Source organism: Lunatimonas lonarensis (assembly GCF_000390185.1).
GTDB classification, from domain to species: domain Bacteria; phylum Bacteroidota; class Bacteroidia; order Cytophagales; family Cyclobacteriaceae; genus Lunatimonas; species Lunatimonas lonarensis.
Map to the genome: position 1 here is coordinate 1 of NZ_AQHR01000065.1, position 55,989 is coordinate 55,989.

42 protein-coding genes, 1 pseudogene and 1 CRISPR repeat array are annotated in these 55,989 nt (G+C 47.1%); of the genes and pseudogenes, 23 read left to right on the plus strand and 20 right to left on the minus strand.

What is annotated here, in order from left to right:
* The first annotated feature begins 576 nt into the window (after positions 1-576).
* From ADIS_RS10580 to ADIS_RS10610, 7 genes are all read left to right on the plus strand, one after another.
* On the plus strand, positions 577-3,768 hold the full coding sequence (locus ADIS_RS10580; RefSeq protein ID WP_010854478.1) for a SusC/RagA family TonB-linked outer membrane protein: 3,192 nt from the start codon (positions 577-579) through the stop codon (positions 3,766-3,768).
* 12 nt (positions 3,769-3,780) lie between these two features.
* Positions 3,781-5,568: a RagB/SusD family nutrient uptake outer membrane protein gene (locus ADIS_RS10585; RefSeq protein WP_010854479.1), complete on the plus strand. Its 1,788-nt coding sequence runs from the start codon at positions 3,781-3,783 to the stop codon at positions 5,566-5,568.
* 87 nt (positions 5,569-5,655) lie between these two features.
* Positions 5,656-6,825 (plus strand): glycosyltransferase family 4 protein, encoded by a 1,170-nt coding sequence (locus ADIS_RS10590; protein ID WP_010854480.1) that lies wholly within the window; start codon positions 5,656-5,658, stop codon positions 6,823-6,825.
* Positions 6,826-6,870: 45 nt separating this feature from the next.
* Positions 6,871-7,716 carry a polysaccharide biosynthesis/export family protein gene (locus tag ADIS_RS10595; protein ID WP_010854481.1) on the plus strand — a complete coding sequence of 282 codons (846 nt, stop codon included), beginning with the start codon at positions 6,871-6,873 and terminating at the stop codon, positions 7,714-7,716.
* 2 nt (positions 7,717-7,718) lie between these two features.
* A complete protein-coding gene (locus ADIS_RS10600) occupies positions 7,719-10,166 on the plus strand; it encodes a GumC family protein (RefSeq protein WP_010854482.1) in 2,448 nt (815 codons plus the stop codon).
* Between the two features lie 12 nt (positions 10,167-10,178).
* Positions 10,179-11,225, plus strand: a complete 1,047-nt coding sequence (gene rfbB / locus ADIS_RS10605) for a dTDP-glucose 4,6-dehydratase (RefSeq protein ID WP_035805582.1) — start codon at positions 10,179-10,181, stop codon at positions 11,223-11,225.
* Between the two features lie 11 nt (positions 11,226-11,236).
* Entirely contained in the window at positions 11,237-12,031 is a 795-nt protein-coding gene (locus tag ADIS_RS10610) for a thymidylate synthase (protein WP_010854483.1), read from the plus strand.
* Between the two features lie 25 nt (positions 12,032-12,056).
* Here ADIS_RS10610 and ADIS_RS10615 read toward each other — a convergent pair whose 3' ends face one another.
* Positions 12,057-12,851, minus strand: a complete 795-nt coding sequence (locus tag ADIS_RS10615; RefSeq protein ID WP_010854484.1) for an aminotransferase class IV — start codon at positions 12,849-12,851, stop codon at positions 12,057-12,059.
* A gap of 222 nt (positions 12,852-13,073) precedes the next feature.
* Between ADIS_RS10615 and ADIS_RS10620 the strand changes: the two genes are divergently transcribed.
* Together ADIS_RS10620 and ADIS_RS10625 are read left to right on the plus strand one after the other, a co-directional pair.
* On the plus strand, positions 13,074-14,420 hold the full coding sequence (locus ADIS_RS10620) for a TolC family protein (protein WP_010854485.1): 1,347 nt from the start codon (positions 13,074-13,076) through the stop codon (positions 14,418-14,420).
* Between the two features lie 7 nt (positions 14,421-14,427).
* The gene (locus tag ADIS_RS10625) at positions 14,428-15,729 is read left to right on the plus strand and encodes an efflux RND transporter periplasmic adaptor subunit (RefSeq protein WP_010854486.1); all 1,302 of its coding nucleotides are present in this window, start codon (positions 14,428-14,430) and stop codon (positions 15,727-15,729) included.
* A 357-nt stretch (positions 15,730-16,086) separates the two neighbouring features.
* Here the strand turns inward: ADIS_RS10625 and ADIS_RS10630 are convergent, their stop codons facing one another.
* On the minus strand, positions 16,087-16,482 hold the full coding sequence (locus tag ADIS_RS10630; RefSeq protein ID WP_035805586.1) for a hypothetical protein: 396 nt from the start codon (positions 16,480-16,482) through the stop codon (positions 16,087-16,089).
* A 65-nt stretch (positions 16,483-16,547) separates the two neighbouring features.
* On the opposite strand from ADIS_RS10630, the gene ADIS_RS10635 reads away from it, so the two are divergent.
* The 7 genes from ADIS_RS10635 to ADIS_RS10660 all read left to right on the plus strand — a co-directional run bounded on the left by ADIS_RS10635 (position 16,548) and on the right by ADIS_RS10660 (position 29,069).
* Positions 16,548-17,372, plus strand: coding sequence for a ZIP family metal transporter (locus tag ADIS_RS10635; protein ID WP_051113305.1), 825 nt, complete (start codon positions 16,548-16,550; stop codon positions 17,370-17,372).
* Positions 17,373-17,599: 227 nt separating this feature from the next.
* Positions 17,600-17,752, plus strand: a complete 153-nt coding sequence (locus ADIS_RS22700) for a DUF2256 domain-containing protein (RefSeq protein WP_081634908.1) — start codon at positions 17,600-17,602, stop codon at positions 17,750-17,752.
* 423 nt (positions 17,753-18,175) lie between these two features.
* The gene (cas9, locus tag ADIS_RS10640; RefSeq protein WP_010854492.1) at positions 18,176-22,762 is read left to right on the plus strand and encodes a type II CRISPR RNA-guided endonuclease Cas9; all 4,587 of its coding nucleotides are present in this window, start codon (positions 18,176-18,178) and stop codon (positions 22,760-22,762) included.
* A gap of 12 nt (positions 22,763-22,774) precedes the next feature.
* Positions 22,775-23,353, plus strand: coding sequence for a hypothetical protein (locus tag ADIS_RS10645; RefSeq protein ID WP_010854493.1), 579 nt, complete (start codon positions 22,775-22,777; stop codon positions 23,351-23,353).
* Positions 23,354-23,426: 73 nt separating this feature from the next.
* Positions 23,427-24,323 carry a type II CRISPR-associated endonuclease Cas1 gene (cas1, locus tag ADIS_RS10650; RefSeq protein ID WP_010854494.1) on the plus strand — a complete coding sequence of 299 codons (897 nt, stop codon included), beginning with the start codon at positions 23,427-23,429 and terminating at the stop codon, positions 24,321-24,323.
* Entirely contained in the window at positions 24,316-24,663 is a 348-nt protein-coding gene (gene cas2, locus ADIS_RS10655) for a CRISPR-associated endonuclease Cas2 (protein ID WP_010854495.1), read from the plus strand. Before cas1 ends, cas2 begins: the two co-directional genes overlap by 8 nt.
* A 125-nt stretch (positions 24,664-24,788) precedes the next feature.
* Positions 24,789-27,639: direct repeats of the CRISPR family, unit length 46 nt; unit sequence GCTGTGATTTACCCCTTAAGGTACAATTTTGAAAGCAATTCACAAC.
* A gap of 749 nt (positions 27,640-28,388) precedes the next feature.
* Positions 28,389-29,069, plus strand: coding sequence for a DUF2461 domain-containing protein (locus ADIS_RS10660; RefSeq protein ID WP_010854499.1), 681 nt, complete (start codon positions 28,389-28,391; stop codon positions 29,067-29,069).
* Positions 29,070-29,117: 48 nt separating this feature from the next.
* Here ADIS_RS10660 and ADIS_RS10665 read toward each other — a convergent pair whose 3' ends face one another.
* From ADIS_RS10665 to ADIS_RS10690, 7 genes are all read right to left on the minus strand, one after another.
* A complete protein-coding gene (locus ADIS_RS10665; RefSeq protein ID WP_010854500.1) occupies positions 29,118-29,942 on the minus strand; it encodes a Cof-type HAD-IIB family hydrolase in 825 nt (274 codons plus the stop codon).
* A gap of 77 nt (positions 29,943-30,019) precedes the next feature.
* Complete coding sequence (locus tag ADIS_RS22705) at positions 30,020-30,178, minus strand: Arc family DNA-binding protein (protein WP_010854501.1); 159 nt, start codon at positions 30,176-30,178, stop codon at positions 30,020-30,022.
* The gene (locus tag ADIS_RS10670) at positions 30,168-30,662 is read right to left on the minus strand and encodes a hypothetical protein (protein WP_010854502.1); all 495 of its coding nucleotides are present in this window, start codon (positions 30,660-30,662) and stop codon (positions 30,168-30,170) included. Before ADIS_RS10670 ends, ADIS_RS22705 begins: the two co-directional genes overlap by 11 nt.
* Positions 30,659-31,153 carry a hypothetical protein gene (locus ADIS_RS10675; RefSeq protein ID WP_010854503.1) on the minus strand — a complete coding sequence of 165 codons (495 nt, stop codon included), beginning with the start codon at positions 31,151-31,153 and terminating at the stop codon, positions 30,659-30,661. The genes ADIS_RS10670 and ADIS_RS10675 overlap by 4 nt, the downstream gene beginning before the upstream one ends.
* A 2-nt stretch (positions 31,154-31,155) precedes the next feature.
* Positions 31,156-32,004: an SPFH domain-containing protein gene (locus tag ADIS_RS10680; RefSeq protein ID WP_010854504.1), complete on the minus strand. Its 849-nt coding sequence runs from the start codon at positions 32,002-32,004 to the stop codon at positions 31,156-31,158.
* A gap of 94 nt (positions 32,005-32,098) precedes the next feature.
* Positions 32,099-32,662, minus strand: coding sequence for a methyltransferase family protein (locus ADIS_RS22330; RefSeq protein ID WP_010854505.1), 564 nt, complete (start codon positions 32,660-32,662; stop codon positions 32,099-32,101).
* A 1-nt stretch (position 32,663) separates the two neighbouring features.
* A complete protein-coding gene (locus ADIS_RS10690) occupies positions 32,664-33,578 on the minus strand; it encodes a hypothetical protein (protein WP_155907368.1) in 915 nt (304 codons plus the stop codon).
* 581 nt (positions 33,579-34,159) lie between these two features.
* Here ADIS_RS10690 and ADIS_RS10695 point away from each other — a divergent pair.
* The gene (locus tag ADIS_RS10695) at positions 34,160-34,615 is read left to right on the plus strand and encodes a (2Fe-2S)-binding protein (protein WP_010854507.1); all 456 of its coding nucleotides are present in this window, start codon (positions 34,160-34,162) and stop codon (positions 34,613-34,615) included.
* Between the two features lie 137 nt (positions 34,616-34,752).
* On the plus strand, positions 34,753-36,885 hold the full coding sequence (locus tag ADIS_RS10700) for a xanthine dehydrogenase family protein molybdopterin-binding subunit (protein ID WP_202900574.1): 2,133 nt from the start codon (positions 34,753-34,755) through the stop codon (positions 36,883-36,885).
* A gap of 84 nt (positions 36,886-36,969) precedes the next feature.
* On the opposite strand, the gene ADIS_RS10705 is transcribed toward ADIS_RS10700, so the two are convergent.
* The 8 genes and pseudogenes from ADIS_RS10705 to ADIS_RS10740 all read right to left on the minus strand — a co-directional run bounded on the left by ADIS_RS10705 (position 36,970) and on the right by ADIS_RS10740 (position 48,154).
* A complete protein-coding gene (locus ADIS_RS10705; protein WP_010854509.1) occupies positions 36,970-39,105 on the minus strand; it encodes a c-type cytochrome domain-containing protein in 2,136 nt (711 codons plus the stop codon).
* Between the two features lie 27 nt (positions 39,106-39,132).
* Complete coding sequence (locus tag ADIS_RS10710) at positions 39,133-40,590, minus strand: DUF1501 domain-containing protein (protein WP_010854510.1); 1,458 nt, start codon at positions 40,588-40,590, stop codon at positions 39,133-39,135.
* A gap of 1 nt (position 40,591) precedes the next feature.
* Positions 40,592-42,910 (minus strand): PSD1 and planctomycete cytochrome C domain-containing protein, encoded by a 2,319-nt coding sequence (locus ADIS_RS10715; RefSeq protein WP_010854511.1) that lies wholly within the window; start codon positions 42,908-42,910, stop codon positions 40,592-40,594.
* A gap of 201 nt (positions 42,911-43,111) precedes the next feature.
* The gene (accC, locus tag ADIS_RS10720) at positions 43,112-44,467 is read right to left on the minus strand and encodes an acetyl-CoA carboxylase biotin carboxylase subunit (RefSeq protein ID WP_010854512.1); all 1,356 of its coding nucleotides are present in this window, start codon (positions 44,465-44,467) and stop codon (positions 43,112-43,114) included.
* A 28-nt stretch (positions 44,468-44,495) separates the two neighbouring features.
* Positions 44,496-45,014 (minus strand): annotated as a pseudogene (gene accB / locus ADIS_RS10725) (acetyl-CoA carboxylase biotin carboxyl carrier protein); the annotation flags it as partial.
* 69 nt (positions 45,015-45,083) lie between these two features.
* Positions 45,084-45,647 carry an elongation factor P gene (gene efp / locus ADIS_RS10730; RefSeq protein WP_010854515.1) on the minus strand — a complete coding sequence of 188 codons (564 nt, stop codon included), beginning with the start codon at positions 45,645-45,647 and terminating at the stop codon, positions 45,084-45,086.
* Between the two features lie 29 nt (positions 45,648-45,676).
* Positions 45,677-46,675: a beta-ketoacyl-ACP synthase III gene (locus ADIS_RS10735; RefSeq protein WP_035805600.1), complete on the minus strand. Its 999-nt coding sequence runs from the start codon at positions 46,673-46,675 to the stop codon at positions 45,677-45,679.
* Positions 46,676-46,987: 312 nt separating this feature from the next.
* Positions 46,988-48,154, minus strand: a complete 1,167-nt coding sequence (locus ADIS_RS10740; RefSeq protein ID WP_010854517.1) for a 2-isopropylmalate synthase — start codon at positions 48,152-48,154, stop codon at positions 46,988-46,990.
* Positions 48,155-48,294: 140 nt separating this feature from the next.
* Here ADIS_RS10740 and ADIS_RS10745 point away from each other — a divergent pair, with 140 nt between their 5' ends.
* Positions 48,295-49,854 (plus strand): hypothetical protein, encoded by a 1,560-nt coding sequence (locus ADIS_RS10745; RefSeq protein ID WP_010854518.1) that lies wholly within the window; start codon positions 48,295-48,297, stop codon positions 49,852-49,854.
* A 107-nt stretch (positions 49,855-49,961) separates the two neighbouring features.
* Here ADIS_RS10745 and rpmF read toward each other — a convergent pair whose 3' ends face one another.
* From rpmF to pdxA, 3 genes are all read right to left on the minus strand, one after another.
* Positions 49,962-50,153 carry a 50S ribosomal protein L32 gene (gene rpmF, locus ADIS_RS10750; protein ID WP_010854519.1) on the minus strand — a complete coding sequence of 64 codons (192 nt, stop codon included), beginning with the start codon at positions 50,151-50,153 and terminating at the stop codon, positions 49,962-49,964.
* A gap of 24 nt (positions 50,154-50,177) precedes the next feature.
* Positions 50,178-50,711, minus strand: coding sequence for a YceD family protein (locus ADIS_RS10755; RefSeq protein WP_010854520.1), 534 nt, complete (start codon positions 50,709-50,711; stop codon positions 50,178-50,180).
* Positions 50,712-50,780: 69 nt separating this feature from the next.
* A complete protein-coding gene (pdxA, locus tag ADIS_RS10760) occupies positions 50,781-51,809 on the minus strand; it encodes a 4-hydroxythreonine-4-phosphate dehydrogenase PdxA (protein ID WP_010854521.1) in 1,029 nt (342 codons plus the stop codon).
* A 220-nt stretch (positions 51,810-52,029) separates the two neighbouring features.
* Here pdxA and rsmA point away from each other — a divergent pair, with 220 nt between their 5' ends.
* The 4 genes from rsmA to greA all read left to right on the plus strand — a co-directional run bounded on the left by rsmA (position 52,030) and on the right by greA (position 55,732).
* Entirely contained in the window at positions 52,030-52,812 is a 783-nt protein-coding gene (gene rsmA / locus ADIS_RS10765; protein ID WP_010854522.1) for a 16S rRNA (adenine(1518)-N(6)/adenine(1519)-N(6))-dimethyltransferase RsmA, read from the plus strand.
* Positions 52,800-54,167 carry a magnesium transporter gene (mgtE, locus tag ADIS_RS10770; RefSeq protein WP_010854523.1) on the plus strand — a complete coding sequence of 456 codons (1,368 nt, stop codon included), beginning with the start codon at positions 52,800-52,802 and terminating at the stop codon, positions 54,165-54,167. The genes rsmA and mgtE overlap by 13 nt, the downstream gene beginning before the upstream one ends.
* Positions 54,168-54,179: 12 nt before the next feature.
* The gene (locus tag ADIS_RS10775; RefSeq protein WP_010854524.1) at positions 54,180-55,118 is read left to right on the plus strand and encodes an NAD(P)-dependent oxidoreductase; all 939 of its coding nucleotides are present in this window, start codon (positions 54,180-54,182) and stop codon (positions 55,116-55,118) included.
* Between the two features lie 137 nt (positions 55,119-55,255).
* Positions 55,256-55,732: a transcription elongation factor GreA gene (greA, locus tag ADIS_RS10780; protein WP_010854525.1), complete on the plus strand. Its 477-nt coding sequence runs from the start codon at positions 55,256-55,258 to the stop codon at positions 55,730-55,732.
* Positions 55,733-55,989: the final 257 nt, after the last annotated feature.

Sequence of the window (55,989 nt, forward strand, 5' to 3'; positions counted from 1 at the left end):
GAGAGGACAGATAGGGAACTAATCCCTATCTTCCTACTCGATTGTCTACTTAAGTCAGGAAATCGAGTACCGTTAAAGGTTGTGGCGTTGCCTTTTGAGGTTTTTAGTGGAGTTTATAGGTGTGTTGGGGAGTGATCCTGAACTATTATTGCGGAACGAGTGAAAATAATAAAGTAGTTTAAATTAGTAAAAATATAACTAATAAAATAAAAAATAATAAAAAAAAATCACATATTTATTTTTATTTAAAATTAATTTTTAAAATAAGAAAAATGGTTTTATATTAACGAATTGTTAGCGATTAAAGAATTAAACAATTATCTGTTTGATGTGTTTTTTTTAAAATCAAACCCAAAAATAATATGGAACAACTATTTACTTATCTCAAGCCTAAATCCTTTTTTTATAGCAAGTTAGTTTGTGTCTTTTCAATTGAAAAGGAACCTTCTTAGCTGGATTCTAGACAGGCATTAACTGCTCACTTATCGAGATTTCCTTCTTAGCCAGCCCTTCAATCGGGGTTGGGTAGGATATTTATTTTCAATTTTCTACAATCAATCAAAACCAAGTTAGCTTATGTCAACAATTTACAGAAGTTTTCATGCGTCTATGGTAATGCTGCTGCTCTCGGCGACAGTACTGTTTGCGCAGCAACGCGAGATCACCGGTGTCGTGTCCGATGATTTTGGAGATCCGCTGCCCGGTGCGGCGGTATTGGTCAAAGGTACCACGTCAGGGACCGTAACGGATATTGACGGAGAATTCCGGATTACCGTGCCCAGCAACGAATCCGTGCTGGTATTTTCCTTTTTGGGTTATACCAACAAAGAAGAGGTGGTCGGAACCCGCTCCACGATCAATGTCGCACTTGCCCAAGCAATGAGTGGGCTGGACGAGGTCGTCATTACCGGTTATGGTGCCCAGTCGAGAAGGGACATTACCGGTGCAGTAACCTCCGTCGATACCGATGACCTACTTGCCATTCCGGCGACCACTTTTGCGCAACAGCTACAAGGAAGAGCTGCGGGAGTCACCATCATAAACGATGCGACCCCAGGTGGAGGAGCAACGGTACGGATAAGGGGCTTTGGAACCATCAACAACAACGACCCGCTGTATGTGATTGATGGGGTTCCCACCCAAAACCAGGGTAACCTGAATCCCAATGACATCGAATCCATTCAAATTCTGAAGGATGCGTCTGCTGCATCCATTTATGGGTCACGAGCGGCTAATGGCGTGGTTATTATTACCACGAAACGTGGAAAAGTCGGAAAGCCAACCATTGCATTTGATGCTTTTTATGGCACTCAGCGCGCAGATCGAGGCCCTGAGCCACTTAATGCAGAGGAGTTGGGAAGGTATCTTTGGTTGGCAAATACACTTCATGGGAGGACACCTACCCATGGACAATACACTTGGGGCCCCAATGGGGAGGTTGGTCTCCCGGATTATGTATTCCCCAGTGGCGCAATGACGGGAGATCCGGGAACAGACCCTTCGTTGTACGCTTTGGAACCCGGAAATATATATCCAATTACCAGGGCCGCCGATACTAACTGGTGGGACGAGGTAACACGGTCAGCACCCATTCAGAGCTATCAGATCACCGCTTCTGGCGGCACTGAAAATGGCCGGTATGCGCTGTCTGTCAATTACTTCAACCAAGAAGGTATCGTGAGAGACATCGGTTACGACAGGTATTCGGTACGAGCAAACACAGAATTCAAAGCACTAAATGGAAAACTGACATTGGGAGAAAACCTTTCTGTCACCGTAGGTCAGCGGAAGGGGGGATTTGGAAACGGAGTTGCCGGTAACAACGCCGAACAAAACGCTGTATTCAGTGCTTCGCTACAGCATCCTCTGCTTCCCGTCTATGACATTATGGGCAATTTTGCCGGAAGTAGGGGTGCCAACTTGGGCAACAATTTTAACCCGGTAGCTGTGCTTGGTAGGGCGCAGGACAACCGAAACCTATCGCTCAGGGCGTTTGGGAATATCTACGGAGCTTATCAGGTAAATGACAATATCGAGGTCAGAACCAGTCTGGGTATTGATGCCAATACACGCAGGGGGCGCTTTATCGGTAGGCCGCAACCTGAGTACGTAGAAGGAAACTTCGTCAACAGCTCTACATCCGAGCATGAATATACCTATCAGTGGGTGTGGACCAACACCGTAAGCTATTCCAAGACCTTTGATAACGTGCATAATTTTGACGCGTATGTAGGGTTGGAAGCAATCAAAGAATTTGGAGAAATATTTGGTGGGCAGCGGCAACGCTATGCGTTCGAAACAGTTCCCGTGATCGGGTATTTGGACCTGGGGGATCCCAACACAGCAACCAACTTTGGCCGCGTGGTGAATGACTATCGTCTATATTCCCAGTTTGGGCAGGTAAACTACAACTATGATGGGAAATACCTGGTTCAGTTTATACTTCGGAATGACGCCTCTTCCCGCTTTTTGCAAGCCTCCCGAAACGCAACATTTCCCGCTTTCAGCTTAGGGTGGAGGCTTTCGGATGAGGAGTTTGTCGCCAATGCACTTCCGTTCGTTTCCGACATGAAATTGCGGTATGGGTGGGGAAGAACCGGTAATCAACTTATAGGTGATTACAACGCCTACACGACCTACCGAACCAATATTTTCAATGCAGGCTATCCGATTGACGGTTCCAATTCCACACCTGCCCTGGGATTTGATGCGGCCAGGTTTGGTAATCCAAATGCGCGATGGGAATCGACGACTTCCAACAACGTTGGGCTGGACGCCGAGTTGCTGGACGGCAAGTTCTTTTTTGAACTGGATCTATGGAACCGGGTGACCTCAGATATGCTTTTTCAGGTACCGATCAGCTATGGTCATGGAGACGCCATTGCACCCTTCGTGAACATTGGTCAAATGACAAACCGAGGCCTTGATCTAAACTTGGGATATAGTGAGACCTTTAGAGGTGGTGATCTGCGTCTGAATGTTTCTGCCAATTATTCGATTTACAGAAACAACGTAGACCGGTTGGCTGATAATGAGGAGAATGTCTTGTTTGGGGCATCTACCCGTGTGCCTTCGGTAACTGTGACCCAACAGGGATTCCCCATATCCTCCTTTTTCGGGTACCGAAATTTGGGCATTTTCCAAACGGAGGAAGAAGTGGCCGCGCACCCTCCCTATGGCAACTACAACGCCGTGGGCAAGTTTAAGGTGGAGGACGTTAATGGTGATGGAATCATCACAGACGCCGACCGAACCATTATCGGCAACCCCCACCCGGATTTTGTGTACGGTATCAACGTAAATGTGGGCTACAAAAATTGGGACCTGACACTGTTCGGCAACGGATCGGTTGGCAACGACATCTTTAACTACATGCGATATTGGACCGATTTCAACACGTTTCAGGGCAATAAGTCCCGTAGGGCACTTTACGACGCTTGGACGCCAGAAAACCCAGGAGGTACTGTGCCCATCATGGATTCAAACGACCAAATCAGCAGTAGGCCATCTACCTATTTCATCGAAGACGGATCTTACTTCAGACTCAGGAATCTTCAGCTTACCTATAGCCTCACGCAAAATGCCCTTAGCAAGCTGGGTATGAGCAGGGCGTCGGTATACTTCCAGGGACAAAACCTGTTTACCATTACCAACTACTCCGGAACCAACCCGGAAATACAAACGGGAAGTAACAATACAATCGGTTTTGATGGCGGCTACATGCCGGTATCCCGAAACCTGATCCTTGGTGTAAATGTGACATTCTAACTGATTATTACGATGAAGAAGATAAGAAAAAACTATATAAGTCTGGTGGCTGCGGGTCTTTTGGCTGGTATTACCACCTTTTCGTGCAGCGAAGGATTCCTTGAGACAGAGCCTCAGGGACAATTCAGTACCGTTGGACTTGCCAATCCCCAAGGTGTAGAGGGAATCTTATTGGGTGCCTATGCCATGGTGGATGGCTTTGGCTTGGATGGGCAGTCCAGTTGGAACGGAACCATCGAAAACTGGGTATACGGAGGTGTTGTGTCCGATGATGCCTATAAGGGAACAGATGCGGGTGATCAACCTGAGCAGACGTTTTTGGAAACGTACGATTTTCAGGCTACCAACCTGCACCTACGAAACAAATGGCGTGCCGTGTATAAGGGCGTAGCGCGGGCAAATGACGCGATAAATACACTCAAGCAGGTCGAGGAAGTGGGCGATCAGCGACGAGCTCAAATCGTAGCCGAAGCTCGGTTTCTACGTGGATTTTTCCACTTCGAGGCGAGAAAGATGTGGAGAAGAGCACCTTACATCGACGACAATACCTTTGTGCTGGATGATCTGGAAAGCAGTAAAGTGCCCAACGACCGGGAAATATGGGGAGATATTGAAGCTGATTTTGAGGCAGCGATGAACGTGCTTCCCGAATCTCAGACCGACGTGGGAAGACCAACCAAATGGGCGGCCATGGCCTTTTTGGCCAAGGCAAAGATGTTCCAGGGCTGGAATCAGGAAACAGGTGCGGCCAACATCTCCAAACTACAGGAAGCCAAGCCGCTATTGGAGGATATTGTAAATAATGGCGGCTTTTCGTTGGTGCCTACCTTTGAGGAAAACTTCCTCGTGGGAAGAAGAAACAACGAGGAGTCCATCTTTGAAGTACAGTACTCCATTTCATCTGCAACCACCCAGGCAGCCAATGAAGGAACCACGCTGAATTACCCTTATACAGATCCTTGGGGCTGTTGTGGTTTTTATCAGCCAACGCAAAACTTGGTAAATGCATATAGGACCAGTTCGGATGGATTGCCCTTGTTGACGACCTTCAACGATGAGAATGTTACCAGCGACGAAGGGGTTGGGCTGAATGCCCCCTTTACCCCGTATCAAGGACCGGTAGATCCAAGGTTGGATCACACGGTAGGCCGTAGGGGGATTTTGTACAAAGGATACAAGATACATAACAGGGATTTTATCCGTGATCAGGCTTATGCGGGACCGTATTCTCCCAAGAAGCACGTCGCAGAACCTGCATTCTTCGGGATTGGGCCAAATCCTCGCCTTTCTGCCAATAATTACCGAATCATGCGGTTGGGAATGGTGATTCTTTGGCTTGCAGAAGTGGAAGTAGAGTTGGGGAATTTGGAAAGAGCCAGGGAATTGGTGAACATCATTCGTGCCCGGGCGGCAAATCCTGCTGGTTTCGTCCCCAGGGCTATACAGGGAACTGATAGAAATGATTTCACCATCGTGGAAGGAGAACCGGCCGCCAATTATGTCATCAGTACCTACAACCAGCCCTGGTCGGATCAATACATCGCAAGGCAAGCGGTAAGGATGGAAACCAGGTTGGAATTTGCTATGGAAGGCCACCGATTCTTTGATCTGCAGCGCTGGGGTGTTGCTGCAGAGGTGCTTTCGCAATACCTCACCGTGGAGCGTACGAGAAGATCGTATCTTGCAGCTGCCCAATTTCAGAAAGGCGTTCATGAGTTCTTCCCGGTACCGTTGGAGGCAATCGAGCGTTCCTTCCGAGATGGGTCCCCTACCTTGACACAAGATCCGGCATTTCCGTAACTAATTTCTTTATTTTTAAAAGGCGGGGCGACCCGCCTTTTTTTCTTTTTCCGGTTATCTTTGTGTTTTTACGCATCAACAGCTTACATGCCTAAACTAATCCGGATAACGACTGTTCCCCTTTCGCTTAAATTGCTCCTGCGAGGGCAGATGAAGTTTATGCGATCTGCCGGGTGGGAGGTGGTGATGGTAAGCTCGGAAGGCAAGGAATGGGAACAGGTGCAAAAGCAGGAGGGATGCAACGTCGAAGTGATACCCTTCACCCGTCAGGTAACGCCTCTTCAAGATCTGCGGTGCCTCTGGGAGTTGTATAAGTTATTCAAGCGGGAGCGGCCGGATATTGTTCATAGCCACACCCCTAAGGCAGGCTTGCTCGCCATGGTCGCCGGTTTTCTGGCCAAAGTACCCATACGCATCCATACGCTTGCCGGACTGCCCTTCCAAGTGCTAACCGGCAACCGGCGAAAAATCATGATCTGGATGGAAAAAATCACCTTCCGCTTTGCAACCGAGGTGTGGGCGAATGCTGCGTCCCTGAAAGATCAGATTGTGTTGGATGGGTTGGTGCCAGGCGAAAAAGTCAGGGTTATAGGGCATGGATCCTCCAACGGGGTGGATTTGGAGGTGTTTGACCGGTATAACCTGAAGGAAAACAACCTGGTAGCTGCGACTATGCGGATAGTGCCCGGTGAGAATGAGTTTGTGATATTGGCGGTCGGCAGATTGGTGAAAGACAAGGGGATCGAAGACCTCGTAGAAGCGTTTTTGGTTTCCAAGATAGTCAATAAATCCAAGTTGGTTTTATTGGGCTCTTTCGAGCAAGACCTAAATCCGCTTTCCAGACAGACCATCAACCGAATCAATGACCACCCTAGGATCGTCCACCTCGAATGGACAGATCACGTGGCCTGTTATATGGCCATTGCCGATATTCTTATCCACCCTTCCCATCGGGAGGGATTCCCAAACGTCCTCCTCGAAGCGGGGGCCATTTGCTGCCCCATCATTTGTTCGGATATCCCCGGCAATTTGGAAGTGGTCACCCACAAAAAAACAGGGTTGGTCTACCCCGTTCGAAACGTGCAGGCACTTAAGGAAGCGATGGAGTTTGCCTATGTGAAACGGCTCGAGATGCTGGCGTTTGCGGAGAATCTGAACCGGGAGGTAACGGAGAAATACGACCGAAAACTTTTTCAACAACAGCTTTTGCAGGAATATTACCGGCTTTGGGACAAAGAAATAAACCGGAATGTTTAAATTCTCCTGATTTTTCGTTAATCTCACAGATGTTTACCAAAAGGAATGAGCAGGTTGGCTTTTATAGGTAGTATGCGTAGCGGGGTTGTCATTGTCATGGTCTTGGGCATTGTTTCCTGTGTAAGCAACAAGCGTATCAATTATCTCCAGAACCTTAGCGGAAATGAGCCGATCGGGTTGGATGAATTTATACCTTATGCCAATGTGGATTACGAATACATCCTGCAGCCCTACGACATCGTTGACATTGATTTCGCATCGGCAAACGAAGAGCTACTCTCAGCATTTGAATACCACGGAGCAAGCTCCTCAAGAATGGGAGGCAGGGGAGGTGCTGCTATGGGAGGTGCTATGGACGTGTTCTATTTTTCGGGATATTCGCTCGACAAGGATGGTTTCGTCCGCATCCCCCGTCTGGGAAATATTCCCCTAGCGGGACTGACCGAGGAACAAGCTAGGATAAAAGTCCAAGAGATGATCAACCAGTACTTCAAGGAAGAGGTCGATGTACGCCTACGCATCGGCGGCATCCGTTTTACGGCCTTGGGGGAGTTTACCAGCGCTGGCACGAAGGTGATATTGAAGAATAGAGCGACTATTTTTGATGCGTTGGCCATGTCCGGTGAGTCCAATATCCTGGCCAAGAAAAACGAACTGTTTCTGATCAGGCAATACGATGGGGGGACTAAGATTCACCAAATAAACCTGAACGATCGGCAATTGCTGGCCTCTCCTTATTACTTCATACAGAACAACGATATTCTGTACCTACAGCCCATGCAAATACGTCAGGTAGGGTCGGGCGAAAACCTATCGGCCTCCCTTCAATTGGGGATTTCCATACTTACAGCAGTTTTGTTTATTTACGGTGTCACATCAGGTATTTTTTGAGGATGGAAAATCTGGATTTATCAAAGTTTGACGAGCAGGAGCGACCGATTGATATAAAGTACTATATCATCAAGTATTCCCGGTATTGGCCGCTTTATTTGCTGTTCATATCCGTAGGGTTGATCGCAGTTTTCTTGTTTCATAGGTACACGGTTGAGCGATTCGAGGTCAAGGGAAGTGTGATGATCAAACGCAACGCTTCCCCGGAAGTACGGATTCTGGATAGGTCAAATATTTTTTCGGCACCGGACAACCTAACCAACGATATCCTTTTGTTCGCCTCCAAAAACCTCGCAGAAGAAGCTTTAAAGAAAGTCCACTTTGATGTCAGTTATTTTGCCGCTACGAATATCAAGGAGATCGAAATGTACAGGATCTCACCGATCCGGATAGAGGTCGACTGGGAATACCCGCAGATGGATGGCAGAAGGATGGCGTTGAAGATACTTTCTGCCGAAGAGTTTACGATTGATCGGGAGGAAAACCAGTTTTTGGAATGGTGGAATATCCGTAGGTCGCTCGAGAGTTCCGATGTGGACATTTATGGTAAGAACTATCGCTTTGGCGAAGAAGTGAAAGGGGCAAGGGCCAAGTTTCGCGTCCATTTGTTGAATCCATCGCGGATAGGAGATGAGGTGGGATTTGAGCTTCACCACCCAAATACGTTGGTGGACCGCTATGCCGGTAGCGTGCAGGTTCGTCCGTTGATAAACTATGGCTCTGTACTTGAAGTCAGTATGGTGACCAAAGTGGTAGAAAAGGGAAGCGATTATGTTAATGCATTGATGGATGCCTTTCTTGAATACGATCTTCGTGAGAAAAACCGCATTTCCGAAAATGCCCTACGCTTTATCGAAGAGCAGCTTTACATCGTTGAGGATTCGCTCAATTCGGTAGAAAGGCGTATGCAGCAGTTTAAGGTAGCCAACAAACTGCTCGACGTGGATGCCGAGTTTGGTGGGGTGCTGAACAACATACGGACCCTGGAGGAAGCGATACAGAAAATCGATTTTGAGCTTTCTTACTACAGATCCCTGCGCGATTACCTGCTTCGGAAGGGACTGGACTACGAGGAAGTGGTGGCACCCTCCGTGGTTGGTATTTCAGATGGACTGCTCAACCAGTTGATTGCCCAATTGGTGGATTATTCCCTACAGCGCAGAACCTTGGTAAGCATCGTAAACGAAAACCACCCGGATGTGGCCGTATTGGACCAGCAGATCCAGCGGGTTCGGGACAATGTATTCGAAAACATACAAAACCTGATCGAAAATACAGAGACGAAGAAACGTGAAAGCGACGATAAACTCAGGTCTTTTGACCAGCAGTTTTCCAAGCTTCCCATGGCCGAATCCAGCTACACGAATATTTTCAGGGAGTACAAGCTGCGCGAGAACCTGTATACCTATCTGTTGGAGAAACGGGCCGAAGCGGGTATTGCCAAAGCCTCCAACGTTTCTGATAATTCCATTGTAGATTACGCTAAAAAGGGGAGTCTGATCTATCCCAAAAAAATGCAGAATTATTCCTATGCAGTCGGGCTGGGTTTTTTCATCCCTCTGGGTTTTTTGCTACTCTATCACTACCTCAACAACCGGATCATGGATCAAATCCAGCTGAAGAGCATCCTGAAGATTCCGCTTCTCGGTACGATTGGCTATAGTGACAAGGACACCAATCTGCTGGTGGCGGATTTTCCACGGGCTCTTTCATCGGAGTCTTTCCGGTCCTTGCGTTCGGCACTGTTTTATATTCACAGCGAAAAAACCTGCAAACGGATCTTGGTGACTTCCAGTATTTCGGGAGAGGGCAAAACGTTTATCAGTATAAATGTGGCCTCTGCCATGGCACTGAGCGGTAAAAAAACCTGCCTGATGGGAATGGATCTACGAAAGCCGAAGTTGGCGGCAAATATGAACGTGTCCAACAAAAAGGGGCTTTCCACATTCTTGGTAGGCAAACATGGCTACGAGGAGATTGTACTTAAGACAAAGTATGAAAACCTGTATGTGGTTCCTTCCGGACCGGTTCCACCCAATCCATCCGAACTGTTGCTCAAGGATCAACTGAATGAGTTTTTTTCATACCTGGAGCAGGAATTTGATGTGGTAATTATGGATTGTCCGCCGGTGGGACTGGTTTCTGAAACCATGGATTTGCTGCGCTTTTCGGATATAAACCTGTACATCGTCCGGTACGATTATACCCACAGAAATCACCTACTGATGATCAATGACCTCTACGCAAATGACCAAGTTAGGGATTTTTACGCTATCTTTAACGGGCTAAAAAGCGGGGGAGATACCTATGATTTTGGTGGGTATAACTACGGCTATGGGTATAATTATTCTTACCTCCGAAAGAACAGATACAGTGGAAATTATTACGAGGACGAGCCAAAAAGGAAGCAGGGTTGGTTGTCGAATTGGATATCAAAATTTAGGGCTTAGTTTAGTTGTTTTATGGAAAAATCAATTTTGATCACCGGAGGGGCGGGTTTTATTGGCTCCCATGTCGTCAGGCTTTTTGTGAAGAAGTACCCAACGTATCGGATTGTCAATTTGGACAGCCTCACCTATGCGGGTAATTTGGCCAATTTGACCGATATCGAAAGTGAACCGAATTACCATTTCGCCAAAGTGGATATTCAGGATGCGGAGGCAGTGGAAGCCACCTTTCGGCAGTTTCAAATTACCGATGTGATCCACCTGGCGGCAGAGTCCCATGTGGATCGCTCCATTACCGATCCCCTTTCCTTCGTGAAGACCAACGTGGTCGGCACAGTCAACCTCTTGAATGCGGCCAAGGGTTATTGGCAGGATTTTGACAAGCATCTCTTCTACCATATCTCTACGGATGAGGTGTATGGTTCCCTACACGATGGAGGGTATTTCCTGGAAACCACTCCCTACGATCCCCAATCCCCTTATTCGGCATCCAAAGCCAGTTCAGATCATTTTGTAAGGGCCTATGCCAATACTTATGGTCTGAAGACAGTGATTTCTAACTGTTCGAACAACTATGGTCCCAACCAGTTTCCCGAAAAACTGATCCCTCTTTGCATCCATAACATTAAAAACAACAAACCATTGCCCGTATATGGCAAAGGAGAAAACGTTCGTGACTGGCTTTTTGTGGTGGATCATGCCCGCGCCATTGATGTTATTTTCCATTCCGGGAGGTTCAATGATACCTTTAACATAGGAGGGTTTAATGAATGGAAAAACATAGACATCGTTCGCCTGCTATGTGAGATCCTCGATCGAAAGCTGGGACGCAAAATAGGTACCTCCGAAAAGTTGATCACCTTCGTAAAGGATCGTGCCGGCCATGACCTTCGCTATGCAATTGACGCCTCAAAAATTCAGCAGGAATTGGGATGGGAGCCAAGCCTAACCTTTGAAGTGGGTATAGAACAGACCGTGGATTGGTACCTGAGCAATGAAGACTGGCTAAATGGTGTCACCTCGGGGGATTACCAAAAGTATTATGAGCAACACTACGGGTAACGCAGACCAAAATGAAGCAATACCATGACTTGTTAAGGCACATCTTGGAAAATGGTGTGCAAAAAGGGGATCGTACAGGAACAGGCACTATTAGTGTCTTTGGTTATCAGATGCGAATGGACCTAAGCGAGGGCTTTCCGCTGCTTACTACCAAGAAACTTCATATACGTTCCATTCTCCACGAACTACTTTGGTTTCTGCAAGGAAACACCAACATTGCCTATCTGAAAGCAAACCAAGTCTCGATATGGGATGAATGGGCGGATGAAAACGGCGATTTGGGCCCCGTCTATGGCTATCAGTGGAGGCATTGGCCCGACGGAAAGGGCGGAGAGATCGACCAGATCAAAAATCTGGTCCAGCAAATAAAGACCAATCCCAATTCCCGTCGCCTGATCGTCAGCGCCTGGAATGTAGCCGATGTTGACAAGATGGCCCTGCCTCCCTGCCACCTCCTTTTCCAGTTTTATGTGGCCGAGGGCAAGCTGTCCTGCCAGTTGTACCAGCGAAGTGCTGATGTGTTTTTGGGCGTGCCGTTTAATATAGCCTCCTATGCGATCTTTGTATACATGGTTGCTCAAGTTTGTGGGTTGCAGGTGGGCGAGTTTATCCACACCTTTGGAGACGCCCATTTGTACAACAATCATTTGGAACAGGCACGTCTTCAGCTTACCAGGGAGTGCCGCCCACTACCAAAACTGAAGCTCAACCCGGACGTGAAGGATATCTTTGGGTTCAGGTTTGAGGATTTTGAAATCACCGACTACAATCCTCACCCGCATATCAAGGCCGCCGTATCCGTTTGATGCTTATGCCCTCCTCGGGGCAGGATCAAAAAGAAAACACCTGTTGGACAACAGGTATTGACGTTGGGTCAAAAACAGTGTCTTCAAAGGATGAAATAAAGGAGACGCCCGTCACGTTCGTGGTAAATACCTGATCCGCTTCCCTTATGGAGTCCACTTTTTGGGATACTTCCTGTAGCGGGATGTTTTTCTTTTTCAGGTGGGCAATCAGTGCTGCCCTCGCCACCCCGGCTATGCAGTTGTGGGTTAGCGAAGGCGTATAGAAGGTGTTGTCCTTTTTCCAGAACAGGTTGGCCGCTCCGGCTTCGGAAAGGTAGCCGTCTCCATCTGTCAGCAGGATCTCGTCCACGCCGAGGGAGACGCGTTCCATATTGGCCATTACATAGGGTAGGGCATTCAGCGTTTTGCAGTTGGCCCATGGAGTTGGGTACAGTTTTATGGTTTTGCTGAGAGCGGAGGTTTTTTTGATCAGGGGAGCTGACTGAAAAGGTTGTATGTACAGGGTCTCCCGTATACCCTCGGTGGTGGGGGTATATTTCCCTAATCCAGCCCGGAAGATGTTCCAGCGAACCCGCCAATTTTCTTCCTTGCCCAGGGTATTCACGAGTGATTTTTCCAAGTCCTTCAGCGTGGAGAACCCTTTTGAGGCAAGCTGTAGAACCCTCAGACCGCTGTTAAGTCTCGCCAGATGGTGGTTTGCAAACCGGATGCGGCCATTGCTGAAAACCATCGTTTCAAAAATCCCATCGCCAAAAAAGGCTGCCCGGTTTGCTAGCCGCCCAAAGGACCAACCTCCGGAGGAGTCTTTCTCCAAATACATTGTATCAATACCGTTCACTGTGTTGTCCGATTTCGGTCAGGCCGTTTGGTCTCGGAATGTTTTTTTTTAATCAAGTAGATAAAACAGCCCCGTTTGTTGGTCGAATCCGCACCATATTCTTTATTTTGCACTAATTAACTAAGATACGGTGAATTAGCACAGAAGTTGTTCTGGCAGAGTTTCGATGTCGAAATTTAGTAGGTTACCATTAAGGAAAGGTTTATGTACAAAAATTTTTTACTGATTTTTTGTCTACATGTGTTCACCACAGGAGTCTTTGCGCAGACAGATACGTACACAGGTGCATTGACCCTGGAGCAATGTGTGCAAATAGCCCTTGAAAATAATTTGACCCTTCAGCGTAGCAGGTTGACGCTGGTGAGTTCTGAAGCAGCGTTGCTGGAGGCCCAGGGACAGATGATCCCATCTTTCTCCACCTCGCTCTCTTCTGGATTTCGTTGGGGTAGGTCCATCAACCCGGTGACGAACCTGTTTGAAACCCGGCGGATAGGGAACGTTAACGTGTCTGCAAGCGGAAATGTCCCCATCTATGCAGGTAGGCAGATAAACAATCGCATCCAACAGACCAAGACAGAGGTAGAGATAGGTAGGCTCAATGTGGCCGCAACCGAAAACGACATTCAGCTTAATGTAATCAATCTCTTTGTCAACGTGGCCTTTGCCAAAGAGCAGGTCAACATCGCCCAATCCCAACTTAGGACCGTGTCCGAACAGCTGGAACGAACAAGAAGATTGGTAATGGCCGGTTCGTTGCCAAGGGCCGATCTGTTGGACCTAGAGGCCCAAACTGCTACTACAGAACTGGAACTGATCAATGCGCGCAACAACCACCGTATAGCCCGGCTTAACCTTTCCCAACAGCTTTTGTTGTCCTTTACCGATGATTTTGATATCGTAGTACCTGATTTTAATGCGGATAACCTGGGCATCGTAGGTGTGGGCGTGGCGGAAATCTACGGCACCGCAGCTGGATTGTTGCCACAGATCAAGGCAGCCGAAATGGGTGTGAACAGTGCTGAACTGGGTGTTCGTATCGCCAAAGGAGCGTTTTTGCCCACCTTGGGGGTCAATGCAAACGTCTTTTCCAACTACGTAGATCAGACCACATTCATCCCGAGGGATCCCCTGTTCCGGCAGTTTGAAAACAACCTGTCCCAGTCAATGAACATGGCACTCAATATCCCGGTGTTTTCCCAATTCAGAAACAGGGCGGGATTGCAGCGGGCGAGGGTGCAGCGGCGATTGAGCGAGATCCAGGAAGTGGAGGTGAAAAACCAGCTACGACAGGAGATCGAAACCGCCTACACTTCGGCCTTTGCCTCCAAGCAGTCCTTTGAAAGTTCCAAGAAGCGGGTGGCTGCTTTGGAGGAGTCGTTCCGGATGGCCACGCAGCGGTTTGAGGTGGGTGCAATCAACGCAGTGGACTATCAGATCGCCCAGAACAACCTATTCAATGCGCAGGCCGATCTGATTACTTCTAAGTATGAATTTGTTTTTAGGGCTAAAGTCTTGGATTTCTATTTAGGTAACCCGCTCTCGTTAAATTAACCTCTACATGGCAAAGAAGAAGTCAAACAATGTATTGTACATCCTGTTGGGTGTAATTGCCTTACTGATCGTAGGTATCTTGATCGGAAAATCCCAGGGATGGATAGGCGGTCCCAAGGAACTGGAAGTGGAGGTGAAAAAGGCGGATCTCAAAAATATTACCGAGCGCGTCAGTTCTTCCGGAGTCGTACAGCCAGAAACCGAGGTGAAATTGAGCCCGGATGTGGCAGGTGAAATCATTGAACTGAACGTGATGGAGGGGGATTCTGTACGCGTTAACGACCTGTTGGTAAAGATCCGTCCCGATAATTTTATCTCGGCCCTCGACAGGGCACGGGCAACGCTGAACCAGCAAATGGCCAACCTGGCGCAATCAAAGGCGGCCCTTAAGCGCTCCGAAGCGGTTTTCGTCCGCTCCCAATTGGAGTATGACCGTAATAAGAAACTCCACGAGGATCGGGTGATTTCGGATGCCGATTTTGAGCTGATCGATTCCAATTACCTTTCGGCCAAAAACGACTTGGATGCAGCGGAGCAAAGCGTCTTGGCTGCCGAGTTTATCGTCAAAAGCGCGCAGGCTACCGTGGATGAAGCGGCGGAGAACCTTCGCCTAACCAATGTGTATTCACCTACCAATGGGATTGTTTCCAAGCTGTTGGTAGAAAAAGGGGAACGGGTAGTGGGTACGGCGCAAATGGCCGGTACCGAGATGCTCCGAATAGCGGATCTTTCGCGTATGGAGGTCAGGGTAAATGTCAATGAAAACGATATCGTCCGAATCAGTCTGGACGACGACGTCGTTATCGATGTGGACTCCTATGCATTCAGCGGCAAGCGCTTTGCTGGAAAGGTGACAGCCATCGCCAACTCCGCAAACGATAAAGCCAACGCGGACGCGGTCACCGAGTTTGAAGTACGTATCCGTATCTTGAATGATTCTTACCGGGATTTGATCACCGAAAAGAACCCCTTTCCCTTTCGGCCCGGTATGACGGCCTCGGTGGAAATCATTACCAACCGTAAGGAAAACGTGTTGGCCGTGCCTCTGGCGGCGGTGACTACCCGGGAAAACGAGACCGAGGAACTGAGCAACGGGAATACCAAACTGAAGGAATTGGTATTTGTCAAGGAGGGCAACCTGGCTAAGATGGTTCAAGTGAAAACCGGCATTTCCGATTTTGACAATATCGAGGTGTTGGAAGGACTGACCGCAGGGCAGGAGGTCATCGTAGGCCCCTATTTTGTAGTAAGCAAGCAGCTTGAAAACGATAAGCCGGTCAAGATCGCTGGGAAGGAAGGGTCCAAATAAGCATCGAACCATCACGCGCCGACCGGACAGGGGATGGTGTACGGGAAATCAGGTTTTAAATACAGGCAGGCTAAAAAAACAGAAAGGAACCCGATAGGGCTCCTTTTTTTTTGGGGTTTATCTTTAACTGACCTCAGCTAGTTATGTTTCAAGAAATGGCATGCCAGGCAATATCTTCATTTCTAAAATTTCACTAAACTAATAAAATTCTTTCAATTCGGCCTATTTTTTTTAATCAATTTTTAGGGATTAATAAAACGTGAAATATAATTTCGTGTTTTCTTTTTTCTCATCAAAAGCATTGAATAATTCACTTTTGATTAAATAAGTCACAGTAAATTATTAGGTGTTTAGACATTATTTTTTGAACTGCCGATGAATAGAATCCAACTGGTCATACAGGATTTGTTGCAGCCGAAGGTGTTCGGGGGCTGTCAGTTCGGGGGCTTTGTGGGCATGATGGTGATCGTGGTGATGGTCGTGGCCCTCGTCGCCGTGGTGGTGATCATGGGAATGCTCATATCCGGGGACCTCTACGAAGTTGGCATCCCACTTCTCCAATAACGATTGCAGGTCCGATTTTTGATCCGGCGAGAGGTTTTCGGCCTGGAGAAGCTGGTTCAGGTTTTCCCGTAGGGCCAGGGACTTTTGGTGAATCTCAAAGGCTTCTTGCAGTTCCTTTTCCTTGGAAGAATTTGAACAGCCCATAAAAAAGAGCAGGGCCATCGTTGCGGTTAGAAAGATGTAGTTCATGTTTTTTCCGGAAAAATAATCACTCTTTGTTTTTAATGCAATAATGTTGCATATATATTTGCACGATGGTTTGGGAATTTGAAGTTTTCGCAGCGTTTGCCAGCGCACTTGCAGTCAGTTTGGTGTCGTTGGTGGGTTGGGTGTACCAGTGGGTTTCGAGAGAATTTATATCGCGATATATTCCCTGGGTTTTGGCCATGACGGCCGGGATTCTGTTGGGGAATGTGTTTTTTCACCTTATCCCCGAAGCAGCCCATGAGTCTACCGATTCCTTTGGGGTTCCGCTGGGTTTTTTGGCCGGCCTGGGTGTTTTTGGAGGGTTGGACGTCATATTGCACCGATCGCAGGGGCATCCGAGCAGGGAGCGTGCCGCGTTGGGGTATTTGACGCTGGTTGGGGATGGCTTTCATAATTTTATCGATGGGCTGGTGATCGGCACCAGCTACCTGGTAAGTCCGGAGTTGGGACTGACCACCACCTTGGCGATCGTGCTGCATGAGCTTCCTCAGGAGTTTGGCGAGTCTGGCACCATGGTCTACAGTGGTTTTAGTCCAAAAAGGGTCGTACGGTTGAATTTTTTGGTTTCCCTAACGGCTTTGGCAGGTGTATCGGTAGCGGTCGGCATTGGCCATTGGCTGCCGCTTTCGCCCTCCCTGCTGCTGGCGTTTACGGCGGGTGGATTCTTTTACGTGGCATTGGGTCGGTTGGCCCCGGAGTTGCTCCGAAGCAGCCGCCTGATGGGCGTTCGGCTGTCGTATTTGGCGGTAGTGGGGCTTGGTTTGGGATTCGTGCTCGGTGTAAACCAATTGCAGCCACATGTCCACCATCATCCATCCAAAACCGCGCATCAATTGCAGGCCGTACCATTTGGGTTTGTGCCCCGTCCTTAGCAAAGGCCGCCTAATTTATCGATCATTTTTCCAACCCTTCTTCCGGAGTTGGGTTATGGTATCCGATGGGGGCTGTTTTACGACGCCGGTCGGTTCGATCCGATTTCCATCAACCCGGAGGTAGGATAAAGGTTGCGCCACGGGGTGATTTTCGGATCTGTCACCTGCCTGGTTCTATCGATGTCAGTTCAAATGCCTTGTGGCTTTTACCAATCAGAAATAGACACATGAAAGTCCGTAAACAACATCTCCCGGAAAAAGTATGTCCCGTATGTCAGCGTCCCTTTGCTTGGCGCAAGAAGTGGGAGCGGAACTGGGAGTCGGTCAGGTACTGTTCGAAACGCTGTGCCGGGCTTCGGGCCAAACAAGACAAATCCTAGGGCTAATTGGCTGTAAGTTGCGTTATTTCTGAGTCTGTTGATAGAAAGCCTTCTTTTTTCTGCAAAAACCGCCTAAATATACCCCGATCACGGTATTTTTTGTTTATCTTATTCTTCCGATCTTTTGGGGGCAAACTGACTTTATGTTTTCTAGTCCTTGGATTGCCCCTGTATAAATGCCAAGGGGCCTTGGGATCGTATTTCTGATTTGACGGAAAATAGGGTTACCTGGTCGTTATTATGGTATTCGCTGCGATCAATAACATAGGAATCAAGCACTCAGCATTAGGGAAAAAAACGACCCTACAGAATAAATCCGGTAGGGCCCTTTTAAATGTTTTCACAACGGAATAATCCTTATTGTGAATTGCTTCAAAATTGTAAAACGAAGATACAAGTAATATTTTAAACTTTTGATAGAAGATGAAAAAGATTTTGGGATTGGATTTGGGGACTAACTCGATAGGGTGGGCGCTAGTTGAGCAGGATTTTAAAAACAAGCAAGGCAATATTATGGGAATGGGTTCCAGAGTTATTCCTATGAGCCAAGAAATTCTCGGGGAATTTGCCAGAGGAAATACAAAATCTGAGACTGCTGAAAGAACAAGGTTGAGAAGTGTAAGGAGACTAAGGGAACGTCATCTTTTGAGAAGAGAGCGCCTGCATCGAGTTCTTCATATTCTTGGGTTTTTACCAAAGCATTATGTCAATCAGATTGATTTTCAAGAAAGGTTGGGAAAGTTTTTTGAAGAATCTGAGCCAAAGCTTGCATACGATACTGGTGATTTCTTGTTTAAGCCTTCTTTTTTAGAAATGCTTGAGGAATTCAAAATCCATCAGCCAAGTTTTGTTGAGGGAGACAAAAAAGTGCCTTATGATTGGACCATTTATTTTTTACGGAAAAAGGCATTAACTGAACGAATCGAAAAGGAAGAATTGGCTTGGGTTATTCTGAGCTTCAATCAAAAGCGAGGGTATTATCAACTAAGAGGTGAAGATGAGGAGGAAAAGCCAAATAAACTGGAAGAGTTTTACTCTTTGAAAATAGTTGATATCAAAGTGGATGAATCCCCAAATAAAAAGGGTGACACTTGGTATTCATTAACCTTGGAAAATGGCTGGATTTACAGAAGATCAAGCAAAGTTCCCCTAGATGATTGGCTAGGTAAAACCAGAGATTTTATCGTCACCACTGATATAGACGAGGAAGGAAATCCCAAATTGGATAAAGAAGGAAATCCTAAAAGAAGTTTTCGCGCTCCAAGCGAAGATGATTGGGGATTGAGGAAGAAAAAGACCGAAAAGGAAATTCTCGACTCATCCAAAACCGTTGGCCATTTCATTTTTGAAAACCTTCTGGCTGATCCGACTCAAAAAATCAAGGGAAGGCTGGTCAGAACCATTGAAAGGAAATTCTATAAAGATGAACTGAAGCAGATTTTGGTTTCCCAAAATAGATTTCATCCAGAACTCAGTGATGCTGATATGATGGCGGATTGTGTCAGGGAACTGTATAAACACAATCATTCCCACCAGAATTTCCTTGCCAGCAAGGACATCAAGCACCTTTTGGTTGATGATATAATTTTTTACCAAAGACCCTTGCGAAGCCAAAAATCCACTATAGGAAATTGTCCTTTGGAGTTCAAGACCTTCAAAAAGGATGGAATTGAAATCAAAGTTCCTTACAAAGTGGCTCCCAAATCCCATCCTCTTTTTCAGGAGTTTAGATTACTTCAGTGGGTTTCTAGCCTTCGGATTATCCGTAAATCAGATGATTCGGATGTGACTAGGGAGTTTTTGGGAACTCAAGATAAAACAAAGCAGCTTTTGGATTATTTGATGACCCAATCCGAGATGGATTGTAATAAATTGATGACCTTCCTTTTGACTCAGGAGGGATATAAAAGGAAAGACCTTAAGTCTGAAGTCGGCAAGTTTAGATGGAATTATGTATTTGATTCCGAAACAGGAGAATCAAAGACTTATCCTGGAAATTCTACAAGAGCAGAATTTCTAAAGAGGTTAGGAAAAGTAGAAGGATTTGACTTTTCCAAATACACAGAAGAGTTTGAGGAATCACTTTGGCATCTTGTTTACTCAGTCACCGATAAGGTCGAGTTTGAAAAAGCGCTCAGAAAGTTTAGCCGCAAAAACGGAATTGAGATCAATTCTTTTGTGGAGAATTTAAAAAAGTTTCCACCCTACAAGAGTGAGTACGCCTCTTATTCCCTTAAAGCCATAAAAAAACTGTTGGCATTAATGCGATTTGGAGAAAATTGGAAGGAAGATTCTATTGATAGTATATCCAAACACAGGATTGAGAAAATTTTGACAGGAGAATATGATCCAGAAATTAAGGATAAGGTTCGTGAAATTTCCAGAGCCTTTGATGAGGTAGAGGACTTCCAAGGTTTGCCGGTTTGGTTTGCGAATTATGTTGTTTATGGTCGCCACTCGGAGGCTTCGGAGTTAATAAAGTGGACTTCCAGTGATGAAATGGCTGATTTCATTAAAGAATTCAAACAACATTCCCTCAGAAATCCAATTGTTGAACAAGTGGTATTGGAAACCTTGAGAGTGGTCAAGGATATTTGGGATAAGTACGGGCATGGACAAAAAGACTTTTTTGATGAAATACATGTCGAGTTGGGGCGAGAACTGAAAAATCCTGCTGAGCAAAGGGCTAGACTAACCACTCAGATTTCGGCAAATGAAAACACGAACCTTAGGATTAAGTCGCTTTTGGTGGAACTTCTACACGACCCTGGGGTAGAAAATGTGAGGCCATATTCTCCCATGCAGCAAGAAATTCTCAAGATTTACGAAGAAGGAGTTTTAAAATCGAGCTTTGAGGTCCCTGATGATATCCTAAAAATTAGTAAAACGGCACAGCCTTCTTCATCCGATTTAAAGCGCTATAAACTTTGGCTTGAACAAAAATATCGGTCGCCATACACCGGGAAAATTATTCCTTTAAACAAGCTCTTTACCCCTGCTTATGAAGTAGAGCATGTAATCCCTCAATCCAGATATTTCGATGACAGCTTTAGTAACAAAGTGATTTGCGAAGCTGCGGTCAACAAATTGAAGGATAACAGGTTGGGGATGGAATTTATTAAATGCTTCCATGGACAAAGAGTTTCCTTGGGGTTTGGCGAAGAGGTGGAGATTTTTTCGGAAAGTGCCTACAAGGCATTCATCCAGGATAATTTTCCCAAGAACCCAGCTAAAAAAAGAAAACTGTTGATGGATGAATTACCAGAACAGATGGTCGAAAGGCAAATGAATGACACCCGATATATCAGTAAATTCGTCACTTCCATCTTGTCCAATATTGTTAGGTCGGAGGAAAATGATACTGGATTTAATTCCAAAAACATCATTCCTGGAAATGGAAAAATCACGACTGCGCTAAAGCAAGATTGGGGACTCAATGATGTTTGGAATGAACTGATTTTGCCGAGGTTTGAACGGATGAATCAACTTACAGGTACCACCGTGTTTACGGCATGGAATGAGAATCACCAGAAATTTCTGCCAACAGTTCCTTTGGAATACGCAAAAGGCTTCCAGAAAAAAAGAATTGACCACCGACATCACGCCATGGATGCTTTGGTCATTGCCTGCGCTACAAGAGATCACGTGAATTACTTAAATAATGAACACGCGCTTGGAAAGAATTATAAGGGAAAGGAAGAAAAGCAATCGCGAAGATTTGATCTAAGACAAAAGCTTTGCCTCAAGAAAAAAAATGGTCACTCCCAAGAGCAGTATGAATGGATTTTCTCTAAGCCATGGGACTCATTTACTCAAGACGCTAAGAAAAATCTGGAGCGAATCATAGTCAGCTTCAAGCAAAATCTCCGAGTTATCAATAAGACGAGTAATAAATACCTCAGCTACAAGGATGAAGAGGGTAACCTAAGGCTTGATAGTCAAGGCAAACCAGTAAAAGCTCTAACAAGGCAGATCAAAGGAGATGCATGGGCGATTAGAAAATCCATTCACAAGGACACCGTTTCAGGGCTCGTCAAATTGCGTCGTGTCAAAATGGTTAATCTAAGTGTAGCTTTGGATAATCCAGAAAATATTTTGAATAAAAAGCTGAAGAAAAAAATCGCAGAACTAGTCAAGTTGAACTACGATAACAAGCTGCTGCTTAAATATTTCAGAGATAGGGATTACATGTTTGATGGAAGGGAGGTATCCAAGCTCGACGTTTACTATTTCGAGGAGGGTTTAGCAGCCTCAAGGGTGAGTTTGGACACTTCATTTAGTGATAAGAAAATTCAATCGATAACTGACACAGGAATCCGAAAGATTCTTTTAGCACATTTAGCCAATTACCATGGGAGACTGGACGAGAAAGGAAAAGTCATTCCTCCAGAAACTCTAGCCTTTACTCCTGAAGGGATAGAGGAACTTAACAAAAATATCAAAGGTCTCAATGGTGGTAAATTCCATCAGCCCATTTTCAAAGTTCGTACCTATGAACCCAAAGGCAATAAGTTTCAAGTTGGCTTTAAAGGAAACAAGAACTCCAAATATGTCGAGGCAGCAAAAGGAACAAATCTGTTTTTTGCTATTTATTTGAATGATGAAGGAAAGAGGAGCTATGAAACCATTCCTTTCAATGTGGTGATGGAAAGGCTAAAGCAAGGTGAGGGTCCGGTGCCCCAGACAAATGAGAAAGGTGGCAAACTTCTATTTCATCTATCTCCAAATGAGTTGGTGTATGTTCCAGAAACAGACGAAAATTATACAAATGTTGATTTTAAAAACCTTTCCAAAGAGCAGGTGGAGAAGATATATAAAATGGTAAGTAGTACAGGTTCAGAATGCCATTTTGTTCGTGCGGATATATCATCATTAATAAAGGGATATGACGCAAAGACAAAGGTGGGAGAACTTGGTAGTTTGAATAAACAAGAGGTGACAAATAATGGAATGACTCGAATAAAAGAGAAGTGTTGGAAAATTAAGATAGACCGATTAGGGAGCATCTAGTGATTTTTTCAAATGGAACCAGGCTATTATTATCATATCTACAAAGACGCCAACGGAACGGAGAATATTTTCCGGGAGGATGAGAATTATCAGTTTTTCCCGAGGCAATATGCTAGGTATCTAGATGAAGTGGTAAATACTTATGCCTATTGCCTTATACCCAATCATTTCCATTTGTTGGTGGGGGTTAAGGAAGAGGAGCAGTTGAAGTCAACTTTTCCAAAGTTCGGAACTTTGGAAAAGTTAATCTCCAAGCAATTCGCTAATTTCTTTAGTTCTTACACTCAGTCGTTTAATAAAGTGTATGATAGGAGAGGAAGTTTATTTGTAAAAAATTTCAAAAGAACCCCAATCCTAGATGAACGCCAATGGCAAGAAACCTTCCTTTATATCCACCTCAACCCCGTAAAGCATGGCTTTGTCAAAGATCACCAAGATTGGAAGTGGTCAAGTTGGCATGCCTACCAAAGTCTCAACAGGCCTTTAAATTTAAACAGAGCCTATTTTAACAATTTCTTCGACGGTTGGGAGCATGTGAGAAATATCATAGAAGTAAAAAAGGAATGGTTGATGAATAAAAATTTGGAATAGTGGTGGTTCGAAAAAAATTTCCAATCCGCCTAGGCGGATTGGAAAAGTTAACTACAGCCAGAACCTTGGAAACATGATCAAAAGAACTCTCTTCTTTGGCAACCCTGCCTACCTCAGTACCAAAAATGAGCAGCTGCATATTAGTTTCCCCGAAGCTGATAAGGTGGACAGGACAGTTCCCATAGAAGACTTGGGAATGATCGTATTGGAACATCAGCAGATTACGATTACCAATGGGTTACTGGCTAAGCTCACCGATAGAAAGGTAGCTGTGGTTTCCTGCAATGCCCAACATCTACCGGAAGGTCTACTTTTACCGATGCAGGGGCATTCGGAACAAACAGAGCGGGTTCGCTATCAATTAGAGGCTTCTCAACCTTTGAAGAAGAACCTCTGGCAGCAGACCGTATCTGCAAAAATCAAAAACCAATATACGCTTTTACAGGAAAAGGGGAAGGAGTCCAAACGGATGGAGTACCTGTACAAGAATGTAAATTCGGGAGATTCCGGGAATCATGAAGCGCAGGCAGCGGCGATTTATTGGCAGGAATTGTTTGAAATCCCTGATTTTAATAGGGGGCAGATGGGAATACCTCCTAATAATCTGCTAAACTACGGATATGCCATTTTAAGAGCGGTGATTGCAAGGGCCTTGGTTTCTTCCGGTATGCTTCCGGGGGTAGGCATCTGGCATCGTAACAAATACAATGCTTACTGCTTGGCAGATGATATTATGGAGCCATACAGGCCTTATGTGGATTTGGTGGTATCCCATATTGTGGAGACGCAGGATGATTATTCAGAACTGACAACGGATCTGAAGAAGGAATTATTAAGTATTCCTGGGTTGGATGTCAAGATAGATGGGCAAAAAAGCCCGCTGATGGTAGCTGCTTCCAGGACGACTTCCTCCTTAAATGAGTGTTTTGCCGGAATCAGTCGAAAAATCATTTACCCTGAATATGGATGAAAAATATTTTTCAAGACTTAATCAGTACCGTAGTTTGTGGGTCTTAGTCTTTTTTGATTTGCCTACGGAAACCCGCAAGGATAGAAAGGTAGCCACTTCTTTCCGGAAGAAGCTCCTGGACGATGGTTTTGCCATGTTTCAGTTTTCGATCTATATGCGCTTCTGTGCCAGTCGGGAGAATGCGGACGTGCATATTAAGCGGACGAAAAAGAATCTGCCTCCGAAAGGAAAGGTTGGTATTATGTCCATCACCGACAAGCAGTTTGGGATGATGGAGGTCTTTTATGGTGTCAAGCCTCAGGAAACGGAATCGCCGGCCCAGCAATTGGAATTGTTTTAAGGGAGTAATCCTGGCAGGTTGTCAAAAATCTACCCGGTCTACCCTGCATAGTGAAATCTTGCCGGATTTTTTGTTTCTAATTTAGCGTATAAAAAACAGCATACCAGCTAGTTAGGTGCTGGTATGCTGTGATTTACCCCTTAAGGTACAATTTTGAAAGCAATTCACAACGGCTTTTCGTCAGTCCAACGACCCCTCCGAGCTGTGATTTACCCCTTAAGGTACAATTTTGAAAGCAATTCACAACGATGATCTCCTCCGTATTGCGTTCCTCGCAGCTGTGATTTACCCCTTAAGGTACAATTTTGAAAGCAATTCACAACCGTAGGCTTGCGCGTTGTTTTTTTGGAATTGCTGTGATTTACCCCTTAAGGTACAATTTTGAAAGCAATTCACAACACTTTGTAGGCTTTGTTGTCTGTGGGAATGGCTGTGATTTACCCCTTAAGGTACAATTTTGAAAGCAATTCACAACTATTGCCAATGAATACAGGAATAATAATGGGCTGTGATTTACCCCTTAAGGTACAATTTTGAAAGCAATTCACAACGGGTTTGTTGGCTTTTCCATGTCAGTCATTGCTGTGATTTACCCCTTAAGGTACAATTTTGAAAGCAATTCACAACTGCCACGTGTTGGTGGATTTGCTTTGTTCGGCTGTGATTTACCCCTTAAGGTACAATTTTGAAAGCAATTCACAACCTCTTTCCTCTTCCTTAAGCGCATCTACTTGCTGTGATTTACCCCTTAAGGTACAATTTTGAAAGCAATTCACAACCGCACAGATGAAGGAGATCTTCAACCTAAGCTGTGATTTACCCCTTAAGGTACAATTTTGAAAGCAATTCACAACGATACGGCCATGATGCATGCCGTGAACGCCGCTGTGATTTACCCCTTAAGGTACAATTTTGAAAGCAATTCACAACAGCACCTGCATGGACAGCTTTTCCTTCTCAGCTGTGATTTACCCCTTAAGGTACAATTTTGAAAGCAATTCACAACTGAATCTGTCTGCATATTTTTAAATTTTGTGCTGTGATTTACCCCTTAAGGTACAATTTTGAAAGCAATTCACAACACTGGAACAGCTGTATGTGCAGCTTATTGGCTGTGATTTACCCCTTAAGGTACAATTTTGAAAGCAATTCACAACGGGCTATTTGATGATAATTTCTATATGCGTGCTGTGATTTACCCCTTAAGGTACAATTTTGAAAGCAATTCACAACATAGGCTACCAGGTCATTGAAATAGAAGCCGCTGTGATTTACCCCTTAAGGTACAATTTTGAAAGCAATTCACAACCGGGTTGCATCCGTGCTTTTTTCCGGACAGGCTGTGATTTACCCCTTAAGGTACAATTTTGAAAGCAATTCACAACTGAAAAAGCGCTGTTTTTCCGGCAGGGAAGCTGTGATTTACCCCTTAAGGTACAATTTTGAAAGCAATTCACAACCGGGCCGGTCGCCGATCACGAAGCGGCCAGCTGTGATTTACCCCTTAAGGTACAATTTTGAAAGCAATTCACAACATAGATCATAATTCACTAAAACCCGGAGATGCTGTGATTTACCCCTTAAGGTACAATTTTGAAAGCAATTCACAACATTGGCCTAGCTTTTCACTGTCCTCTAAGAGCTGTGATTTACCCCTTAAGGTACAATTTTGAAAGCAATTCACAACGATGAAAGAAGGCAAGAAGTTTGAAGGGTGCTGTGATTTACCCCTTAAGGTACAATTTTGAAAGCAATTCACAACCTTCAGGCGCATCGGAAAAATCGCTTGTACGCTGTGATTTACCCCTTAAGGTACAATTTTGAAAGCAATTCACAACCCTACTGAGTTTACAACCCCCGTGGTAAACGCTGTGATTTACCCCTTAAGGTACAATTTTGAAAGCAATTCACAACAGGTGCGGATCCGATATCCCCAGCTGCTCCGCTGTGATTTACCCCTTAAGGTACAATTTTGAAAGCAATTCACAACTTTATGTCGGTGTACTTTTTGATAAACGAAGCTGTGATTTACCCCTTAAGGTACAATTTTGAAAGCAATTCACAACATAGATTAACCTAATCCAAGACATTGTGAAGCTGTGATTTACCCCTTAAGGTACAATTTTGAAAGCAATTCACAACTGTGGTATTTGGATAACGACTGCCCTTTCGCTGTGATTTACCCCTTAAGGTACAATTTTGAAAGCAATTCACAACTGCTTGCGGTTTCAAAGGTTACAATTTTGTGCTGTGATTTACCCCTTAAGGTACAATTTTGAAAGCAATTCACAACTTTTTATCTCTATCGTTCTCATTTCACATCGCTGTGATTTACCCCTTAAGGTACAATTTTGAAAGCAATTCACAACGGTGACCACTTTGTAGGCTTTGTTGTCTGTGCTGTGATTTACCCCTTAAGGTACAATTTTGAAAGCAATTCACAACATAGTTGAAGTTTTTGTCCTCGATCATAGGGCTGTGATTTACCCCTTAAGGTACAATTTTGAAAGCAATTCACAACATCATTACTCATGTTATCAGTATTTGAATGGCTGTGATTTACCCCTTAAGGTACAATTTTGAAAGCAATTCACAACGGTCAATTAAGAATAGATCAGCGGGGTAAAGCTGTGATTTACCCCTTAAGGTACAATTTTGAAAGCAATTCACAATGGTGCGTTTCTTGTAGCGGCAGTCTTGGGGCTGTGATTTACCCCTTAAGGTACAATTTTGAAAGCAATTCACAACACCCGACTTCATTCCCCCACAGGAGGTAGTGCTGTGATTTACCCCTTAAGGTACAATTTTGAAAGCAATTCACAACTTAAGCTCATTTACATAATCTTCTATACTTGCTGTGATTTACCCCTTAAGGTACAATTTTGAAAGCAATTCACAACGGGCGATGGTCTGTCCCTTGATGCCGTCGGGCTGTGATTTACCCCTTAAGGTACAATTTTGAAAGCAATTCACAACGGCCTTTTGGTCTTCGGTACCTTCGAAGGGCTGTGATTTTCCCCTTAAGGTACAAGTTGAAAGCCTTCGGTCACATCAAATAGGTTGAGATCGCTGATTTCGGTGGTCACCTGCTTGAAGCGGCTGTGTGTTGGAGACTTTTTATAGATATTCTCAAAAACGTTTTTTCAAAAAAACATTATTTACCCATAATTGTTGCTCGGAAAATACGATAATGGAAAAACTGACTCAAAGGTATCTAAAAGGTAGACCCTAATCAACAGGGTAGGGTCATTCATGGATAGGTATCACCTGAAAACCTCAACGGCTTTGCGAAGCTACAATATAGGTAAAAGAATGTTTTCTGCCCTCCATCCAATATATGCGTTTAGTGCCTTTTTCAGGTTTTTCCTATCCGATTGCTTGGCTTTGGCTATTGCTTTCTGCGATATAACTCTCCTGTCCTAGCCAAATAAATCCAAGTTATTGACCAAATCGATCAACAGACATTCAATATGTCTCGCAGGATTTCCGTTGGAGGTGGGCAGCCTGACCCGGTAGCAATTGGCAGAAGAAAAGGACTGCACGAAATCCTTTTCCCAAAAACCGGGGGGCGGAAATGAAAATATCCAGCCATACCAGCTAACTTAGGGAGTGAAATCGATCCGGCAAAGACGGACTGACCTGCCCTATGCAACCCGCAATGGGATAAAAACATAGTTGCCTCTTTGCTGTTTTCTACCTCAGACCTCCTATCAAACGAAAGCCAAATGGAAAATCCCCTGATTCCCTTCCTGAGAGATCTTGCCGAAAACAACCACAAAGAGTGGATGGATGCCCATAGGGGTCGTTATGTCCATGCGAGGGAATTTTTACTGGCTGAGGTGGAGGAGCTATTGCAGGGTATAGTGGTGTTTGAGCCCATGTTGGAGCCGCTCAAGCCAAAGGATTGCGTGTTTCGCCAAAATCGCGACATCCGGTTCTCGGCAGACAAACGTCCGTACAAAACCAATATGGCGGCCTATTTTGCCGTGGGAGGAAAGAAGAGTAACGGCCCCGGCTATTACCTGCACGTAGAGCCGGGCGGCAGTTTCTTGGCCTGTGGGATATGGATGCCACCGGCGGATGTATTGAAGCGCATACGGCAGGAAATCGACTACGCCGGCGGGGAGCTCGACGCCCTGCTGCGGCATTCCACGATAAAAGGATACTTTAATGGCCTCGAGGGAGAGCAGTTAAAAACCAGCCCCAGGGACTACCCGGCAGACCATCCTTACATTGACTACCTAAGGCACAAGAGCTTTATTCTTTCCAAGCCTCTTACGGACGAGCAGATCACCAACGGTGTGTACAAAATGCTCGCCCTCCAGGCCTTCGAACGGGCGAAGCCCTTCAACGACTTTCTTTCACGTGCCTTGGAGGATGTAGAGGACGGCAGCGGCCTACTTTGACGACATCGGAACGTGCATCGGTGGATTTCAGGCCTGGGCGGGAACGTCCTACAACAAAAAGGATTCGATGGCAATCGCGACCCCGTCCGCTTTGTTGCTGGCCGTGATGTGGTTGGCTACGGCCTTTACCTCCTCACGTCCGTTTGCCACCGAGACCCCAAAACCCACCCGTTGGATCAGTTCTACGTCATTGTAGTTATCTCCAAAGGCCATGACCTCCTCCAGTCCAAACGAAAAGTTTGTCCGCAAAAGAAGTTCCAGGGCACTTGCCTTGGAGATTTGTTTGGGGGCGATCTCGATGTAGGTGTCCTTTGACCGATACAGGTGCAACTCATTGCCCAGTAGCATTGCGAGGCGTTCATACAGGGGTTGGATCTCGGATACAGCCCCCATGCACATTACCTTGTGGGCACCGGTACGTAACCTGCTCCATGTTTCCAGTACCTCCACCCCGGGCATAGGCGTGGATTTCACCTTTGTTACCAGTTCTTCCTTTGCTGTCCACGCATCCTGCTGTGGGGTATACCAGTCATCGGCATGGAATAGGCTGACGTGGATGGCGCTGCCCTCGGTCATCTTTAGGATGGTTTGGCAGTGCTCGAAGGGGATACAGGTAGAGGCCAACGGAGTGCCCGAAGTACCAGGGGACGCGGAATTCAATACATAGCCCCCATTGTAGCAGATCAGCGGTTGATCGGTCCTGCCCAGTTCTTCCAGTAGGTGGGTCATGGCAGACGGCATACGGGAAGAGGCCAAAATGACCGGGAAGTCCTTTGGCAAGCGACGGAAAGCGGCTTTGGTTCTGGCAGAAAGTTGGCGGTTCTTGTCTAAAAGTGTTCCGTCTATGTCGGTACAAATCGCCCGGATTTTCATACAGAAAGGTGTTAAATGAAGGGGTAAAACTAGGCAAGGTGATACGGATTACCAAGAAATGATGGCCTAAACCAGGTTTATTCGCCTTTGGGAAGTCGCCCTGCCTTCTTGAGTGCCTCATGGATAATCCATTCCAGTTGACCGTTGGTGCTGCGAAATTCGTCCGCGGCCCATTTCTCCACGGCCTTCATCATCCGTTCATCGATCCGTAGGGCAAAGGGTTTCTTAGTTGGCATGATGGTTTAATTTATGCTGATTAAACCACTCTACTGCCATTGCCGCTGCTTCAGGTTGTTGGGTACCGAGCAGGAATGTTTTTTTGGAGGTTTTTACCAGAATCCCATGGTTACCTCCGGTATTGTATACCCAATAGTGGAAGTTGTACCGGATCCCCCATCCTCCGAATTTGAGCAGGGAATTGTATCGAATCAGTGTCAGGCTTTCAATTTGCTCGAGGGGATACGTTCTCACACCGATGAATGGGAAGTAGCTGAAGGATAGTTTTTTGTCGTCCAACCGTACCTCCAGCTCCATCACATACAACAAAACCGTCACTGCGACGAGAACAATCAGGGCGATGATTCCGTCCCATGCGCTCGTGTTTGGTGAAGTAGCAGACTGCACAAAAAGCCAGGTGATCAATGTTGCACTCAGCAGCATGATCAGCCAGATCCATACTTCCCGAAATTTTTGTGTCTCTTTGAATATTGTTTTGCTCATGATTTGTCCTGTTCTTGCGCCCACAGATCTATCAACCGGAGGAAGTCCTGGTGTCGGTGGGTACTGAATACAAGTTTTTTGTCGGTGCTGTTCCGGTTTATTTCCAGCACATGGTCACTGAAGAAGATATAAGCCGTGCCTTTTCTGGAGACCCGTACGCCCACCCCTCCATAATCCAAGAGCCCTCCCGATTTGGTGACGTTTGCCGATCGGATATCCGATAGGGGAATTTTTTTCCAGTTGGAGAAGAAAGGTGGGTTTCGGTAAGAAAGCCCCTTTTCGTCTGCCCTTATTTCTACGGAGATACTTAGGATGAGGAAAAAGACGGCCGACATAATACCAAAAACCACCAGAAGCACAATCCAGCCATCCTCTCCCAGATGGCCGGTAAGGTATAGTGTCGAAAGAAGGATGAGCGTGGGAGCTTCCAACAAGATAATTCCCCACATTAGGATGCTGCCCCTGAAATCCAGTTTTTCGTGTACCACCATCTTTACGTGTTTAGGGTGCCGACGTTCAGTACCGGGCTGGCGGAGCGATCGGAGCAGAGCACGACCATCAGGTTGCTGACCATAGCGGCCTTTTTATCTTCCTCAAAATCAATGATTCCCTTCAGTTTTAGGTCTTCCAGGGCCATTTCAACCATGCCAACGGCTCCGTCCACTATTTTTCTACGTGCAGCTACGATGGCGGTTGCCTGTTGACGTTGTAGCATGGCTGAGGCTATTTCGGAGGAGTAAGCCAGGTGGGAAATCCGGGCTTCGATCACCTTGATGCCTGCGTGCTGCAATCGGTCCGCGATTTCTTCTTCCAACGAGTGGTTTACCTCTTCTACGCCCGATCGCAGGGTTACCTCCGCATCCTCCGCTTCAAAGTCATCGTACGGGTACTTGCCGGCCATTTTCCGAACCGCGGCGTCGGTTTGCAGGTGTACAAAGTTCTCGTAGTCCTCCACCTCAAACGTCGCCCGGAAGGTGTCCTCCACCTGCCACACAACGATGGTACCCACCATTACGGGGTTTCCAATTTTGTCGTTTACTTTCAGTGGTTTGTTTTCGAAGTTTCTCACCCGCAACGAAATTTTCTGCTTGATCATAAAGGGATTTACCCAAAAGAAGCCGTTGTCTTTAACCGTTCCTTTGTAAGCCCCGAATAGAATCAGTACCACCGCTTTGTTGGGTTGGAGGGTGAAGAATCCCGGGAGCATCAGAATGGCGCCGATAGTACAAATAACAGCGGTAGGGGGGATCTTGTAAATAAAGGAGGCAACAGCAGCGGCGGCTAGGAGTACCGTGTTCCCGAGCATCGCATAGCCGGAAGAGGGAGTGATGATTTTTTCCATGACGATTAGGTTTTAAAATGATATCATAATGATATACGTGTGATAGTATATTTAAGTTCCCTTGGTGGAAATTAATTCATTTTCTAAGGGGCGATTAGGGAATGAAAGGGATTCCTGAGGGGGTTTTTGCTTTGTAATTGAGGTAGTCCCGGCCAAAAAAATCGATCAGGTAGGCCTCTTCAAATCGGATTCTTTCCCTAAAAAAGTGCCAGCCTACCACCGAGAAGCAAATAAGCGAGACCGGTGCACCCAAAAGTAGAGGAATGCTTAGGCTGTACAGGTACCATCCGGTATAGGAGGGATGCCTAAAAAGCCGATACGGGCCATGCAGGATCAGTTCATGGGAGGAAGCTTTGGAGGTTTGTATCGTGTGATTGAAGGATTTTTTTGCCGTAAGGATCGCTGTCCATCGAAATCCAAGGCCGATTGCGACGCCCACCAATCCAAGAGTTACCATGGAAGTGGATAACGGCAGCAGGGGCTTGATGAAAAAATATTCGCCGAGCAATACTGCTTGGGCGGCAACGTAGGGCAGGGAGAAGAGTAGGGAACTCCTTCTAAATTCCCCGTGCATCAGTCGATGGAGGAGGAATTCTGTGAGGTGATAACAGACAAAGATGTACCCATAGATAATAATGGGGTCTTTTTGCGGTATCATCTTAGGAAATGTTTTGTAGATAGGAGATCAATCCTTCTTTTTCTTTGATGGTCTTCTTTATTTGATTGTGGACGATTTTCTCAAACAATCGAAGGTTTAGCGGTCGAACGATGGAAAGACATTGGTTAAAGGCAGCCAATGCTTCATCATAAAGCTCCGTGGCTATTCCTGTCAGGTAGACGATTTTATGTAGCTCTTCGAGGCTGAATTGACCGGGATCCATGTGTTCCTTTTCGAGAAATTCCGAGAGACGTACCCAGGCGTAGTTTTTCAGCCCCACTTTGCTATCGGAGGCAAAACCGATGATCTCATTGGGAATATTAAATCCGATCGTAAAATGGAACAACGCTTCACCTAAGTGGTAGTAGTTTGCCTTTGCCGTTTCACCGGTGAGGTGAAAGAGAATGTCCAATGGGAGGTAAAGTAGGGAATACCGAAGCCGTAGCAAGTCGTAATAGGTGCTTTGGTTCCAGTCGTCATCAGTAGCAGACACCCTTCGGTTTACGGTTGTTTCCTTGAAATGATCCAGCAGCCGGGTTTGGTACTTTTTCCAAAACCTGGAATGAGGGGGAATGACCTCGTTGAGTAATTGTTGCGAGGTGCTGATGAGCAGGAATGCTTCGCTTACGGGATCAATGATATCGTTGCCTGATATTTCCAGATCGAGAACTGGATCTAGGGTGTACACTCCCATGGCTCCCATGTAGACGGCGGCGCTTATCGTGATCTGATCTTCAGGTTTTATCTCGCCAAAAGCTGGCGTCAGTGAATAGCAAAAGGGAATGAGATGGATGGTTTGTTTTTCAACAACTTCATCGGAAATTATTTTTTTCAGCAGTGGCTTGGGTAGATCGGTGCATTTTATCCGACGGACAACCTTTTCACTGAAAGAAAGAAATTGCTCTTTGGTTTCCATATGTAAAAAAATAAGTGGGATTTGCGGGAGCCAGGCCAGCAAATCCCCGATTTTTTGACTGTACTCAACAAGCTCCTTTCATCTGAAAATGAAGGCCGGTTGCTTTGGTAAGATCAAACTTGGATAGTTTGTTTTTTAGGTCGTTTGAGAGCGTTTTCATCTCGTTGCCGTTTAGAATAAATGGATAAATTTCTGTGTCAAGTTATTGCTTTCTAGGGATATAATCAATTTTGTTTGAATAAAATTTCTTTGAATAATATTAAATCGAAAATTAATTATTTGAAAAGCAAATATATATATATCAACTGTTTTAAGGATTGGTGTCGTCAGGTTTTTATTCTTTCTGCCTGGACATGATTTTTTAGGCTGGGTTTAAGGGATCGTTGGAAGGTTACCGTCACGCAGGTTTGGCTTGGCAAATACATTCGAATTCCGTAACTTAAAGATTCTTAAGTAAAATGACTTATGAAATCGAGCCTGCCTAAAGATCGGAAGGCAGGGATTCCCTGTCTGCCGACAGGCAGGCATCCCTATAAACCGGGACAAGTTGTGACCGCTTAAGGACAACAAATTATAGACACATGAAATTTACAATAAACGGAAAAGAACAAACCGTGCAAGTGGAGGGCAACCCCATGCTCCTCGAGGTTTTCCGTGAGCAACTGGAACTTACGGGTACGAAATATGGATGCGGTGAGTCGGTATGTGGGGCGTGCAAGGTCATGGTAAATGGAAGTGCCGTTCCCAGCTGTATCACGCCAGCTGTTTCTGTGCAGGGCAAACAGGTAGTTACGGTCGAGGGACTGGAGCGGGATGGAGCACTTCATCCCGTACAGCAGGTGTTTCTGGAGGTTGACCCGTTTCAGTGTGGGTATTGTGCGTCCGGTATGTTAGTCACTGCCGTAGCGTTTCTCGACAAAAACCCCTCTCCCTCCAGGGAAGAGATTGTGGACGCCATGAATGGGAATATTTGCCGGTGTTGCACGTATCCTGCCATCATTGAGGCGATCTATCAGGCTAGCCGAAAAATGGCCTGATTGAACCCTATTTCAGTCGGTTCCCTTTTTGGGGATCCATTGGAACACCTGTTAGCCAATTTGATAGCAGCCCTATTGGCATCTTATGCCTACCATCCAATCGACTAGTTTTGACACGTAAATTTAATGCAATCCCCATGAAGCCGATCAATAATGATAATCCATATACCTTTCCGGAACAATACGAATTATATGAGCAGCGATTCTTGGCCGCCCCTATCACCCGCAGGGCCTTTTTTAAACGAATGGGGATGGGAATGGCCTCTTTTGTTGTTTTGGGAGATGTGCTTGCTTCCCATGCTGCCGATTGGTTGGCGGCTAAACCCGATGAAGATACGATAGCAGCTTGGATTCACGTAGGCGAGGATAATAGAATTACCGTATATACGGGAAAGGTAGAGGTAGGGCAAAATATACGTACCTCGCTGGCACAGGCGGTTGCTGAGGAATTATTTGTACCTGTGGATAGCCTCTCGCTTATTATGGGAGATACCGAATTGACTCCGTACGACCGAGGGACTTTTGGAAGTCTGACCACGCCTCAAATGGCCCCTGTGTTGCGTAGAGCCGCGGCTTCGCTTCGGGAGATGCTTAAAGAGGCTGCGGCGTCTGAGTGGTCGATCTCCAAGAACAGCCTTCAATTGGACAAGGGGATGGTCTCACATCCGTCAAATGGAAAGCGACTCAGCTACGGCGATTTGGCCAAAGGTAAAGAGCTCCTTAAACCGATTGACAAAAACGCTCCCTTGGTTCCTGCGACGGCTTGGAAGATAGCCGGTACGTCGGTGCCAAAGGTCGAAGGCATACAATTTATTACCGGGAAGCATCGCTATGTGTCGGATATGGTGTTACCGGGTATGCAATATGGCAAGATTTTGCGGGCACCTGCCAACGGAGCGAGGCTTTTGTCGGTGAATACCGAAAGGGCGGAGGCACTTTCCGGAGTTCGGGTGGTTCGCGAGGGGGATTTTGTGGGGGTGACGGCTCCCAGTACCCAATCGGCCTCCTTGGCGTTGGCATTGATAGAGGCTTCGTGGCAAAACTCCCCTCAGGTATCCAGGTCTGCGTTGTTTGAACATCTGACCACCTCGGCCCGAGCAGGTAAAGGGGTTGGTGCGACGGTTTCTTCGGCGATTTCAAACGGAGCAATCCAACGTAGTGAAAGGTTTTTGATCGATTACATTGCGCACGTACCCCTCGAACCAAGGTCGGGGGTAGCCGAATGGAAAGGGGATAAACTTCATGTGTGGACAGGGACCCAACGCCCTTTCGGGGTTCAAGAAGAATTACAACGGGCCTTTGGACTGCCCAAGGAAAACATCAGGGTCTTTATGCCGGATACCGGATCTGGATACGGGGGGAAGCATACCGGTGAAGCGGGCATTGAAGCGGCGCGTTTGGCCAGGGCGATCGGCCGCCCGGTGAAGGTAACCTGGACGAGAGAAGAAGAGTTTAAATGGGCTTATGTGCGGCCTGCCGGGGTAATAGAAGTCAATTCTGCGTTGGATAGCAACGGTAAGCTCTCAGCTTGGGAATTTTATAATTATAACTCAGGTGGTGCCGGAATTGAAATACCCTATGACGTGGGGGAAAAACATCACCAATTTATCCCTTCGGACACCCCACTGAGGCAGGGCTCCTACCGGGCATTGGCTGCTACGGCCAATATTTTTGCGATAGAGTCCCATCTTAATGACCTTGCTGCCGAAGCATCCATAGATCCGGTTACCTTCAGACTGGCACATATTTCGGATGACCGGTTGAAAGCAGTTTTACAGGCCAGTGTCGAGAAATTTGGCTGGGATCGATCCAAGCCTGCCCAAGCAGGTTTTGGTGTTGCCTGTGGGACGGTGAAGGGAGGTTACGTTGGCACCTGTGCCGAGGTTGAAGTAGATAGCGGGACAGGCCTTGTAAAGGTAAAGCGCCTTGTGGTGTCATTTGAGTGTGGAGCCATTGTGAATCCAAGGCACCTGGAAAGTCAAGTGGTGGGATGTGTACTTCAGGGGTTGGGTGGAGCGCTTTTCGAAGCGGTGGACTTCAAGGATGGTGAGGTGCTGAATCCATTCCTTTCCAGTTATCGAGTTCCCCAATTCAGTGATGTTCCCTCCATCGAAGTGGTTCTGCTTAATCGAGTCGACCTATCGCCCGCTGGAGCAGGTGAGGCTCCCATCGTTTGCGTGGCACCTGCTATTCGAAATGCCATTTTTGATGCCACGGGGAAGCGGTTGAATAGACTTCCCATGATACCCGGCGGTAGATTGCCCGTTTAGGGATTTAAAGCGCAGATACGGATTCTCGGTGGAGTTAATTTTACAGGATTATTGGATTGAAGCGGTCGGAGTTGCTTTAATCTTTTAATTAATGATCAGCTCATCCACCATGATCCATCCCTTCTGTCCCTTGGCGCCATGCCATTCCGGAAGTGAGGCGATCGGGTGGGCGACTACCCGCAGGAACTGCACGCCCTCTGTCTGAAATGGAATGGGGATTTGCTTCAGAGCACCCGGATCCTCCTTCCCGGGTTGGGAGGGACGGTGTTTCTTCTCCAACTTCCACTCGGCTTCCCTGTCTGGTTTCGACCAGATCTCCACCTCTTGGGGAGGGAACATCCATCCGCCGCTGTTGTACCAGATAGACAGAGCCATTTCAGAGATAGCGGTAGGCTTTTCAAACTCCATTTCAACGTCCATGGGCGTAAACCTAAAACCCAGCCAGTTGAGGTTCCAGCTGTCCCTGACCGCTTTCTGCCGGTCAAAAAGGCTGTTGGCTCCGTCGCCTTTATAGCGGTCGGCAGGTGGGTGGGCGAGACTGAAATTGGCGGGGCTTTTGGCAGAGCGTATAAACTCCGCCGAAGCAGGCTTGCTGCCTGTCCAACCAGGCGCAAAAGCCCGGGCCTTCAACGTCAGGTTGTCCGACACTACAACCGGCCCTTCGTAGAGCAGGTAATTGGTGCTGTCCGGTTCTGTTCCGTCGAGTGTGTAGAATATGCTGGTGCCGGATATGGGATGGTGGATGTTGACCTCCATGCTTTCGCTGAAAAAGGCGTGGTCAAATTTCAGGACGGGAGGGTTCAGTTGGTATACGGTACCATCGTCCTGATAACCGGTTTCGATTTTCGTATTGGGCAATGCGGTTCTTAGCCTACCGATCTGGTCTTCGTCTAGTCCCGTGTTCCAGATGTACAACTGGGACAGGTTTTTCATTTCGGAAAGGTGTGAAACGGCCTGCTCATCCAGGGAATTGCCGGAAACCGAAAGGATGCGAAGCTGCGGCAGGTCCTTGAGGTGCCTGAGCCCTTCCCCTGTTATGGAGGTAAAGTTGAGGTAAAGCCGCTCAAGGTTGGCGAAGCCGGCCAGCTCGGCCATGTCGCCGTCTTCCATAGGCATGTTGTTCAGGTTGATGGACACCGTCTGCTGACGGATTTCCCTCAGCTCGGCGAGTGATTTGGGATCAAACGCCGCCCGTCCAAAATAGCTTACCGACAGGGCGGGGGAGTCCATGCCAAGTGCCTGTACTTTCCGGTAGAAATTGTTCAGTCCCTTTACGGTATTCGAATTGGCGGGCTTGAAGTCATAGGACTTCACATCGCTGAACCTATTCACCGCCAGGCGGAACAGTGCCGTTGTGTCACCGTGGGAAACCAGCTTTCGGTCAAACTCCGATCCACTGGCAATCCATGCCTCCAACAGGGCAATCTCTTCCTCCGACAGTTGGGGTTTTCCCTTTGGCGGCATATGTTCCTCGTCATCCAATGGAAGCAGCATCCGCTGCACCATCAGGCTGCCCGCCGGGTCGTTGGCCACAAAAGCCGGACCGGAGTCCCCACCCTTGGTCAGCAATTCGGGGCGGTCCATGCGGAGCCCCCCCTTCTGTTTGCTTGCCTTATGGCAGCTCACACATTTGTTTTCGAGGATAGGCATTACTACGTGGGCAAATACCTCGGCATCCTCTAGGGCTACCGTGGGCGCCGCAGACGCGAGCGGGGCGGTTATGAAACCTTCTCCATGGGTAATGGAGGCCCCAAGGTGGCCGGAGACCAACAGACTGAGGGCGATGGCGCCCATGCCGAATTTCTGCCATAGGGGAAAGGGTTCTTTTATGTACGCATATAGCAGTGATGATAACCAAAAAACGGCCAGTCCCGACCACTTGTGCCAAAGCAGCTGATCCTGCTCGTAGCCCGATTCGTGCGACAGGAACAGTCCGGCAATCACCGTAAAGGCGGTGGTCAAACAGCCCAGCAGGAGCAGGTTTTCGCCATATTCCAGTGCATCGGACCGGTTTTTTGCCAGATTTGGGAAAAGCAGCAGTACCAGGGCCAAGAGAAGGATGACGATCGGGAAATGCAGCAACAGCGGGTGCAGCCGTCCGAAGACATGGAGCCAATCAGGTATAGCGATCCGGTTTTCGGCTACAACGAGAACCAAAACAAACGCATGGCAGGCAAAGAGTACCTGACCTGCGATTGTCTTCCATTTTTCTGAAATCATAAACTGGTGGTTATTAAGGGGTATCTGTTAGGCGATAAGGTCTTTCACCAGGTGGCCGTGCACATCGGTAAGCCGGTATCTTCGGCCCTGGTGTTTGAATGTGAGCCGTTCGTGGTCTACGCCCAGCAGATGGAGCATGGTAGCATGGAAATCGTGTACATGGACGGGGTCTTTGACAATGTTGTAGCCAAACTCGTCCGTCTCCCCATATACAATGCCCGGTTTTACGCCACCACCGGCCATCCATAATGAAAAGGCCCGTGGATGGTGGTCACGCCCGTAGTTTTCGGCGGAAAAACGGCCTTGGCAATAATTGGTCCTGCCAAACTCCCCTCCCCAAATGACCAGGGTCTCGTCCAGAAGCCCCCGCTGTTTCAGGTCGGTGACCAATGCGGCAGATGCCTGATCCGTATCCAAAGCCTGCCCTGCCATTTCGTTGGGTAGGTTGCCGTGCTGGTCCCATCCCTGGTGGTAGATCTGGACAAACCGCACCCCGTTCTCGGAAAGTTTGCGGGCAAGTAGGCAGTTTGCGGCATAGGTTCCCGGTACCAGGCATTCCGGACCGTATAACTTGATGATATTGTCCGGTTCCTTGGTAAGGTCGGTCACCTCGGGAACAGCCGTCTGCATACGGAAGGCCATCTCGTACTGCTGGATCTTCGTATTTATCTCTGGGTCGCCAAAGGATTCGTAGTTGATCTGGTTCAGTTGGGCCAGCTTGTCCAGCATCCTCCGTCTGTCCTCTTTTGACATGCCCTCGGGATCGGCCAGATACAATACGGGCTGTTCGCCACTGGAAAACTGTACACCTTGGTGGACGGAATCCAGAAATCCATTGGTCCAAAGCTTGGAGTAAACGCCCTGCCCGTTGCCCTTTCCCCTGCTGAGCAGCACACAGAAGCTGGGCAGGTTGTTGTTTTCGCTGCCAAGTCCATAGCTCAGCCAGGCTCCCATGCTGGGCCGGTTGCCTACCTGTGCGCCGGTCTGGAAAAAGGTAAGTGCCGGGTCATGGTTGATCGCCTCCGTATGCATGGACCTGATGATGCACAGGTCATCGACAATCTTGGATGTATAGGGGAACAGGTCGCTTATCCAGGCTCCTGCCTGCCCATATTGTTTGAATTTATGGTAGGATCCCACCAAGGGGAAAGACGCCTGTCCCGATGTCATACCGGTAAGGCGCTGTCCCTGCCGGATGGAGTCGGGAAGTTCCTCTCCCATCCGTTCGTTGAGGGTAGGTTTATAGTCAAATGACTCCAGTTGGGAAGGTGCCCCGTTCTGGAACAAGTAGATTACCCGCTTCGCCTTGGGGGCAAAATGGGGCACATTTGCCAATAATCTGTCGGTATCAAGGGATGACTTCCCTCTGAACAGGTCAGGTATCAACAGGGAACCCAATGCCAAACTTCCCAGGCCAAGGCTGGCCTTGGAGAGGAATTTGCGCCTGTTTTCGTTGAGTCCGCCTTCTATTCGTTCTTTTTCCATACTAGGTTCTTGTTATTGCTTCTTCCAAATTGAACAGGGCCACCACTACCTGCATCATCGCGGCCACATCGGGCTCGTCCATTCCGTTTTCGATCGGACGGTCGCCGATTTTCATCAGGGGAGTGATGTCTTCCCGACGCTCGGTAAACCGATTCAGTTCGTCATCGAAGTAACCGCTCAGCAGGTCGATTTCCTGTTTTGAGGGTGGCCTGCAAAGAATCCGTGTAAATGCCTCTTCGATGGCAGTATCGGGGGTGTCCCGGTACTGTTGGGTCAAGCCAAAGGCCATGATACGGGCAGCCTCGACTACCATGGGGTCGTTGAGCATGGCAAGTGCCTGCAGGGGCGTATTGGTCCTGCCCCTGGTGACCTCGCACATATCCCGGTTGCTTCCGTCAAAGAGGATGGGTACCGGAGGAGGCACGGTGAGCTTGATGAATGTATACAGACCCCTTCGGTAGAGGGACTCCCCCTTGTCCTGTCGGTACGCGGCCAGTTCCCCACGTCCCGACGTGGCTGCCTCCCATAATCCGGGTGGCTGATAGGGCTTTACGCTGGGGCCTCCGATCTCCCGGTTCAGCAGGCCGCTGCTGGCAAGCACCAGATCGCGTATATGCTCGGCACTCAGGCGTAGGCGCGGCGACCAGGAAAGGTACCTGTTTTCCGGATCCAGTTCCAGCTTTTTGGGGGTTACTTCTGCGGATTGTTGGTAGGTGGCAGAGGTCATGATGGTTTTTATGAGGCGTTTGATGTCCCATCCATTCTCCCTGAAATCCACCGCCAGCCAGTCCAGCAGCTCCGGATGGGTCGGCAGGTCTCCCTGCATGCCAAAGTCACCTGCGGATTTGACGATGCCTGCGCCAAAAAACTCCTGCCAGATTAGGTTTACAAATACCCGGGCCGTCAGTGGGTTTTTTTCGTCGAAGGTCCATTTGGCAAGCCCCAGTCGGTTTTTGGGAAGGTTTTCGTCAAAGGGAAGGACGGAAACGGGTGTATTGGGAAATACCTCCCTGCTTGGGGCATCATAGAGACCCCTGTCTAGGATGTAGGTAGAGCGAAGGGTATCCTTGAAATCTTCCATCACCGAAACCATGATGCGCGCGGTATCCCGGTGGTTGATAAAGCTGAGCACGCCGTCTAGGTCGTTTTTCTCGATCCACATGATGGGGGTCTTGGCAGGCTTCGATTGGCCCACGTCGCCCTCGTATCCTTTTTCGGGGGTATTGTTGAAAAAGGCGAACATGCTGAAGTAGTCCTCCTGGGAAATGGGGTCGTATTTATGGTCGTGGCATTGCGCACATTCCACGGAAAGGCCCAGTATGGCCTTGGTGAAGGTGTTGGTCTTGTCCACGTTGTACTCCACCCGGTACTCTTCTTCGATAACGCCACCCTCTTCGGTATACTTGTGGTTCCTGTTGAAGGCCGTGGCCAAAATTTTCTCTTTGTTGGTATCGGGCAGCAGGTCGCCTGCCAGCTGCCAGGTAATGAACCGGTCGTAGGGGAGGTTATTGTTGAATGCATGGATCACCCAGTCCCTGTAGGGCCATTGGGTCCGGATATTGTCGTCCTGATAGCCATAGGAGTCTGCATACCGGGAGATGTCCATCCAGAGTACGGCCATGCGTTCCCCAAATGCCGGGTCTGCCAGCAGCTTATCGATGAGCGTTTCGGTTGCATCTTCGCTGTTGTCCTGCAGGTATTCGCGTATCAGTTCAAGGGAGGGGGGAAGCCCGGTCAGATCTAGGCTGATCCTTTTCAGCAGATGGGCCTTCTCCGCCCGGTTGTTTGGGGTGAGACCGGCTTTTTCCATTTTTGCCAGCGTGAAATGGTCGATTTCGTTGGCAGGCCAGTTTTTGTCTTTGATGGAGGGAAGTGGTCGTTTTTCAGGAACCACAAAAGCCCAGTGGGGCTCGTATTTTGCTCCCTGTGCGATCCACTTGGTAAGTATGGCCTTTTCCTCCTCGGTAAGTTTTAGGTTGGATTGGGGAGGAGGCATGACCTCTCCGGGGTCGTCGCTGACAATGCGTTTGATGATTTCGGAATTTTTGGCGTTGCCCGGTACGATGGCATGGGCATTGGGGTTTTCCTTAAGGGCCGCGTAGGCTCCTTCCTCCGTGTCCAGCCTCAGTCCTGCTTCCCTTGTATTCGGATCGGGGCCGTGGCAGGCAAAGCAGTTGTCGGAAAGGATGGGACGCACGTGAAAATTATAACTTATCTGATCGGCGTCTACCAGATCCCGGGAAGAGTTGGAAGACGTACCGCCACAGGCGTACATACCAATGATAAGTACAGGTAAGAAGTAAATGAACCGTTTGGGCATTCGTAGCTAAGATTGAGTTTACTTATTAAACTCCAAATTCAACAAAAATGTCGGAATTACCAAGTAATTTTTTATGATTGGAGGTGTCCCCTGATAGATTGGCAAGGATCTATGGCAAATTGGAAGGATAGGTGGAAAGTCATTTGTCTGTTTATTCGAAAGAGACAAAAAAAGAGGCTGCCAATTCGCAGCCTCTTTCTATTAGTTTGTTTTTTTGATCTTGGAAAAATCAAAGGTATCCAGAAACTTCGTTGTGAAATTTCCGGCTTTAAAATCTTCGTCTTCCAGCAAAGCCAGGTGAAAGGGTATCGTGGTTTTAATCCCGTCGATTACAAATTCCTCAAGTGCCCGTTTCATCCGTACAATCACTTCGTCCCGAGATTGTCCGCTAACAATAAGCTTGGCGATCATGGAATCGTAGTTTGGGGGAATGACGTAACCCGCATACACGTGGCTGTCTATCCTTACGCCCCTCCCCCCGGGGAGATGGAGGTTCACTATTCTCCCTGGACTTGGTCTAAAACCGTTAGCGGGATCCTCCGCATTGATACGGCATTCCATCGCGTACAGCTTAGGGTAATAATTCCTGCCGCTGATATGTTCGCCGGCTGCCACCTTGATTTGCTCTTTGATAAGGTCAAAGTCGGTAACCTCTTCCGTAATGGGATGCTCAACCTGGATTCGGGTGTTCATTTCCATAAAGTAGAAATTCCGATGCTTATCCACCAAAAACTCAATGGTGCCGGCTCCTTCATAGGCGATGGCCTCAGCTCCTTTTATTGCCGCCTTTCCCATTTGGTCACGGAGTTCATCGGTAATAAATGGGGAGGGTGTTTCTTCCACCAGCTTTTGGTGCCTCCGCTGAATGGAGCAGTCCCTCTCGGATAGGTGGCAGGCCCTGCCTCTAGAGTCACCTATTACTTGTATTTCGATGTGGCGGGGTTCTTCCACGAATTTTTCCAGGTAGAGGCCGTCGTTTCCGAAAGCGGCGGCGGATTCCTGCCTTGCATCGTCCCATGCTTTCTTGAACTCGCTCTCTTCTTTTACGATCCTCATGCCTCTGCCACCACCACCGGCAGTGGCCTTTAAGATGATCGGATAGCCGATTTGTTTGGCGACCTCGATACCTTGGGGCATGTCTCGAAGTAACCCCTCGGATCCTGGGATGGTAGGTACTCCCGCTTCGGCCATGGTGGCTTTCGCGGTTGCTTTATCCCCCATTTTGTTGATCATCTCCGGGCTGGCTCCAATGAACTTAATATTGTATTCTTCGCAAATCCTCGAAAACTCGGCATTTTCGGAAAGAAAGCCATACCCGGGATGGATCGCATCTGCGTTGGTAATCTCTGCTGCGGCGATGATACGGGGTATATTGAGATAGGAGTCTCTGCTGGGAGCGGATCCTATGCAGACGGCTTCATCCGCAAACCGTACATGAAGGCTATCTTTGTCAGCGGTGGAGTATACGGCAACTGTCTTGATTCCCATCTCCTTGCAGGTACGGATAATGCGCAGTGCGATTTCTCCTCTGTTGGCTACTAATATCTTTTTAAACACGTTTCTCGGGTTCAGATTATCAATCGGTTTAGCCGGCGGGATCAACTAAAAACAATGGCTGATCAAACTCAACAGGGGAGGCATTTTCAACCAGTACCTTCACGATTTTTCCGGAAATTTCAGAATCTATTTCGTTAAAAAGCTTCATAGCCTCTATGATGCATACGGTATGCCCTGCCTGAATCGTGTCACCAACGTTCACAAATGCCGGAGAGTCGGGATTTGGTGTACGGTAGAAGGTTCCGATCATAGGCGACTTGATCTCTACCAGTTTACTAGATGACAGGGCTGGTTCGGGGCTGGAAGATGCAGGAGTTGCCACTGCGGGTGCTGCCTCAGCGGCCGGCAGCGGGGCAGCAGCGACCGGTTCCACATTCTTTACAGCCACTTGGGGTACATTCTTTTTCACAGAAAGTTTGAACTCATCTGTCTCTATCTTTACCTCCGCAAGACCTGACTGTGCGATGAAGTCAATTAATTCTTGTATTTCTTTTGCTTTCATATATCCTGTTTTTTTGGCATCCAAAACCGTCCCATCGGTCGTTTTGAGGGTGGTGTTTTTTTAGTTGATAGGTTTTATTTTGAAATTTAGTGAAAAGCCACAAACATCAGGCAATTATTTGACTCTTTCTGAGTATGAACCGTCTCTGGTATCCACTTTTATCATTGTGTCCTGATCCACAAACAGAGGCACCATGACGACAGCCCCCGTCTCCAGCGTGGCCGGCTTTAACGTATTGGTAGCGGTATCTCCTCTGATACCGGGCTCCGTGTAAGTTATCATTAGTTCCACAAATGGAGGCAGTTCTACGCCTAGTGGTTTTTCAGTTTCGGCATGAATGAGAATATCCACCAGCTGACCTTCTTTTAACAACTTAGGTCGCTCTATCAAAGATTCTTCAATCGGGATTTGCTCAAACGTATTCATATCCATGAAGTTGTACCCTAGGTCATCTTCATAAATAAACTGGTGGGGTCGTTTCTCCACTCTTGCGGTGGTCACCTTTTCACCTGCACTGAAGGTTTTTTCCAATACCTTGCCCGAGGTAAGACTCTTCATCTTTGTACGAACAAAAGCGGGGCCTTTGCCCGGTTTTACATGCTGAAACTCGACGATGCTGACAATGTCATTGTTGAATTCCAAGCATAGACCGTTTTTGAAGTCTGCGGTACTTGCCATTTTTTATGTTGGTTTTGAGTTATGCGCGATTAGTTGGAATCATACCCCCATTTAAGGTAGATCGCTCCCCAGGTAAATCCGCCTCCAAAGGCAGCAAGGATGAGATTGTCTCCTTTTTTCAGTTTGGACTCGTAGTCCCAAAGGCAAAGCGGCAATGTGCCCGCCGTTGTATTCCCGTACTTTTCAATATTCAGCATCACCTTCTCGGGGCCTATACCCATACGGTTGGCCGTTGCATCGATGATCCGCTTATTGGCTTGGTGTGGAACCAGCCAGGCGACGTCTTCGCCCTTCAGGTTGTTTTTTGCCATTATTTTGGCGCTTACATCGGCCATGTTGGTAACGGCAAATTTGAAAACCGTTGCCCCTTCTTGGTAAATGTAGTGTTCTTTGTTCGCGATCGTTTCCAGGCTGGCAGGGTGCAAGCTTCCTCCGCCCCTCATGTGTAGGTAATCAGCCCCCTTGCCATCTGAGTGCAACATGGAATCCATGATACCAACTTCCTCCGATGTAGGTTCCAACAGTACCGCACCCCCACCATCACCGAAGATGATGCAGGTGGTTCTGTCCTCGTAATTCACGATCGAAGACATCTTGTCTGCGCCGATGACGATTACTTTCTTATGCATCCCGGTTTCGATGAACTGACTGCCGAGGGTAAGCGCGTATAAAAAACCTGAACAGGCGGCGGAAATATCAAATCCATAGCTGTTCGTCGCGCCGACATTCGCCGCAACCAGGTTGGCGGTAGAAGGAAAGAACATGTCGGGCGTCACCGTAGCACAGATGATCAGATCGATTTCTTCCGGGCGGGTGTTTGTTTTTTCCAATAATCCCTTTACTGCTTCTGTAGCGATCACGGATGTTCCTTGGTTTTCACCCTTGAGAATCCTTCGTTCCTTGATGCCGGTCCGGGAGGTGATCCACTCATCGTTGGTATCCACCATCGTTTCCAGCTCTTGGTTGGTCAGTACATAGTCGGGAACCCAACCTTGTACTCCGGTTATTACCGCTCTGATTTTCTTCATTGATTCATCAAAATTCTTTTGGAAATTGGGATAACCTATTCGCAGGGGCTTTTTTTCCTCCTGCCGGGTAGGATCCAGCATGTGTTGGGGTATTTTGCTTAGTGTGCTTTTATAGTTTGACTGGCAAAAATATTTAAAATGTCCCTCATGACCAAAGCTTTTTCCAGTTAAGAAGGATAAAAGAGGAGTAAGTCTGCCACTGAAAAACAAAACTTTGTTCGGAATTTATCGATTTATGGGCTTTGCACAAAAAAAAGAGGCATCCCGGAAGTCTCCGGGTGCCTCTTGAAAACGGTCTTTTGATCGAGCTGGTTACGCCTCCTGTTTCTGGGGAACTTGGGCCATGATTTCACGGAGATCTTCGTCGCTGATCTCTTTCTTGACATCTGCCTGCGTGAGGAAAGCCTCGTATATTTCATCCAGTTCCAGTTTGGTAACCGGAAATCCTATTTTGTGAAGTCGAAAAGCAAGGGCTGCCCTACCGCTTCTGGCAGTGAGAATGATGGTGGATTCGTCTACGCCCACATCCAATGGATCAATGATTTCATAGGTTTCTCGGTGTTTGATCACACCGTCCTGATGGATGCCAGAAGAATGCGCAAACGCATTGGAGCCTACGATGGCCTTGTTTGGCTGAACCTGCATTCCCATTCGATCGGAAACCAGTTTGCTGATGGGATTTAACAGCTTCGTATTTATCCGGTTGGTTACCTGAAGGCGTGGGTGTTGCTTCATAATCATGGCGACCTCCTCTAGTGAGGTATTGCCTGCCCGCTCTCCGATACCATTGATTGTGCACTCTATTTGTCTGGCTCCATTCATGACAGCGGAAATCGCATTGGCCGTGGCAAGCCCCAGGTCATTGTGGCAATGTGCGGAGATAATTACGTTTTCTATCCCTTTGACGTGGTCTACCAAATACTTGATCTTGGCTCCGTATTCATCAGGTAGACAATAACCGGTAGTATCGGGAATATTCAAAACCGTAGCACCTGCTTTGATAACTGCCTCACAAACCTGGGCTAGGTATTCGTTGTCCGTTCGTCCTGCATCCTCAGCATAAAACTCCACGTCTTCGACGAACCGCTTGGCGTGGCCTACCGCATCCACAGCCCATTCCAAGATGCCTTCCCTGGTACTTTTAAATTTATACTTAATATGATGGTCTGACGTGCCTATACCGGTGTGAATTCGGGGCCTTCGCGCAAACCTGAGCGCTTCAGCGGCTACCTCTATGTCTTTTTTTACACCGCGGGACAGGCCACAAACAATGGGTTCAGTCACCGCTTTTGAGATCTCTACGACGGATTTGAAATCCCCGGGGCTAGAAATCGGAAATCCCGCTTCGATTACGTCTACGCCGAGTTCTTCCAGGCGCTGGGCAATTTCAATTTTTTGGGGGGTATTAAGCTTGCAGCCGGGAACTTGCTCCCCGTCTCTCAGGGTGGTGTCAAAAATCAAAACATGTCCTTTATCCATATCTCTGTTGGTTTTCTGAAATCTAAATTAAAACCTTGTGGGGTGAACGAAAATTAACTTATATTTAATGTTCCGACATCCAATAATACCAGTTTTCATTTCATAATACTGATAATCAATAGGTTGATGTTGTTTAGAATATGATATCCAATTCCAAAAAAGATTTTTTATTTGAGCTTATCAAAAGTCTGACATCGGCAGAAAAGCGGAATTTCAAGCTATTTGCGAAGCGAATGGAGGCAAACGAGAAGGCTAAATTTGTACAGCTTTTTGATGTGGTAGATAAGATGCAGCAATTTGATGAGGGAATGCTGTTTAAGAAAGTGTCCATTTCCAAAAAGCAGTTGGCTAATTTGAAATCCCACCTTTACAAACAAATTTTGGTCAGCCTCCGGCTTATTTATGCGGACAGGAGTGTGGAGCTGTACCTGAATGAACAGATTGATTTTGCCCGGATTTTGTATGGAAAGGGGCTGTATATGCAAAGTCTTAAGGTATTGGATAAGGCCAAGCAGCTTGCCAACCGATACTATTTGGACACCTTGGTACTTCGCATTGTGGAGTTGGAGAAAGTGATTGAATCACAGCATATTACCCGCAGTATGCAAAACAGGGCCGAGACCCTCAGTGAACAGGCTACTGAGATGTCCGGGCAGATAGCCCGAAAAAATGCATTCAGCAACCTGTCGCTGCAACTTTACGGACTTTACCTCAAAACCGGCTACGTGAAGGATGCAGAGGACAGAAAGCGCGTGGAGGAGTTTTATGCGGCCAATATGCCCCAGTTTGATATTCATAGGTTAGGGTTTTATGAAAAATTGTATCTGTATCAAGCCCAGGTCTGGTTTTATCATATTGTGCAGGATTTTCCCCTTTGTTACCGTGCGGCGCAGCGGTGGGTCGATCTTTTCGATGAGTTTCCGGATATGCGAAAGGTGGCTACGAGCAATTACCTAAAAGCCTATCATTATTTGCTGGACACGTTGTTCTACCTGGGATATTACGAGCGTTTTACAGAGGTGCTGGCGAAATTTGAGGAAAACCTGCGGTCGAAGGAGGTGCCTCTCGACGAAAACGGATCGGTTTTGGCGTTTCTGTATTATTATACCAATGCATTGAACATTCGGTTTATGCGGGGTGAGTTTTCGAAGGGAATATCGGTTATTATGCCTGCCTTCAAGCAGGAATTTGCCCTACTTCGAAACAAACTGGACGTGCATCATCAGGCAGTGCTCAATTATAAGGTTGCCTGCCTTTATTTTGGGGCAGGGCAAAACCTGGAGGCCATTGACTACCTCGATGAGGTAATAAAGCACACGGGTGCGGGTTTGAACGAAGATCTTCAATGTTTTGCCCACATTCTGAAGTTGATAGCCAGTTATGAAGCGGGAATGGACGAGAATTTGGATCACCAAATAAGAAATGTGTACAAGGTTCTCGTCAAAATGAATGACCTGCACATGGTACAGCGCGAAATGATGGCATTTATTCGGCAGTTAGGGCAAATTTTCGATTATGAGCTTAGGGGTGCGTTTGTGGCCCTGAGGGAGCGACTCAAGCCCTATGAGCAGCATCCCTATGAAAAGAGGGCATTTCTGTACCTTGACATTATCTCTTGGCTGGAGAGTAAAATTGAAAACCGATCTGTTCAGGAGATTATACAGGAGAAGTTCCGCGAAAAAACAGCTGTTGAAAAATAGGGGTTTTTGGTAAAAAAGGTGCTTCCATAGCTATCATAAACACAAAAAGCCAACCTGAATAATCAGGCTGGCCATCTGTATGGTTTTGGGAAGTAAAAGGCAGGCGGTTAGGCCAAAACCTCTTTTTCCATGATTACCTGTCCTTTGTAATACAACTTACCGTCAAGCCAAAAAGCTCTGTGCCTAAGGTGGGTCTCACCGGTTGTAGGGCATTGGGTAAGTCCGGGAGCATTGAGTTTGTAATGTGTCCTTCTCTTATCTCTGCGGGTTTTCGAAATTTTCCGTTTAGGATGTGCCATTTCTTACTTATGGTTTAATATTCGTTATTTTTTTAATTTCTTTAATTTTTCCCAAAGGGGATTGGTTTCCGGCTCAAATTCCTTCTCCGATTCCTCGGTTATACTACTATAAACCAATACACCTTCGTCACTATCCTCCTCTTCGTCTCCAAACTTCGGATGAAGTTTTTTGGGTGGAATGGCCAGTAATATAAACTCGTAGATAAACTGAGCCACATTGATCTGAGCCGTTTCATTGGTGATCAGGTAGACCTCCTCGTTCAGCTCTCCTTCTTCCGGGCCGTATTTGTATAAGATGCGCTCCCGGGTTTTCAGATCGTGAAGGTATTCTTCCAAGCTACGGTCGCATGTCAATTTGACCTGTCCTTGGATCTCAAACCAAGCTTCGATAACGCCGCCTTGCTTCTTTAAGGTGACCGACACTTTCAGGTTTCCCTCAGACACCAGGTCGTTTACCGGAAAGTGTCCAAAGAAATCACTGTTGACTTCAAATGGGAAGGTGTGTTCTCCATCTTTCAGGCGAATGATATCGATATCAAAATTCCGTAAGAATTTCACTTCTTCCTCCTTTTCTAATTCAAGACCGCAAATTTAGAGAATAGTTTCGTATAATAAAAGGTTAGCTTCTCAATTATTTGCGCTTTCCAATGCCGCATGTTTGTGTTTCAGGATTTCACAGGCCTGAAAAATCGCTGCTCGCATAGAGCCTTCGTTTGCCATGTTTTTACCTGCTATATCGTAGGCGGTGCCATGGTCGGGACTGGTGCGTATGGCGGGCAATCCAGCGGTAAAGTTAACACCTGTCTCGAATGAGATGGTCTTGAACGGAATCAATCCCTGATCGTGGTACATGGCGAGGACTCCATCAAACTTCTTGTAATGCATCATACCGAAGAATCCGTCGGAGGGATAAGGCCCAAAAACCAAGGCTCCTTTATCCTTAAATTCCCGGACTACCGCTTGGATGATTTCCTTTTCTTCGCTGCCAAGAAGGCCATCTTCTCCCGCATGGGGATTTAGACCTAGTACGGCAATTCGAGGTTTGGCGATACCAAAGTCCTCCCGCAGCGACCTGATCAACAGTTGCAGTTTTTCGCGGATAGCTGCGGCAGTCACCAAGGAGGCCACTTGGTGTATGGGCACATGGGAGGTGACAAGACCAACTTTCATCTGATCCGACACCATCAACATTAGCGTTTTTTCCACACCAAAGGCCGCAGTTAAATACTCGGTATGCCCGATAAACCCATTTTCCGGGGTGTGTATGTTGTTTTTATTTAGAGGAGCGGTGACTAACGCGTCCAGATGACCATTTTTCAGGTCTTCGGTGGCTTGTCTAAGTGCCAGTAGGGCCATTTTACCGGCTTCGGTGGTTTCTACTCCAGGAAGAATTTCGGGGCAATCAGGAGTGACGTTTATGACATTTACTTTTTTGTGATGAATCTCCTCGATGCCTCGAACCTGCATGAAATTGAATTCTTCCAAAGCCAAGGATTTTTTGTAGAAGGTCAGCGCCTTTCCGTGTCCGTAGATTACGGGAGTAAGAAGTTTCTGGACACGGTTATCCTGTAGTGCTTTCATCGTTACCTCCGCACCTATGCCATTGATATCCCCAATACTGATTCCTATTACTGGCTTGTTTTTTCGAATGTTCATCAGAGTGTTTTTATTCGCTTATTTGAGTACCCGTCTATAAAGACGACTGATGCGCAAGTTAATAAAATATTGGTATTTATCTGACCGAATGCCGTGGTGACCGGGAGGGCATATGGATTCGGATGTGCCACAAGTAGATTTAGGCATAAGTCCATCGTCTCCTGTGGTCATTCGATATTATTGTTTTACTTTTGGATGTCACTAGGAAAACCACCGCATTATGGAAAAAGTAAGGGCGAAGAAACATTTGGGGCAACACTTCCTAAAGGATTTGCGGATAGCGGAAAACACCGCTTCGGCGATAACCGGGCATTTTGGCACCCGGGCGGTTTTGGAAGTGGGCCCCGGTATGGGCGTTCTTACGGATTTTCTCGTTTTGTCCGACTGGGAATTGACCTTGATCGAGATCGATACGGAGTCAATAGCTTACCTCGAAAAAAAATATCCCGCCACAAGTATGCGGATTCTACAGGGCGATTTTCTCAAGATGCCCCTTCGGGAACTCATGCCACCGGCTTACGTTGTGGCAGGTAACTTTCCTTACAATATTTCTTCACAGATTTTTTTCAAAGTGCTGGAGGAGCGGGACAGTGTGACAGAGGTAGTAGGAATGTTACAGAAGGAAGTTGCCGAACGAATTGCCTCAAAGAAGGGGAACAAGACCTACGGCATATTGAGTGTGTTGTTGCAGGCGTTCTATGAAGTAGAGTATCTATTCGATGTGCCTCCTCACGTTTTTGATCCTCCACCCAAAGTAAACAGTGCCGTTGTACGGCTAAGGAGGAATGAGGTTCAGGCATTGGACTGTGATGAAAAGCTGTTCTTCAGGGTGGTGAAGCAGGCCTTTAGTACGCGAAGAAAGACGCTTAGGAATGCGCTCAAGAGTATGGGGGGAGGGGCGGATTTTAGCGAGGACAGCCTGTTGGACCTGAGGGCGGAGCAACTTGGAGTCCCCGAGTTTATTTACTTAACCAATAAATTAAAAGCATCTTGGAACAGATAAAAACGTTTGAGCTGTCCAAGGATTACTTGGAAAGCTTACGTCAACATATAGAAGGAGAGGACGTTGCTTTTATAAAATCCTCCATGGAAGATGCCATCATGGCAGATATCGCGGCCATCTTGGATGAGCTCGATATGGAGGAAGCTCTTTTTGTGCTCCGAGCGCTGGATACAGCGGTAGCGGCAGATATTTTGATCGAACTCGACGAGGATACGCAGTACAGGGTAATCAAAGCCATGGAACCCTCTGAACTGGCTATATTGATAGATCAAATGGAGTCTGATGATGCGGTGGACGTATTGAATCAGCTGTTGGTCAAAGACAGGGAAGAGGTTATCGGTTACCTGGAAAAAAAGGAGAAAACCCTTCATATCATGGAACTGTTGCGTTACGACGACGACAGTGCGGGAGGGCTGATGGCCAAGGAATTTATCAAGGCCAACCAAAACTGGACGGTAGTCCAAACGATTGAGGAGATCCGTCGGCAGGCCGAAAACGTAGACAAGATTTATTCGATCTACGTAGTGGACAATAAGGAAAAGCTAATGGGCAGGGTAGCCCTAAAGAAAATCATTCTGGCGGCATCCAATACCAAGATCGCCGATCTCTACGATGAGAATATCGTATCGGTACCCACGCACATGGACGGTGAAGAAGTGGCCGAAGTGATGCGCAGGTACGACTTGGAGGCTGTACCAGTTGTCAATGTGAAAAATAAGCTGGTGGGCCGAATCACCGTGGACGATATTTTGGATCTGATCAGGGAACAAGCCGAAGAGGATATGCAGGCCATGACCGGTATATCAGATGACGTGGAGGAGTCTGACTCTGTGTATCGACTATCCAAGGCCAGGCTTCCCTGGTTGCTCATTGGTATGGTAGGTGGACTGTTGGGAGCAGGTTTTATCGGTTTTTTTGAGGAGGGTATCAGCGCGGTTACTGCGTTGGCATTCTTCATTCCTTTGATTACGGCTACAGGGGGTAATGTTGGGATTCAGTCATCCACCTTGGTCGTACAGTCATTGGCGGCCAAGTCTGTCTTTGAAGAAAGCTTGACCAAACGATTTGTGAAAGTTTTGGTGGTGGCGGTTCTTAACGGACTGGTTTTGGCCACATTTGTGCTGATAACAGTGGTTTTTTTTTATGGTCAGCCACTAAAGTTTGGTCTTGTGGTCGCCATAGCTCTTTTCTCTGTAGTATTGCTTGCCTCGTTTATGGGGACGCTTACTCCCATCGTACTTGACAAGATAGGCATCAATCCGGCCATGGCCTCTGGTCCGTTTATCACCACGGCCAATGATTTGCTTGGTTTGGCAGTGTATTTTTCCGTTGCTATGTTGTTGTTAAAGTTGTAATGCCAAGTTATCATGAAGGTACTTATCATTGATACCATGCACCCCAGCATCCTTCCCTTGTTGGAAGGTGCAGGATATGAAGTACATTATAGGCCCGATATCACACGCACCGAAATTCTCGAATGTGTGGCCGAATATGAGGGGCTTATTATCCGATCAAAAACGCCCATAGACCGGTCGCTTTTGGCTCATGCTGTAAAACTTCGATTTGTAGCCCGCGCGGGCGCGGGCTTGGACAATATAGACTTGGATTATTTGGCATCGCATGGCATCGCACTGCACCATGCCTCCGAAGGTAATCGGGATGCTGTGGCAGAGCATGCAGTGGGCATGATTCTCATGCTCTTTAATAAACTAGGACAAGCGGATCGCCAGGTGCGGAGCGGTATTTGGGATAGAGAGGGCAACAGGGGAGAGGAACTGGCGGGAAAAACCGTGGGTGTCATCGGGTATGGAAATATGGGGAGAGCCTTTGTGCAGCGATTGCGGGGTTTTGATGTGAGGATACTCGCCTACGACAAATATCTGTCCGGATACGGAGATCAGTGGGTGGAAGAAGCGACCTTTAAACGGATCCAAGAAGAGGTGGATCTCCTCAGTATACATGTGCCGCTCACCGATGAAACCAGGAATTTTCTTACCATGGAGGTTTTGGAGGGGTTTCGAAAACCCTTCTATTTGGTAAATACAGCGAGGGGAGAGGTGGTCAGCTTTGATACGTTAAACGAGGCTCTTTCAAGAAATATCCTAAAGGGAGCTCTTTTGGATGTGCTGGAAAATGAACGGTTAAATGCGCTCAGTAATGCTCAGCGTATATCGTTCAAGCGGTTGACAGAACGCACGAATGTCCTGTTTTCCCCGCATGTAGCAGGGTGGACATCCGAGTCCTATGTCAAAATAAATCAGGTACTTGTAGAAAAAATAACGGGGAAATGGGGAGCGTCTGGCTGATCAAATTTTGAGCAGGCTCATTGGGAATTAACAATTGTTCACGTATATTTGCATGATACACATATAAACAAGTGAAAAGAAACGGTCTCGTAGCTGAGGCCGTTATTTTGTTTATTAGGAGTTAACAGAATGTCAATATGGGAAATATACAGTATTATACCGAGGAGGGCCTGAGAAAGCTAAAAGATGAACTTCAGGAGTTGAAGACAAAGGGCAGAGCTGACATTGCGCGGCAAATTGCAGAGGCAAGGGATAAGGGAGATCTAAGCGAGAATGCTGAATATGATGCCGCAAAGGACGCCCAAGGCCACCTCGAACTCAAGATCGCAAAGCTAGAAGGGGTAATAGGAAATGCGCGGGTCCTTGACAATTCAAAACTGGACACCTCCAAGGTCGGTATCCTGAGTACAGTGACCATCAAAAATGTAAAAAATGGCATGACGGTTTCATACACCTTGGTTTCTGAAGAGGAAGCTGACCTGAAGGCCAACAAAATATCACTCGCGTCTCCTTTCGGAAAGGGACTTTTAGGAAAAAAACAAGGGGAGATAGCCGAAATCAAAGCACCCGCAGGCTTGCTGAAGTTCGAAATTCTCGAAATAACCCACTCCTAACCTTACAAAGAGCGGTTTCGGCAGCAAAGCTAAGCCGCTCTCTCTTCCTGTTGACGGCTGTTCGGAGTTCAGTTTACTTTTTAAGCTATAAACCGAAAATTTTACCCGTTGGGAGAGACATGTGCAAGATTTGCCCCTAGCGCGGCATAAATCACCGGGATCTTTTCCTTGATATGGTTGTACATCCCAGTGGCCGCAGGTTGTACCCATCAACAGCGATTACGCTTAAAAATAATTGGTCTGTAAATTAATCGATT

Excerpts from the sequence above, each read along its gene's own strand:
- ADIS_RS10690 (WP_155907368.1), bottom strand. The coding sequence starts at position 33,578 with ATGGAAACCAAAGAGCAATTTCTTTCTTTCAGTGAAAAGGTTGTCCGT.
- ADIS_RS10710 (WP_010854510.1), bottom strand. The coding sequence starts at position 40,590 with ATGGAAAAAGAACGAATAGAAGGCGGACTCAACGAAAACAGGCGCAAA.
- ADIS_RS10635 (WP_051113305.1), top strand. The coding sequence starts at position 16,548 with ATGGTTTGGGAATTTGAAGTTTTCGCAGCGTTTGCCAGCGCACTTGCA.
- ADIS_RS10705 (WP_010854509.1), bottom strand. The coding sequence starts at position 39,105 with ATGATTTCAGAAAAATGGAAGACAATCGCAGGTCAGGTACTCTTTGCC.
- ADIS_RS10610 (WP_010854483.1), top strand. The coding sequence starts at position 11,237 with ATGAAGCAATACCATGACTTGTTAAGGCACATCTTGGAAAATGGTGTG.
- efp (WP_010854515.1), bottom strand. The coding sequence starts at position 45,647 with ATGGCAAGTACCGCAGACTTCAAAAACGGTCTATGCTTGGAATTCAAC.
- ADIS_RS10675 (WP_010854503.1), bottom strand. The coding sequence starts at position 31,153 with ATGGTGGTACACGAAAAACTGGATTTCAGGGGCAGCATCCTAATGTGG.
- cas9 (WP_010854492.1), top strand. The coding sequence starts at position 18,176 with ATGAAAAAGATTTTGGGATTGGATTTGGGGACTAACTCGATAGGGTGG.
- ADIS_RS10680 (WP_010854504.1), bottom strand. The coding sequence starts at position 32,004 with ATGGAAAAAATCATCACTCCCTCTTCCGGCTATGCGATGCTCGGGAAC.
- ADIS_RS10585 (WP_010854479.1), top strand. The coding sequence starts at position 3,781 with ATGAAGAAGATAAGAAAAAACTATATAAGTCTGGTGGCTGCGGGTCTT.
- ADIS_RS10625 (WP_010854486.1), top strand. The coding sequence starts at position 14,428 with ATGGCAAAGAAGAAGTCAAACAATGTATTGTACATCCTGTTGGGTGTA.
- ADIS_RS10695 (WP_010854507.1), top strand. The coding sequence starts at position 34,160 with ATGAAATTTACAATAAACGGAAAAGAACAAACCGTGCAAGTGGAGGGC.
- ADIS_RS10615 (WP_010854484.1), bottom strand. The coding sequence starts at position 12,851 with ATGTATTTGGAGAAAGACTCCTCCGGAGGTTGGTCCTTTGGGCGGCTA.
- greA (WP_010854525.1), top strand. The coding sequence starts at position 55,256 with ATGGGAAATATACAGTATTATACCGAGGAGGGCCTGAGAAAGCTAAAA.
- rfbB (WP_035805582.1), top strand. The coding sequence starts at position 10,179 with ATGGAAAAATCAATTTTGATCACCGGAGGGGCGGGTTTTATTGGCTCC.
- ADIS_RS22705 (WP_010854501.1), bottom strand. The coding sequence starts at position 30,178 with ATGCCAACTAAGAAACCCTTTGCCCTACGGATCGATGAACGGATGATG.
- ADIS_RS10580 (WP_010854478.1), top strand. The coding sequence starts at position 577 with ATGTCAACAATTTACAGAAGTTTTCATGCGTCTATGGTAATGCTGCTG.
- ADIS_RS22700 (WP_081634908.1), top strand. The coding sequence starts at position 17,600 with ATGAAAGTCCGTAAACAACATCTCCCGGAAAAAGTATGTCCCGTATGT.
- cas1 (WP_010854494.1), top strand. The coding sequence starts at position 23,427 with ATGATCAAAAGAACTCTCTTCTTTGGCAACCCTGCCTACCTCAGTACC.
- ADIS_RS10740 (WP_010854517.1), bottom strand. The coding sequence starts at position 48,154 with ATGGATAAAGGACATGTTTTGATTTTTGACACCACCCTGAGAGACGGG.
- ADIS_RS10630 (WP_035805586.1), bottom strand. The coding sequence starts at position 16,482 with ATGAACTACATCTTTCTAACCGCAACGATGGCCCTGCTCTTTTTTATG.
- ADIS_RS10590 (WP_010854480.1), top strand. The coding sequence starts at position 5,656 with ATGCCTAAACTAATCCGGATAACGACTGTTCCCCTTTCGCTTAAATTG.
- ADIS_RS10660 (WP_010854499.1), top strand. The coding sequence starts at position 28,389 with ATGGAAAATCCCCTGATTCCCTTCCTGAGAGATCTTGCCGAAAACAAC.
- ADIS_RS10620 (WP_010854485.1), top strand. The coding sequence starts at position 13,074 with ATGTACAAAAATTTTTTACTGATTTTTTGTCTACATGTGTTCACCACA.
- ADIS_RS10670 (WP_010854502.1), bottom strand. The coding sequence starts at position 30,662 with ATGAGCAAAACAATATTCAAAGAGACACAAAAATTTCGGGAAGTATGG.
- rpmF (WP_010854519.1), bottom strand. The coding sequence starts at position 50,153 with ATGGCACATCCTAAACGGAAAATTTCGAAAACCCGCAGAGATAAGAGA.
- pdxA (WP_010854521.1), bottom strand. The coding sequence starts at position 51,809 with ATGAACATTCGAAAAAACAAGCCAGTAATAGGAATCAGTATTGGGGAT.
- ADIS_RS10735 (WP_035805600.1), bottom strand. The coding sequence starts at position 46,675 with ATGAAGAAAATCAGAGCGGTAATAACCGGAGTACAAGGTTGGGTTCCC.
- ADIS_RS10645 (WP_010854493.1), top strand. The coding sequence starts at position 22,775 with ATGGAACCAGGCTATTATTATCATATCTACAAAGACGCCAACGGAACG.
- ADIS_RS10600 (WP_010854482.1), top strand. The coding sequence starts at position 7,719 with ATGGAAAATCTGGATTTATCAAAGTTTGACGAGCAGGAGCGACCGATT.
- ADIS_RS10595 (WP_010854481.1), top strand. The coding sequence starts at position 6,871 with ATGAGCAGGTTGGCTTTTATAGGTAGTATGCGTAGCGGGGTTGTCATT.
- cas2 (WP_010854495.1), top strand. The coding sequence starts at position 24,316 with ATGGATGAAAAATATTTTTCAAGACTTAATCAGTACCGTAGTTTGTGG.
- rsmA (WP_010854522.1), top strand. The coding sequence starts at position 52,030 with ATGGAAAAAGTAAGGGCGAAGAAACATTTGGGGCAACACTTCCTAAAG.
- ADIS_RS10745 (WP_010854518.1), top strand. The coding sequence starts at position 48,295 with ATGATATCCAATTCCAAAAAAGATTTTTTATTTGAGCTTATCAAAAGT.
- ADIS_RS10700 (WP_202900574.1), top strand. The coding sequence starts at position 34,753 with ATGAAGCCGATCAATAATGATAATCCATATACCTTTCCGGAACAATAC.
- ADIS_RS22330 (WP_010854505.1), bottom strand. The coding sequence starts at position 32,662 with ATGATACCGCAAAAAGACCCCATTATTATCTATGGGTACATCTTTGTC.
- ADIS_RS10665 (WP_010854500.1), bottom strand. The coding sequence starts at position 29,942 with ATGAAAATCCGGGCGATTTGTACCGACATAGACGGAACACTTTTAGAC.
- ADIS_RS10775 (WP_010854524.1), top strand. The coding sequence starts at position 54,180 with ATGAAGGTACTTATCATTGATACCATGCACCCCAGCATCCTTCCCTTG.
- ADIS_RS10715 (WP_010854511.1), bottom strand. The coding sequence starts at position 42,910 with ATGCCCAAACGGTTCATTTACTTCTTACCTGTACTTATCATTGGTATG.